General features: G+C 61.6%; 36 protein-coding genes (1 of these 36 cut by a window edge). 6 read left to right on the forward strand and 30 right to left on the reverse strand.

What is annotated here, in order from left to right; genetic code table 11:
• Positions 1-246, forward strand: partial view of an SDR family oxidoreductase gene (locus tag ASC97_RS27565; RefSeq protein WP_057471512.1) — the 3' portion only. 537 nt of this gene lie to the left of the window's left edge; the window shows 246 of its 783 coding nt (coding positions 538-783); the start codon falls outside the window, past its left edge; the stop codon is at positions 244-246.
• Here ASC97_RS27565 and ASC97_RS27570 read toward each other — a convergent pair whose 3' ends face one another.
• Together ASC97_RS27570 and ASC97_RS27575 are read right to left on the reverse strand one after the other, a co-directional pair.
• Positions 247-1461 carry an adenylate/guanylate cyclase domain-containing protein gene (locus ASC97_RS27570; protein WP_057471513.1) on the reverse strand — a complete coding sequence of 405 codons (1215 nt, stop codon included), beginning with the start codon at positions 1459-1461 and terminating at the stop codon, positions 247-249. It lies immediately after the preceding gene.
• A 64-nt stretch (positions 1462-1525) separates the two neighbouring features.
• On the reverse strand, positions 1526-2548 hold the full coding sequence (locus ASC97_RS27575) for a LacI family DNA-binding transcriptional regulator (protein WP_057471514.1): 1023 nt from the start codon (positions 2546-2548) through the stop codon (positions 1526-1528).
• A gap of 94 nt (positions 2549-2642) precedes the next feature.
• On the opposite strand from ASC97_RS27575, the gene ASC97_RS27580 reads away from it, so the two are divergent.
• From ASC97_RS27580 to ASC97_RS27590, 3 genes are all read left to right on the forward strand, one after another.
• The gene (locus tag ASC97_RS27580) at positions 2643-3830 is read left to right on the forward strand and encodes a phytanoyl-CoA dioxygenase family protein (protein ID WP_057471515.1); all 1188 of its coding nucleotides are present in this window, start codon (positions 2643-2645) and stop codon (positions 3828-3830) included.
• A gap of 192 nt (positions 3831-4022) precedes the next feature.
• Positions 4023-4844 (forward strand): SDR family oxidoreductase, encoded by an 822-nt coding sequence (locus tag ASC97_RS27585; protein ID WP_057471516.1) that lies wholly within the window; start codon positions 4023-4025, stop codon positions 4842-4844.
• Between the two features lie 99 nt (positions 4845-4943).
• Positions 4944-5855 (forward strand): SMP-30/gluconolactonase/LRE family protein, encoded by a 912-nt coding sequence (locus tag ASC97_RS27590; RefSeq protein ID WP_057471517.1) that lies wholly within the window; start codon positions 4944-4946, stop codon positions 5853-5855.
• 19 nt (positions 5856-5874) lie between these two features.
• Here the strand turns inward: ASC97_RS27590 and ASC97_RS27595 are convergent, their stop codons facing one another.
• From ASC97_RS27595 to ASC97_RS27640, 9 genes are all read right to left on the reverse strand, one after another.
• Positions 5875-6192: a hypothetical protein gene (locus ASC97_RS27595; protein ID WP_443216788.1), complete on the reverse strand. Its 318-nt coding sequence runs from the start codon at positions 6190-6192 to the stop codon at positions 5875-5877.
• 71 nt (positions 6193-6263) lie between these two features.
• Positions 6264-6962, reverse strand: a complete 699-nt coding sequence (locus ASC97_RS27600; RefSeq protein WP_113001258.1) for a L,D-transpeptidase — start codon at positions 6960-6962, stop codon at positions 6264-6266.
• Positions 6959-7867, reverse strand: a complete 909-nt coding sequence (locus ASC97_RS27605) for an ABC transporter substrate-binding protein (RefSeq protein ID WP_274534181.1) — start codon at positions 7865-7867, stop codon at positions 6959-6961. Before ASC97_RS27605 ends, ASC97_RS27600 begins: the two co-directional genes overlap by 4 nt.
• A gap of 157 nt (positions 7868-8024) precedes the next feature.
• Positions 8025-8669 (reverse strand): alpha/beta hydrolase family protein, encoded by a 645-nt coding sequence (locus tag ASC97_RS27610; RefSeq protein ID WP_057471521.1) that lies wholly within the window; start codon positions 8667-8669, stop codon positions 8025-8027.
• A gap of 96 nt (positions 8670-8765) precedes the next feature.
• Positions 8766-9920 carry a helix-turn-helix domain-containing protein gene (locus ASC97_RS27615; RefSeq protein WP_057471522.1) on the reverse strand — a complete coding sequence of 385 codons (1155 nt, stop codon included), beginning with the start codon at positions 9918-9920 and terminating at the stop codon, positions 8766-8768.
• 537 nt (positions 9921-10457) lie between these two features.
• A complete protein-coding gene (locus ASC97_RS27625) occupies positions 10458-11477 on the reverse strand; it encodes an AI-2E family transporter (RefSeq protein WP_113001260.1) in 1020 nt (339 codons plus the stop codon).
• 188 nt (positions 11478-11665) lie between these two features.
• On the reverse strand, positions 11666-12163 hold the full coding sequence (locus ASC97_RS27630) for a DUF1269 domain-containing protein (RefSeq protein WP_057471525.1): 498 nt from the start codon (positions 12161-12163) through the stop codon (positions 11666-11668).
• A 278-nt stretch (positions 12164-12441) separates the two neighbouring features.
• Positions 12442-15531: an efflux RND transporter permease subunit gene (locus tag ASC97_RS27635; protein ID WP_057471526.1), complete on the reverse strand. Its 3090-nt coding sequence runs from the start codon at positions 15529-15531 to the stop codon at positions 12442-12444.
• Complete coding sequence (locus ASC97_RS27640) at positions 15528-16634, reverse strand: efflux RND transporter periplasmic adaptor subunit (RefSeq protein ID WP_057471527.1); 1107 nt, start codon at positions 16632-16634, stop codon at positions 15528-15530. The genes ASC97_RS27635 and ASC97_RS27640 overlap by 4 nt, the downstream gene beginning before the upstream one ends.
• Before the next feature lie 653 nt (positions 16635-17287).
• On the opposite strand from ASC97_RS27640, the gene ASC97_RS27645 reads away from it, so the two are divergent.
• Complete coding sequence (locus ASC97_RS27645; protein WP_057471528.1) at positions 17288-18436, forward strand: alpha/beta hydrolase; 1149 nt, start codon at positions 17288-17290, stop codon at positions 18434-18436.
• 43 nt (positions 18437-18479) lie between these two features.
• Here ASC97_RS27645 and ASC97_RS27650 read toward each other — a convergent pair whose 3' ends face one another.
• The 7 genes from ASC97_RS27650 to ASC97_RS27680 are packed head-to-tail and all read right to left on the reverse strand — an operon-like array spanning position 18480 to position 24026.
• A complete protein-coding gene (locus ASC97_RS27650) occupies positions 18480-21575 on the reverse strand; it encodes a proton-conducting transporter transmembrane domain-containing protein (RefSeq protein ID WP_057471529.1) in 3096 nt (1031 codons plus the stop codon).
• Complete coding sequence (locus ASC97_RS27655; RefSeq protein WP_057471530.1) at positions 21569-21937, reverse strand: sodium:proton antiporter; 369 nt, start codon at positions 21935-21937, stop codon at positions 21569-21571. Before ASC97_RS27655 ends, ASC97_RS27650 begins: the two co-directional genes overlap by 7 nt.
• A gap of 16 nt (positions 21938-21953) precedes the next feature.
• Positions 21954-22652, reverse strand: coding sequence for a hydrogen gas-evolving membrane-bound hydrogenase subunit E (mbhE, locus tag ASC97_RS27660; protein WP_057471531.1), 699 nt, complete (start codon positions 22650-22652; stop codon positions 21954-21956).
• A complete protein-coding gene (gene mnhG / locus ASC97_RS27665) occupies positions 22649-22993 on the reverse strand; it encodes a monovalent cation/H(+) antiporter subunit G (RefSeq protein WP_057471532.1) in 345 nt (114 codons plus the stop codon). The genes mbhE and mnhG overlap by 4 nt, the downstream gene beginning before the upstream one ends.
• Positions 22986-23237 (reverse strand): hydrogenase subunit MbhD domain-containing protein, encoded by a 252-nt coding sequence (locus ASC97_RS27670; RefSeq protein WP_057471533.1) that lies wholly within the window; start codon positions 23235-23237, stop codon positions 22986-22988. The genes mnhG and ASC97_RS27670 overlap by 8 nt, the downstream gene beginning before the upstream one ends.
• Positions 23238-23242: 5 nt before the next feature.
• A complete protein-coding gene (locus ASC97_RS27675; protein ID WP_057471534.1) occupies positions 23243-23503 on the reverse strand; it encodes a monovalent cation/H+ antiporter complex subunit F in 261 nt (86 codons plus the stop codon).
• Positions 23496-24026 carry a Na+/H+ antiporter subunit E gene (locus tag ASC97_RS27680; RefSeq protein ID WP_057471535.1) on the reverse strand — a complete coding sequence of 177 codons (531 nt, stop codon included), beginning with the start codon at positions 24024-24026 and terminating at the stop codon, positions 23496-23498. Before ASC97_RS27680 ends, ASC97_RS27675 begins: the two co-directional genes overlap by 8 nt.
• A gap of 379 nt (positions 24027-24405) precedes the next feature.
• On the opposite strand from ASC97_RS27680, the gene ASC97_RS27685 reads away from it, so the two are divergent.
• The gene (locus ASC97_RS27685; protein ID WP_057471536.1) at positions 24406-26130 is read left to right on the forward strand and encodes a hypothetical protein; all 1725 of its coding nucleotides are present in this window, start codon (positions 24406-24408) and stop codon (positions 26128-26130) included.
• A 39-nt stretch (positions 26131-26169) separates the two neighbouring features.
• Here ASC97_RS27685 and ASC97_RS27690 read toward each other — a convergent pair whose 3' ends face one another.
• The 12 genes from ASC97_RS27690 to ASC97_RS27745 all read right to left on the reverse strand — a co-directional run bounded on the left by ASC97_RS27690 (position 26170) and on the right by ASC97_RS27745 (position 41539).
• On the reverse strand, positions 26170-28005 hold the full coding sequence (locus ASC97_RS27690; protein ID WP_057471537.1) for an SLC13 family permease: 1836 nt from the start codon (positions 28003-28005) through the stop codon (positions 26170-26172).
• Positions 28006-28186: 181 nt separating this feature from the next.
• Complete coding sequence (locus ASC97_RS27695; protein ID WP_443216785.1) at positions 28187-29389, reverse strand: M20/M25/M40 family metallo-hydrolase; 1203 nt, start codon at positions 29387-29389, stop codon at positions 28187-28189.
• A gap of 53 nt (positions 29390-29442) precedes the next feature.
• The gene (locus ASC97_RS27700) at positions 29443-30990 is read right to left on the reverse strand and encodes an AbgT family transporter (RefSeq protein ID WP_057471538.1); all 1548 of its coding nucleotides are present in this window, start codon (positions 30988-30990) and stop codon (positions 29443-29445) included.
• 276 nt (positions 30991-31266) lie between these two features.
• The gene (locus tag ASC97_RS27705) at positions 31267-31524 is read right to left on the reverse strand and encodes a YMGG-like glycine zipper-containing protein (RefSeq protein ID WP_057471539.1); all 258 of its coding nucleotides are present in this window, start codon (positions 31522-31524) and stop codon (positions 31267-31269) included.
• Between the two features lie 273 nt (positions 31525-31797).
• Positions 31798-32166, reverse strand: a complete 369-nt coding sequence (locus ASC97_RS27710) for a response regulator (RefSeq protein ID WP_057471540.1) — start codon at positions 32164-32166, stop codon at positions 31798-31800.
• A gap of 60 nt (positions 32167-32226) precedes the next feature.
• Positions 32227-32838, reverse strand: coding sequence for a response regulator transcription factor (locus ASC97_RS27715; RefSeq protein WP_057471541.1), 612 nt, complete (start codon positions 32836-32838; stop codon positions 32227-32229).
• Positions 32838-33857, reverse strand: coding sequence for a sensor histidine kinase (locus ASC97_RS27720; protein WP_057471542.1), 1020 nt, complete (start codon positions 33855-33857; stop codon positions 32838-32840). Before ASC97_RS27720 ends, ASC97_RS27715 begins: the two co-directional genes overlap by 1 nt.
• 166 nt (positions 33858-34023) lie before the next feature.
• Positions 34024-35484 (reverse strand): lytic transglycosylase F, encoded by a 1461-nt coding sequence (locus tag ASC97_RS27725; protein ID WP_057471543.1) that lies wholly within the window; start codon positions 35482-35484, stop codon positions 34024-34026.
• A 47-nt stretch (positions 35485-35531) separates the two neighbouring features.
• The gene (locus ASC97_RS27730; RefSeq protein WP_057471544.1) at positions 35532-36728 is read right to left on the reverse strand and encodes a hypothetical protein; all 1197 of its coding nucleotides are present in this window, start codon (positions 36726-36728) and stop codon (positions 35532-35534) included.
• Positions 36729-36783: 55 nt separating this feature from the next.
• Positions 36784-37749 carry a DUF2950 domain-containing protein gene (locus ASC97_RS27735; protein ID WP_057471545.1) on the reverse strand — a complete coding sequence of 322 codons (966 nt, stop codon included), beginning with the start codon at positions 37747-37749 and terminating at the stop codon, positions 36784-36786.
• A 24-nt stretch (positions 37750-37773) separates the two neighbouring features.
• Entirely contained in the window at positions 37774-39219 is a 1446-nt protein-coding gene (locus ASC97_RS27740; protein WP_057471546.1) for a DUF3300 domain-containing protein, read from the reverse strand.
• 334 nt (positions 39220-39553) lie between these two features.
• On the reverse strand, positions 39554-41539 hold the full coding sequence (locus ASC97_RS27745) for an adenylate/guanylate cyclase domain-containing protein (RefSeq protein ID WP_082530189.1): 1986 nt from the start codon (positions 41537-41539) through the stop codon (positions 39554-39556).
• Positions 41540-41852 lie beyond the last annotated feature (313 nt).

Below are 41852 nucleotides of genomic sequence, written 5' to 3' on the forward strand. Positions count from 1 at the left end.
ATTCGGGTCAATGCCGTCTGCCCCGGCGCGATCGACACCAGCATCGGCGACAACACCGCCTCCAGGCACCGCGAAGAGACGGAGATCCCGGTCGTGTGGCCGGAGGGTCAGATTCCGATCAGCGGAGGAGAGGCCGGGCACAGCGAGGATGTTGCCGAAGCGATCCTCTTTCTCGCCAGCGATCGCTCTCGCCACATTACCGGCACGCCGCTATGGGTCGATGGCGGCCAGGGGCTGTTGCGCTGATCACGCCATCCTCGCCGTATCGAGCGTGAAAAGCTCCTGCGGCCGTTGCACGCCGCGCAGCGCGTAGCGTCCGATGCAAGCCAATGCCCCGCGCTCCCGCTTCGGAATGGCGGCCGCGAAATCCGAAGAGATCAGCACGTTGAAATCGACGGACCGGCAAAGCGATGCAATGCGGGAGACCTCGTTGACCGCAGGCCCGATGACGGTGAAATCGAGTCGCTCCTGGCTGCCGATATTGCCGTAGAAGACATCGCCGATATGCAGTCCGATATAGACGTCGGTCGTCGGCCGCTCCTCGAGGGCTCGTTCGTCATTCAACGTGACGAGTTTTTCGCGCAGAAGCCGCTCGCCCTTGAGCGCCGCGCAACACGCGTCCGAAGGCTCGTCCGCCTTGAAGATCGCCAGCACCCCGTCGCCGATCAGTTTCAGCACGTTGCCGCCGGCCTCATGAACCGCTGAAATCACGACATCGCTGTAGGCGTTGAGCATCGGCAGGATTTCTTCCGGCGGCGCGCTGTCGGAAATCTTGGTGTAGTTGACCAGATCCGAGAACCACAGAACGGCAGAAATCCGCTCGGATTTGCCGCGCGTGATCTTGCCCTCCAGCACCTGCCGCGCCGCGTCCTCACCGAGATAGACTTCGGCGATGGTTCGGGCGATTCGGCCGAGCGCGATGCATTTGATCGCAAGGGCCAACACCGGCACGAGCTTGCGCAGGATGATGAGATCGTGGTCGGAAAAGCCCTCGGCATGGCGTGTCGTGAAATGCGAGAAAAAGCAGTCCATCTCCCCGATCGTTCCCGCCTTGGCAAAGCGATGCACCATTGCGATATAATCGGTGTGGCCATCGGTCCGCATCTTTTCGAGCATCCCGAAATCGATCGGATCGCCGAAGCCGATCCGACGTCGAACCTCGTTGTCGTTACCGGCCCAAAGGTAATAGAAGGCTGACTTCTGCCAGCTCTCGAGCGAGCTCCCTTCGCCGGTCGGACCGTATTCGAACTCGGTCTCGATGTCCTCCTGGCTATCCCAGCGGAATGCGCGGCCCTCGTGCACCGGATGAAGCGTATCCATCAGCGCCATGCCGCGATCAAGCGGCAGTCCGAACTCGCGGCAGGTGTTGCAGAAACCTGTCAACAGTTCGGATTCGGAGGCACCTTTGAGCCCCTGTTCCGTCAGCCATGCCGCAACCGTTCCGATATCGCTGTATTCCATGCCGCATATCCTCGCTCGTCAGAAATCTCTATCGCGATTTTGCCGGCAAGGGAAAGCCAAACCTTCAGCCCGCGGATGGCAAGTTGTAGGGCGTAATGATCTCCACGGCAGACAGGGACGCCGGCGCGATCCGGCCAGGCAGGGCGCGGCTCATGACTGTACGAAAAGCCGAACGGGCGTCTGATCGCAGGTCGTGGTGCAGGACGAACCCGATCCTGCGCTCTGCAAGAAGCGCACGATTTTCCGCGTCGAGATCGTGCGCGACGAAAATGCGGATCGGTCGCCCCGCCGCTTCGAATGCAGCAAGCACCGCCCGGTTTCCGCCGCCGATCGAATAGACCGCGTTGATCGTTTCATCGGCGGCGATTGCTCGGGCCGCAAGGGTACCCGTCGCCGCGTCGGTGCCATGCCCGTCGCTGATCTCGGTCACGCCGATCTCGTGATAGCGCTCCCGAATGATACGGCGAAAGCCGATCTCGCGCTCCTCCTCGCCCCGGAAGCGGCCGCTCGATAGAGTGACCAGCACCCTGCCCGGCATCCCTGAAATGCACTCCCCGATCAGGTAGGCGGCGGTCTCTCCGGCCGCACGGTTGTCGGCGCCCGCATAAGCGGCACGCGCCGAGTTCGGCAGATCGGTCACCAGCGTCACTACGGGTATGCCGGCCCGATCCGCGCGGGCGACAGCAGCGGCAATCTCCGGCACGTCAGGCGCCTTGAGTACGATGCCGTTCGTTCCGCGAAGCCGGATGCGATCCAGAAGCTGAACGAGTTCTGCCGGCTTCATGACCTCGGCAAAGTGGAAACGGCACCGGAATATTGTCGGCAGGAATGTCGCGACCTCCGCCTCGAACGCGGCACGCACGGCGGTGCTGAAACGCTCTGGCGTTTCCATGACGATATCGATGGCGAACACTCGCCCGCTGGTCGCGGCATCCGTCTGCTGCTTTTCGAGTTCCGCAATGGCTGCCCGAACGCGCATTTCGGTCTGCCGTCTGACACCGGAACGGCCGTTCAGGACGCGATCGACCGTCGCGGTGCTCAAGCCCGCCTGAAAAGCTATATCCTTGACGAGAAAAATATGCGCCATCGCTGCCTGCTCTGATGGTTTTTTGATGGATTATTGATCTATAACACCTCGGTCGCGTGCGTATAGTGCCTTCGTAGGAATGGAGGATCACCTGATGAAAACCGACGATCTGCAGAAGCTGCGGGCCGACCGCGTCTGGCTCACCGAAGGGGTCTGCGACCTCGACGAGTTTCGTACGCTCGTCGAAAAGGCGACGGACCTTGCCGACTATCCGACCGCGGACGCCGTCGAGAAGAACGTACTGATCTACGACAGCAGGAAAGTGAAGTCGGCAATCGCCAACCCAGCGGGTCGCCGCGCCGTGCTGACCGAAATCTGCGAAGCTTTCGCGGACGGCCCCGGCGTTCTGGTCTTCAAGCGTGCCTATCCGGACACCACCGTTATCGACCGCGCCAGCGCGATTTTCAATGAGATTATCGCCGAGCAGCATCGCACCGCAACGGGGGGCGGCGACCACTTCGCCAAGCCCGGCGCGAACGACCGCATCTGGAACTCGCTGGAAAAACACTGCCTTGCCGATCCCGCGAATTTCGCCGAATACTACGGCAATGTCATCATCGCGCTTGCCAGCGAAGCGTGGCTCGGCCCCAGCTATCAGATGACGGCGCAGGTCAACCGGGTCAATCCCGGCGGCGCAGCGCAGTCGGCCCACCGGGACTATCATCTCGGCTTCCAGTCTTCCGAGGTGATCGAACAGTTCCCGGCGCATGTCCACAGGCTCTCGCCGGTGCTGACGCTGCAGGGTGCGGTTGCGCATTGCGACATGCCGCTCGAAAGCGGCCCGACGCTGTTCTTGCCGAACAGCCAGACCTATGTGCCGGGGTACCTCGCATTGAAGCGTCAGGAATTCCGAGACTACTTCGAGACGAACCATATCCAGCTGCCGCTGGAGAAAGGCGACGTCGTCTTCTTCAACCCGGCTCTCTTCCATGCGGCGGGCACCAACCGGTCGGCAGGCATCAAGCGTGTCGCCAATCTCCTGCAGGTTTCCTCCGCATTCGGCCGCGCGATGGAAACCGTCAACCGAACACGCATGAGCGCCAGGTTGTTTCCGGCGCTGAAGAGCCTGAAAGGCAACCTCTCGCAGGCCGAAATCGCGAACGCCGTCGCCGCATGCGCCGAGGGCTACTCCTTCCCCACCAACCTGGACCGCGACCCGCCGGTCGGCGGCCTCGCGCCGAAGACGCAAGCCCAACTCATGCACGAGGCGCTCGGAGAAGGCTGGAGCGACGACGCCTTTGCCGCCGCCTTGGCGGAGCAGGCAGAGAAGAAGCTCAGCTGACCGTGGGCGCTAGCCGCCTCCCTCTGAGGGAGGCAGGAAGATCGGCCCACCTGCCAACCACGAACCCCGGGAGATTGCGGCATCAGCCTCACAACAATCGGCCGGGATGACTGACGTCACGACTAAAAAAGGCCGCTCGCGAGTGAGGGGCCGTTCGCACATCACCATAGGACACATCGGAGGAGGAAAATCATGACCACAGACCACAGCCGTCTTGACGGCAAGATTGCGATCGTGACCGGCGGCACGCAGGGACTCGGCGCCACGATCGCGCGGTTGTTTGCCGAGCGTGGTGCCGCGGGCATCGTCATCTGCGGCCGCAACGAGCAAAAGGGCGGGGCCAAGGCAGCGGAGATCTCGTCCACGACGGGTGCAAAGGTCGTTTACGTCAAGGCCGATCTCGGCAAGGTCGAAGATGCCTGCCATGTCGTGCGCGCCTGCGACGAAGCGTTCGGTCGCGTCGACGCTCTCGTCAATGCCGCAGCGATCACCGATCGCGGCACGATCCTCGACACCAGCCCCGAACTCTTCGACTCCATGTTTGCGATCAACGTCCGCGCGCCTTTCTTCCTCATGCAGGAGACGATCAAGATCATGCGCCGCGAAAAGATCGAGGGCACGATCGTCAACATCGGTTCGATGTCCGCCAAGGCGGGCCAACCCTTCATCGCCGCCTATTGCGCTTCAAAGGGTGCCATCGAAACACTGACGAAGAACACCGCGTACGCGCTGCTGCGCAACCGAATCCGTGTCAACGGCCTCAATATCGGCTGGATGGCCTCGGAGGGCGAGGACAGGATCCAGCGCGAGCATCACGGCGCTGCTGCCGATTGGCTGGAAAAGGCGGCGGCCGGCCAGCCTTTCGGCCGCCTCGTCGATCCGGAAGAAGTGGCTCGTGCCTGCGCCTATCTGTCGTCTGCCGAATCCGGCCTGATGACAGGATCCATGATCTGCTTCGACCAGTCAGTCTGGGGTGGATACGACGGATCGCCCCACCCCACCGCACCCCTTTGAAATCGCCTGAGCCCGTCGGCTTTTGCCGCGGCGGGCTCTGGCACACTCTACGGTTTGCATTTACGAAGGACGTCAAAACGATTTGGGAGGAGCCAATCTGTGCCGCAAGATGCGCCTTACGATATCCGTGACGACCGTTTCCGCAGCCTGATCGCCGGCAGCGCCAGGCTTGAGGAGCTCTATTCCGGCTGCCGCTGGGCAGAAGGCCCCGTTTGGTTTTCGGATCTGAACTGCCTCCTCTGGAGCGACATTCCCAACGAGCGGATCATGCGCTGGGTGCCGGATGGCGGTGCCTCGGTGTTCCGCTCTGCGTCGAACTATGCCAACGGCAATACCCGCGACCGCCAAGGCCGGCTCGTCTCCTGCGAACATGGCGGCCGCCGGGTGACCCGCACCGAGCCAGATGGCCGGATCACCGTGCTGGCCGACTGCTTTGCGGGCAAGCGCCTGAACTCGCCGAACGACGTCGTCGTCAGATCCGACGGCTCGATCTGGTTCACCGACCCCAGCTACGGCATCATGTCGGACTACGAGGGACATAAGGCCGTGCCAGAGCAGGAAACCCGCAACGTCTACCGCATCGATGCAGCGACAGGCGAGATCGATGCTGTCGCAACCGACTTCATTCAGCCGAATGGCCTGGCCTTCTCGCCTGATGAGAAGCAGCTCTACATCGCCGACTCCGGCTCATCGGGTCACGAGGTGCCGCGCCACATCCGCGTCTTCGACGTCATCGACGGGCGCACGCTGACGAACAGCCGTTATTTCTGCTCGATCGAAAACGGCGTTCCGGACGGTTTTCGCTTCGATGTCGACGGCAATCTGTGGAGCAGCGCGGCCGACGGCGTGCATTGCTTCGCACCCGACGGCACGCTGCTCGGCAAGATCAAGGTTCCGCAGACGGTCTCCAACCTTACCTTCGGCGGACCGAAGAAGAACCGTCTGTTCATCACCGCATCTCAATCGGTCTATTCGATCTATACGACGACCAACGGTGCCCAGTATCCGTAAGCAGGCCAGTCTACGCGGTTCACGTTACGGGCGTCACCGAACGGACTGTGCCGTTGTTGTCGACGATGCAGGAAAACTTGCGGCCGGTCGCATCGAGATCCACTGCAAAGGTGCCGTCCGGCATCAATCGTGAACCTGTGGGCAGGACCTTTGCGTTCGCGCCCGCAACGCCGGCGGCCGAGTTCGCACACAGCAACTGCAGGTCGGCTGGTGCCGTTTGAAGCGTCGTGCGCGCCATGGATTCCGGTGGCGGTGGCGGTGGCGCCGTCGTACAGGCGCCAAGCAGCGAAACGCCCGCCACAACAAGCACAGGCCAGCCGCCCGACTTCCGCTTCACATCGCTTTTCGACACGTGTCCCACCCTCCGGACGTTGTTGATCCCCCTCCGGCTTGCGCCGGCATCTGCCTTTAAATGCCCTTGTAGAGCGCTGCACCCTGCATCAGCACGATCACCTTGGCGCCGACCTGGATGCGAGAGTGCAAATCGACGATGTCGTCGTTGTTCATGCGGATGCAGCCGGACGACACGTCAAGGCCAATGGTCCACGGCTCAGCAGTGCCGTGAATCCGGTAGATCGTGTCCTGACCGCCGTCATAGAGATAGAGCGCCCTGGCGCCGAGCGGGTTTTCAGGCCCGCCGGGCATGCCGGCCGCCCATTTCGCGGCGTTGGGATCGCGCGCCACCATCTCGGCAGGAGGCGTCCATATCGGCCATTCCGCTGTGCGCCCGACCCGCACGATACCGGCCCAGCCGAAGCCATCGCGCCCGACACCGATGCCATAGCGGATCGCCTGCCCGCCGGGTTGGACGAGATAGAGAAAATGCTGGTTGCCGTCGATGATGATCGTGCCGGGCGGCTCTGCCGTTCGGAATGTGACGATCTGCCGGCGGAACGCTTCCGGCGGCTGATTGTTGCGGGCGTAGTACTGCCGCGCCTTCTTCTTGTCGTAGTCCACCCATGTGCGCGTCTTCGCATCGTAGATCTGCGTTTGCGCCAGCGCGGCCAAAGGGCCGACGCAGCAGGCGACGGCCGCAAGGAGGACGAGCCCGAGGCGCCGCGCACCGGCCGGACGAGCCTTGGCTGAACGTTCGAACCCTGCCGTCATCGCTTTGCCCACCCGTCGATTCGTGCAGTATGGTCCTCGACCCATTTCTTTGCGTAGTCGGCTGCCGGTTGCCGTTCCACTTCAAGCGCATAGCTCATTGCCGTCACCTCCTCGGGCGAGAAGTCCACTCGCTCCAGGAATGCAGCTATATCGGGATGCTTTTTGCCGAATGCCGCTGCATAGGCGATGTGGAAGTGCGCGGCGTCCCAGGCCGTCGAGGCACTGGATTTGCTGATCCAAAGCGGATCGGACGCGCCGACGAGCTTCCACTTGCTGGCGTCATGTGCCGGCTCGGTGATGCGCACGATCTTATGAAGATCGAAGATGAAATGCGGCGCGTAGCAGGCAAAGACCATCGGCTGGTTGGTAGCCACCGCCGCATCGAGCCCGGCCATGGCCACTTCCTCCTCGGCCTCGACGAGCGTCAGGTTCTTTGCATAGCCGTAAGTGTTTGCACGCACCCGCTCGATGCCGGTCGACGACCAGGTTGGCGCACCAATCCACATCTCGCCCTTGCCGTCGCCATCCGTGTCGAGAACCTTGGTCTTTTCGGGATCGCTGAGATCGGCAATCGTCTTCAGGCCCTTTTCGGCCGCCGCCGGTGTCGCGCAGATGCCCTGCCAGGCCGGCACGCCGCGTGGGCTGAGAACAACCACGCCCTTGTCGGTAACGAACTTCTTGATGACATCGTCGAGATTCGGCCGCCATACTTCCGGGTGAATATCGACGGTGCCGCCCTCCAGGCCGACAAAGGCATTGAGCGCACCCAATTCCTGCACCTCGGCGGATACACCGAACTCCTTGGCAATAGCGATTTTCAGGATGTTGGCGGTCGCCTGTCCCGAAGGCCAGTTCGGCATTGCGATCCGAAGATCCTCGGCTTTGGCCGGCAAGGCGAACAACAGAACTGAAGAAAGAAAGGCGACGAGAAAGCCTGAACCTGTGCAGTATCTCACAATGTTTCCCCACTAAAAGGCACTGATCGGATCGCATGCAGATACTTCAACGCAAGGATGCATAAACGGTTTCTAATAGTCAAGCAGGGAACGACCGGCGCCGTTTCTAAGCCTGTATTAAGCCTTCGCTCCAGGTCTTCACGGCCATCGCCATCGTTGTCAGGTGATCGGCGGCGGAAATGCCCGAAACCGCCTTGCGAGGCTTGAGGTCGTGGTCACCGTCCTCCAGCCAGAGAATGGAAATCGCCGCCGAAAGATGGTAGCCGGCGACCTCGTCTCTCGTCCCGAACGGATCGCGCGTTCCCTGGCAGATGAGTGTGGACGTTGACAGATCGCGCAGATGCGCCGTGCGCAACTGCTCCGGCTTGCCGACGGGATGAAACGGGTAGCCAAGGCAAAGCAACCCCTCGATCTCGCCGCGCCGATAGAGATCGTCGGCCACCATGCTGCCGACCCGACCGCCCATCGACTTACCGCCGATGATTAATGGCCCGCTTGACGCAAGCGCGCTTACTGCGGCCCGGTATTCTTCGATCAGGGTGTCGGCTCSCGGCGCCGGCGGTCGGCGACCGGAGCGTCGGCGTTCGGCCATGTATCCGAACTCGAAACGCGCCACTCGAAGACCGGTCGCCGTCAGCGCGTCAGTGGCCGCCGTCATGGATTGTGAATCCATCGCACCGCCGGCACCGTGTGCCAGCAGAAGTGTGACGGAGGCGTCCTCCGGACCAGTGATCAGAAACCCATCGCTCATTGCCGCAGTCTTAAACCATCCGTGCCCATATGCGATATCGCTGTTTAGCCTCGGCGCCGCCGGGCGCCCAATTTCCCCACCGCAGCCGGCGCTGGACTATCCCTGCAGCCTGCGCAGAAGAACGCCAAGCCGCTCTTGAGACCGGCAATCCTCCATGCTTGCCCGATTTGGCACCCCGCCTCCGCCTCGTTTCCTGATATCGCTCGGGCTGTCGCCGAACGCGCGTTTGAATGCGCGGCTGAACTCCGCGCCGTCGCTGAACCCGCGTTCTTCGGCGATCTGGAATATGAGACGCCGGTCGTTCGGATCCGTCAGAGCGGAATAGGCACTGAGGAGCCGGCGGTGCTGAATATAGTGCATCACCCCGCCAAAGGGCTCGAACAGATTGTAAAGCCGCGTCCGAGAGATGCCGAGCTCGCGCCGGACCATGTCGGATCCGAGTTTCGGATCGAGAAGCCTGCTTTGCACCAGTTGCCGCGCCCTTTCGAGAAGAACCGTGGCAATCGGGCCTTCCGCAGCCTCCAGATGATCGGGAGAAGGAGACACGCAGGCGAGAATCATGGCCCGTGTTGCTGCTGCGAGCCCGGGCAGATCCGTCGGAGTCAGCAACGGCAGTCGATTGGCGACGTCGATCAAATAGTCCGAGAACAATCGTCCCATGCCCGTACCAAGGGTAGAGAATTCTGCTGCCCCCAGAGTCGCCGCCGTTTCCAACGAAAAATCCCGTGGCACGAACAGCATCAGCATGTCGCTTGTCTTGGAAACCGCACCATCGAAGGTCCGCCCGAGCGAATGGATCTGCACGTCGCCCGGATGGGTGGTGAACGCATGTCGTGCCGTCTCGGTATGGATGGATCCGGATTTGAGGAGCGTGACTGCCCAGTGATCGACCGGATCGCGCCTTACATGTCCGGGCAAACTGGAAAAAGCCAGGCTGTCGGTACGGATGTGGGCCAGAACAAGACTGCCAAGGTCCCAGAGCGTCTGGCGACCGCTGAACTCGGTTGTTGTCGGGTCGATATCGACCAGTTCAAGCATCGGCGCGAAGCTGTCTTGCCACGCAGCGAACTGTTCGCATCGCTCCAGTCCCGCGGTCGAAAACTCGAAGAACGGCAAGGGCGACGCCTTCTCCTTCTCTCTCTCCCCCACAATGATCGCATCAACCGTTTCGTCATCCAAGATCGCGAACCGCTCGTCGTTCGCCCGCCCCTCGAGAAGCGTGGCGTGCGCTAAAGCTTCTTCGGTTGTCATCGTCCTGCCTCCAGTCGAGCGATTTCACCACCCGATCCATAGTTGCTTGCCGATATGTTCTTCGTTGACGAAATGGCACCGCCGCCTGAGCGTGCGCGGCTCCTCCGCCGCTTCAGTTGGGCACTCGCCGAAATATCGATCTTTGCGAGCGCTGCGGCGGGAACCACCCCCGTCGCTGCGCAAGCGGTAATTGCGAGAATGGAAAAAGACACGCATTGCATTCGTACTTCTCCTAACGGGCCAACAACGGAAGGCCGGGTGATCTCTGAATGATGCTAGTGATATGTTTGCCGACGACCGCGAGAGTACAGTCTTTCACCCTCGACGGACGACACCGCTGGGCAGCCTAACCATCGTCTGTGTATGTGTTGCGACTTGCCTCCCCGAAAAGTCGTTTGGTTACCCGGCTGAAACCTAACCCCTTTCGCAATTATTCTCAACTTCAGGTGCGCAAAGAGTTCGCTAATGCAAGAAGCGATTGGCGCGCGCTGCAACGCCGCCCCTTGGTGCCGGATCGATCGGATACCGCAATCCGGGTCATGGCCCGCCCTCTGTCTCGATCCTCGAGCCGCCCGACAACAGGGTGGCGACCCACTTTCCGGACGGTGTGCCGGCGCAATAGACGATGAATGCGATCAGCATCGGAACGCCGATGAATGCTCCTGAAACGCCCCACATGAAACTCCAGAAAAACACTGCAAAAATAACGGCAAAGGGCGATATCGCCAGGGAAGCTCCCGTCAACCGCGGCTCCAGATAGCTGCCGATGATGAACTGGATGACGTTCAGGCTGGTGAAGATGATGATCGCCGTCTGCCAGGAATCGAATTGGGCGATGGCGAACATGGTCGGAAGCGCCGTGGCGACAAACGGCCCCAGAAACGGGATGTAGTTCAGGGCAAAGGCGATCGCGCCCCACGCCGCCGCAAGCTCCAGTCCGGCGCCGAGCGCGAAGAGCCACACCACGAGCCCCGTAAGGATGCTGGCGAACGTTCGCACGATCATGAAGCGGCGAAGCTTGGCGCCGATCACGCGATTGGCAGCCAGGATACGCTCGCCGTAAGGCTGGGCCGCGGGCATCAGGAGACGCGCGTTGAAATCCTCGACCTCCAGCAGGCCGAGCATGATGAAGATGAATACCAGCAAGGTGAAACCGGCGAAGCTATTGAGGCGCCCGGCCATTCCCTGCACGAAACGCACCAGCCAGGTCACATCGAAGCGGTCCGCCAAAGGACCGGCGACCGCCACACCCTGACCCTCCAGCCAGTCTGTCCAGTTGACATAGATCGCCTGGAACCGGTCGGCATTGAGAAACAACCATTGGGCGAGTTTTCCGAATCCCCACGCCACGGAGGAACCTATCGCGACGATGACGACCATGGTCACGACAAGCGTGATGAGCAATGCGAGGAGCTTCGGCATCCAGCGCTGCAAGGCCGCCTGACAGGGCCAGACCAGTGCGATGACGAACAGGGAAAAGATCAATGGAGCGAAAATGGATTGCGCCACATAGAGCAGCGCCAGCACGAGGATACCGGTCGCTACCGACCCGATCATTCGACTGTCACCCATCCCCGCCATGCATGCCCCTCGAACACTCTTCGGTCTCGCTCGCTCCACAGGGAGCCGGCCGTCTGTCGCCGCATAGGCGCGACCTGCCTGTGCGTCGATCTCCTGATTTCACGCGGGACGGCCAGAAGCCGGCCCGATCCCGCGCGGTCGCTTGATGTGGTCGATGGCTGTGTCTACCCCGCTGCAGTTGCCTTCTGCAGCGCGTCGCGCAGGACCTGTTCCTTCGTCTCGTCGAGGGAAGTCTTGAGAACCACACCGCCGTAAGACGAGATTTCCTTCAGCACCTTGTCGGCGGTCATCTCCTGCACCAGAACGAACAACGCTCCGTTGCCCGGCTGAAGATTGCCGGCAAGATCCTTCATGAAGGCGTCGTTGATGCCGACGTCGGTCAAGGCGCCACCGATCGCGCCCGAAGCCGCGCCCACGGCCACGCCGATCAGCGGATTGAGAAACAGAACGCCAATCAGCAGGCCCCAGAAACTACCCGACGCGGCACCCGCTGCAGTGGTATTGACCAACTGATTGAGTTTGACTTTGCCGGCCTCGGTCTTGGTGGCAATGACTGCATCTCCGACTTTGATCAGGTACTCCTTCTGCAGTTCGAACAGACGCTGACGCACCTCCTCGGCTTTGGCTTCCGTAGGATAGACAATCGCAATCAAATCAGACATGGCTACTCCCGTGAACAAAGCTCGCACGCGCAATTGCGTAGACGCTAAATCATAGCCATCAATGCACCGAAGAAATTAGCAGGGAATCCCGCGGCTGTGCATTGCGTCTCTTTCTTCCACAATCTCGCCCCCGCATAGGCGATCCCTCTCACTGCCGTGCGGACGTCTTGACGCCCCTGCGGATAAGAAAAAACCCCGCGCGCCTGACAGATCGTGATCTGCCGTAGCCCGCGGAGCGATCCCTCAATCGCTTCCGTCACCGCGGTCGCGCGACGTTCTTAGCCACCGGCGGCAACCGGCTCCGGCTCACCTGCCTCGACCTCGGTCCGCTCGGCCGCAGCCGGAATACGGAACCACAGGACGTAGAGTACAGGCAGAAAGATCAGCGTCAGCGCCGCCGCCACCACCAGGCCGCCAATGACGGTAAAGGCAAGCGGCGACCAGAAGGGATCGCGGATGATCGGCAGCATGCCGAGCACTGTCGATCCGGCGGTGAGGAACACAGGCCGAAGCCGCTGGGCCGTCACGTCGATGACGCTCTGCCACGTTCGCCCTTTCTCCTCGATCGCGATATCGATCTGGTCGATCAGCACCACGGAGTTTCGCGTGATCATACCGATAAGGGCGATCATCCCGAGAACTGCGATGAAGCCGACCGGCGTATTGGTGATCAGCATGATCAGCACGACGCCGATCAACCCCAGCGGCACCACGCTGATGACGAGCAGCAGGCGCTGGACGCTCTGCAATTGGAACATCAGAACGATCAGGATGATGATCCCCATCACCGGCAGCATCTCGACGACCGAGGCAAGCCCCTCCTCGGCCCCTTCCACCGCACCGCCGACTTCGATCTGGTAGTTCGGATGGGTTCGCCGCAGCTCGTCGATCTTGCCGGCCGCCGCCTCCACCACGCTGGCAGCCATCACGCCTTCGGCCGTGTCCGCCTGAACGGTGATGGTCGTGGAGCCGTCGTGCCGCCAGATGACGGGCTGGGTCGTCTGGTACTCGATCGCGGCGATGCTGGAGAGGGGCACTGTGTGATTGGGTCCGACCGGGATCTGCAGCGAACGCAGGGTACCGATATCGACGCGCTCCTCTGCCGTTGCGCGGGCTACGACGTTGATGAGGTAGATCGAGTCCTTGACCTGCGTGATCGGCAGGCCGGACGCCGTCGCAAACAGCGTCTGAGCGATCACCGAAGAGTTGAGCCCCACCAGTCGGGCGCGATCCTGGTCGACATTGATGACAACTTTGCGGACCGGTTCGTTCCAATCCAGGTTGGGCTGGACGACGCCGGGGACCTTGTTGATGGCATCGGCCACCTGCCAGGCAACGTCGCGGACGCCGGCGATATCCCGCCCGCTGACGCGGTACTGTATAGGCCAGCCGACCGGCGGTCCCATTTCGAGCGGCGAGACGCGCACGACGATCTCGGGCATTTTTTCGTCGAGCGCCTGCTGCAGGCGCGCCTGCAGCGCTTCACGCGCACCGACGCTCTTGGCGATCACCACGGCCTGGGCGCGAGAAGGCGCCGGAGCCTGAAGGTCCATCGACAGGTAGAAGCGAACCGGATCGGAGCCGACATAGAAACTCCAGTCGGCCACATCCTCATCGGCCGCGAGCACCTCTTCCGCCTTCGTCACGTACACGCCGGTGGCGGCCTGCGATGCACCCTGCGGCAAGGTCAGCTGCAAGATGAGTTCCGGGCGGTCGGACGGGGGGAAGAACTGCCGCTTCATCAGCGACGATCCGACAAGCGCCAGTGCAAACAATGCGACGGTGGCAAGGACCACCACGAGGCGCATGCGCATGCAGGCATACAGCAAATTCTTGAAGCCTCGGATCAGCGCACTATCCGGCTTAGCACCCGTCGCCGGGCTCGATTTGAGGACGGCGAGACCGATGATCGGCGTCAGCAGCACGGCAACCAGCCAGGATACGATCAGCGCGAAACCGATCACCAGAAACAGCGAGCGCGCATACTCGCCCGAAGAACTGCTCGCAAAACCGACAGGGATGAAGCCTGCGATCGTCACCAGCGTCCCGGCAAGCATGGGAAAGGCCGTCGAGGTGTAGGCATGCGATGCCGCCTGGACGCGCTCATAGCCTTGCTCGAGCTTCGCCATCATCGTCTCGACGGTCACCATCGTGTCGTCGATCATCAAGGTCAGCGCAATGATCAAGGCGCCGAGCGAGACACGCTGCAACGCAATCCCGGTGATGTCCATGAACAGGAAAGTCAGCGCCAGGACAAGCGGGATGGAAACGGCGACGGCAAGGCCGGCGCGCAACCCGAGCGCCAGAAAGCTGACGCCGAGAACGATGACGACGGCCTGCCCCAGCGATGTGGTGAAACTGCGGATCGCGGTCTTCACGACCGCCGGCTGGCTGGCCACATGCGTCATGCTGATGCCGATCGGCAGGTCGTCCTCCAGCCTTTGCATCGTCGCATCGATGTTTTGTCCGAGTTGGAGGATGTCGCCGCCCGACGCCATGGAAATGGCGATACCGATCGCCGGCTTGCCCTTGATGCGGAATCGCGGCTGGGGTGGGTCGACGGTGCCGCGCACGACGCTGGCGATATCGCCGAGCCGCACGAAGCCGGACGAGGTCGGGACGTTCAACTGGCGGATGGCGTTCTCGTCGGTGAGACTGCCGGAGACCTGCAGGACGGTCCGATCCTGCTCGGACGTAATAAGGCCGGCGGGCATGACGGCGTTCTGCGCCTGTATCGTGCCGATCACCGTTGCGGCGCTGAGGCCGAGGCTTGCCAGGCGCTCGGTCGAGAACTCGATGTAGATCGTCTCGTCCTGCGTACCGATCAGCTGAACCTTGCCGATGTTGTCGAGTTTCAGCAGTCGGGTTCGCGCTTCATAGGCCCAATCACGCACTTCGCGATCGCTGAAGCCTTCCGAGGTAAAGCCATAGATGATCCCGAACGTGTCGCCGAAATCGTCGTTGAAGAATGGCCCGCGCACGCCAGCGGGCAACGTCGCCTGCATGTCGCCGACCTTCTTGCGAGCCTGATACCAGGATTCGCCCACCTGGTCCGGCGGCGTCGCATCGTCCAGGGTGACATAGACGATCGACTGTCCGGCCGTCGTCACGCTTCGCAGGTTGTCGAGATGCGGCACCTCTTCAAGAGTCCGCTCGAGCCGGTCGGTAATCTGGTCGACGGTCTGCTCGATCGTGCCGCCCGGCCATCCGGCCGAAACGATCATCGTCTTGAAGGTGAACTCCGGATCTTCGTCGCGGCCGAGGTTGATATAGGCAAGAATGCCGGCGATGGCGCTGAGAAGCACCAGGAAGATGATAAGGCTCTGGCGCTTGATCGCCCATCCCGAAAGGTTGAAGCCCTCGTTCATTCGGCGCTTCCTTCAAGCAGGCGGACTGGCATGCCCGGACGAAGCTGCTGAACGCCGGCGACGACGACATTGTCGCCGCTCGCCAGACCTTTGGTAACAAGGAAATCCTTGGTATCGAAGCGATGAACCTCGACCGGCACCAGCTTGGTGGTTTTGCTGGCCGCATCGACGACCCATACGGCGCTCTTGTTGTCCAGGTTGAACAACGCCCCGATCGGCAGCCGCGCTGCCGGCTCGCCCGAGAGACGGATCGTGCCGCGCACGGCGCTGCCGAAGCGGAAATCGTCGGGCGCGCTGTCCAGTCCGACGCGCACCGTGAAATTGCGGGTGATGGGATCGGCCGTCGGCGAGATCTCGCGAACTGTTCCCGTCGCCTTTGCGTTGGGGTTGCTCAGCAGCTGCACGTCGACGCGCGCATTGCCGCCGGTTGTCTGGATGGTGGCTTCCGGCACCTGGAAGACGGCGTCACGTGTTCCGAGCTGGGCGACGCGGACGACCATCTGGCCGCCACCGACGACCTGCCCGACCTCACCGCCGATTGCCGTTACGACACCGGCGGCGTTCGCTTTCAAAACCCGGTTGTCGACATTGGTCTGGGCGATCCGAAGCCCTGCTTGCGCAGCATCGACGCCGGCCTTTGCCATGTCTGCGAGTGCCATCGCCGATTCGAATGCCTGTCGGGTCGAGGTGCGCGGATAAAGCTGCTGCTGCCGCGCGCGCTCGGTTTCGGCATTCTGTGACTGAGCCTGTGCCGAAAACAGGTTTGCCTCGGCCTTGCGAAGCGCATCCTGGGCATCCTCGGTGTCGAGACGGGCGAGAACCGCTCCCACCTCGACAAGATCGCCGACGTCGACGTCTCGTTCCCGGATTTCGCCGCCCTGGCGGAAGCTGAAACTTGTCTCGGTGCGCGGCCTTATCTCGCCGACCAGCGATCCATAGGTATCCTCGGGATTGAAGGAGACGGCAACCGTCCTGACCGGTCTCGGCGGACGATCCCCTGCGTCGTTCTCTTCCTGGCAACCGGCCAGGAAAAAGACAGTCAGAACTGCGGCCGACAAGCCGAATGTTGCACTGGATCTGGGTACGGCAAGGCGTTTTTTCATCTGCGATTTCCCCGAAGCTTACCGGCGCGACAAATCCAAGCCACGCATGAATGAAAGCAAAAAACGACTATTATCAATGGCATTGTCATGCGATGGCCGGCCCGGCGCCGGGCTCGCGTCTGGTCGCGTGAACGACGCTGACCACGCTGGGACGAGGTCAGCGTCCCTCATTCGTGCAATCCGCATTCCAGCCGGCAAGAGGCAAGCAAGGAGCGCGCCGGGCAGCCACGGGAAGCGCCCGTCAATCATCATCCCGTCTGTCATGGTGGTGAGCGCGAACGATAGAAGTCCTGAGTAGGAACCCAAGTGGTGATGCTCCCTTAAACGCCCGGATCAGCTTACGCATTGTCTCGGACACCCGAAGGCGCGGTGCTCCGTTCAGAACTATAGTGCTGTTCAAGACGCGAAGTGATCAGCATAGAATCCCGCAATCAGGCCTACCGTCCAGATTTTCGTAGTCGATTTCAGGCCAGCTCAAGGGCTGTGCTGGAGTCAACCACACAAGATATTCTCTCCCGCTCGCATACACGGAATTCATCTTTCGCCCGGGCCACGGATAGCCTAGAACTGTCGACAAACGTCCAACCGATTGTCTTGCGAGGCGCTTTGCCGTTCATGGATTTGAAGAGCGTGCCAGGATCTTGAGCCGAGACATGTTCCCAAAGCGATTGTGCGTTATCCTGATCATGCTGCTGGGTCTGATCGGCTGTGGCGGGCCGCGTGCCGTTCTCGGTCTTGGCGCGACATCGACGCAAGGCGAGCCTGCGGCAATCGTTCCGATCTATGTCGCAACCACGCGCGCTCGCTCCGACAACCTGTCACTGCCCTATTCTGCGGAGCGGTCAAAAACGCTGAATTTTGCAAAATTCGACATTGGGATCCCCCAGAATCATAGTCTGGGGAACGTCGAGAAAACCGGCCGCGTCCCCGATGCGAGCAGGCATTTCACCGCACGGACGTATCAGCCGATCGCCCAGCGGCAGGAGTTCGTCAGGCAGCTGAACGTGGCGCTGGCGCAGCGCGCGCCCGAGGACCGCGAAATCTTCATTTTCGTCCACGGATACAACAACAACTTCGCCGACAGCATTTTCCGCAACGCCCAGATCATCCACGACTACAACATCAAGGCCGTGGCTCTTCATTACGCCTGGCCGTCCGGCGGCGCTGTCCCGCTCTACGTCTTCGACCGCGACAGCGCCCTCGTCGGCCGGCGGGGACTTGCCGAGACGATCGAAATCGCGGCGCAGACCAATGCCCGGAAAGTCGTGATCGTCGGTCATTCGATGGGTGCCTATGTGTTGACCGAGGCATTGCGGGATCTGGCCATCAGTGGCCGCCGGAGCACCTTCGACCGCCTCGGTGGCGTTGTGCTCGCCGCACCCGACATCGACGTCGACGTGTTCCAGAGCCAGATGGACGACATCGGCGATATTCCGCGACCCTTTACGATCGTCGTTTCGCGGCGGGATCGCGCCCTCGGCATTTCGCGGTTCATTGCCGGTGGCCATCCGCGTGTCGGCAGCGGTTCCGACATCGCCATGCTGCAGGCAAAGGACATTGCGGTCGTTGATGTCTCGGACGTCGACGGCGGACGGCACAACGTCTTTGCCAGTTCGAAGACGCTGATAGAGGTGGTCAACAATGACGCACTCATGCGCAGCGTCCTCAGGGACGATCGGCCGCCTGCCGGCCAGACCATGCTTGCCGACGGCGCGTCGGCGATCGAGGGAGCGGCTTCGCTGATCATCTTCCTGCCGGCGCGCATCCTGGGCGGGATGGCGCAAGCGGTCGCCGGACAATAGGCGCGCTGCCGCTCCTCGCTATCCGTCGCGGCAGATGTTTGCGTCAGCCTGCAGCGAAACCAAGCATGCTGAGCACATACAAGACGATCACGTAGTACAGCATATGCAACGCATATGTCTGACCGTTGCCGGTGTAGATCCTTCGCACCAATCCGCCTGCGTCGACGGTCAGATCGCACAAGCCGTCCCAGAACCAGTTGGCGACCGGCGTAACGAGCGGCGCAAAGGCAGCGCGATAAAACCTGTAGAAGTGTGCAGCACCGGTCGGAACGGAACGGCCGGGTCTCCTCCGGTAGATCACCAGGAACAACCCGAGCAGGAAGACCGCCGCCGCCACCGTAGCCGCCATGACGGGCACGGGGTTCCAGTAGCCGTAGATGGTCTCCAGCGACATCCCCTCCCAAACCAGGGTCGAGGCGAAATAGGGGTCGATCGCCGCGGAAACAGGATCCATCAGGAGTTTGGGATAGAAGGAGAGCACGAAAATGGCCGCAACCAGAACGAACTGCGGCAGAAGCAACGGCAAGGGTGCCTCGCGAACCTCCCGATGCGCCGTCTTTCGTGGTCCCAGGAAGACGGCGTAAGCCAGCCGGAACATGTAGAGGAAACCGATGAAGGTGGCGAGGACGGCAAGGATCGCAAGCCCGTACCATCCCCTGTCCATCATCGCGCTGAGGAGCAGCCATTTGCCGCCAAAGCCGGCCAGCGGCGGCAGGCCGGACATCGAAATCAGCGCCACGACGACAGTGGCTAAGGTGAATGGCATCTTCCCGGCAAGACCGCCCGTCTGGTCGAGAAGCCTGGTACCGGTTCGCAGGATGATGCCGGCCGCAGCCAGGAACAGAATGCCCTTCACCATCAGGTGGTTGGCGACGAGGTAGAAGGCCGTAACCCAGCCAAGGTGGCTCATCAGCGCGATCGCCGTGATGATATATCCGATCTGGCTCATACTCGAGTAACCGAGCATCCGCTTGATATCGCGCTGTTGAAGCGCCATGACGGCACCCGCGATCGTCGTCAGCAGCCCGATCCAACCCATCACGTGCGCCATCTCAAGCCCGACTTCGGAGCGTATGGCGAGATAGGTGACCATGAACAGGCCGAAGACTGCGACCTTGCTGATGACGGCGGACAGCATCGCTGACAGGTCGTCATCCGCCTCCGCATAGGCACCCGGCAACCAGACATGAACACCGACGGCGCCTGCCTTGATGAGGAAGCCGATCGCCAGGAATGCAAACGCCGGGGCCGCATCGGGACCCGCCGTCGCAAATGCTGCAAGCACCGTGCTTCCGTTTGTTGTTGCGGCGATACCGAATCCCGCCAGCAGCGAAAACGCCGATACCAGCGAAAACAGCAGGAACTGCAACACGTAGGGATGGGCTCCCCGCCGCTGCGCGATCAGGAAATAGGACGAAAGGGTTATGATCTCCCAGTGGAAGAAGAATTCAAGGCTGGTGCTGGCGCGCAGCAGACTGGCGATCGACAGAAGCAGGATCGCCATCATCGGGTAGAAGCCGCGGCGCGCATCGGAGCGGTAGAAGCCGGCGAAGGCGATGACCAGCCCGCCGGCGAGTAGCAGCACCCCAAACAGCCGCGGCACCCCCTCGATATCGCGAGTGATCCATGATCCGGCGAGCGCGACCGCGGTCAGCATCAGCACGCATTTGACCCGCCCCGGCAGCCCGTCGAGAAGGCAGAGGCAGCCGCCGACCACAAGCGGGGCGACAAGCAGTGACGAAGCTGCACCGGCAAGACTGGCCGCCACGAACCCGCCTGCAAACAGCAGGAATGCGCAGGCCAGCACGGGTACCAGCTTCACGAGCGCCGGGCGTATCGCAAGTCCGTCCGGCATCGGGCGCGTCGCATGCTTGAACCAGCGGAACATGTAGGCTGCCTCAAGCAGTGACCCGATCAGGATCACGGCGATCCAGATATATTGTCCGCCCGCGGCAGCCCGCATGACCAGCTCCCATTTCGCCCAGAACCCGGGAAATGGCGGCAGGCCGGCGATCGCCACGAGAAAGACGGCAAGGATGGCGAGCAGGAACGGATTGCCTGAAATATCGGACCACCCGTCGATTTCCGCGCGCTCCACGATGCCCGCCAGCCAGAACAACCCCGCCTTGGCGAAGAGATGGTTGACGAAAAGGCCACCGACGACCAGCGGCAGCGCCTCCTCTGCCTGAAGCTGGTGCAACAGTGAAAGCGCAAGCATCAGCAGCCCCATCTGCGCTATCGAGGAATAGCCGAGCATCCGTTGAACGCTCGTCTGCTTCAGGCCCACCAGATTGGAGAAGAGAAAGGTGACGCCGCCGGAAACCGCAAGCATGCCAAGGTGGCCTTCGAACAGCGGCAGCAGTTTGAAAAGGGCGAAGAACACGCCCGCGGACACCCCGACCGAAACAAGCGCCGCGGTCCCGCTGCTTGCGGTCTCGTAGACGTCGAGCCCCCAGCCGTTTGCCGGAAATGGCTTCAGTTCGAGCACGAGGCAGGCCAGCACCAGGAGAAGCGCCGTTGCACCGATCGGACCGGTGATCAGCGCCCGGTTGGCGATCATGTCGTCGATGTTGAGCGTTCCGGTCACATGATAGAGAAGACCGGCGCCGAGCAGGAAGAAGGACGAGGCGAGCACCGTCGCCACGATGTATTTGAAGCCGGCGGCAAGCGCTGCAGGCGCGCGTTCAAAGCCCAGGAGACCGTAGGTGCCGATCGACACGATCTCGAGGAACACGAACTGATTGAACAGATCTCGCGTCATGACCATGCCGTTGATGCCCATGATCAGGATCAGATACAGCAGCAGGGCTGCGTAGCTCGAGCGCAGCCGGTCCCAAATATGCCATGCACCAAACAGCCCGATGACGTTGACGCAGAGCGAGAAGAAGCCCTCCCACAGGCCGAAGCGCAGGTTGATTGAATAAGGCGGCACGCTGCCGGCGGTGAACACCTCGATGGTCGAGCCGCCGTGGTGAAGTTTCCAAAGGCAGGCCGCCGATATCGCTGTCATCCCCGACAGCGCGACGACGAAACCGGCGGCAGGCAACGGCTTGGCGATGCGATAGAGCAAGGGGATGAGAAACCCGCCGCCGAGACCGAGCAGAAAGATATTCAGCGGCTGGAGCAAGCTGTCTACCATTTCGACTCCGTCAGTGCGTCGATCGAAAGGGTTTTTCGGGTCGCATGCAGCCTGATCGCAAAGGACAACATGATTGCGGTGACCGAAAAGCCGATGACGATGGCGGTCACGACAAGTGCTGCCGGAATGGGGTCGACTGCGCGTGTGGCGGCGTCCGCGGCACCGAGTGCATCGTCTATGATCGGCGCAGTTCCGCCGGTGATGTAGCCCGTCGCCACCAGAACGATGTGCATGCCGGTGTCGATCAGCGAAAACCCGATGATGATGCGCAGGATGTTGCGATGCGTCAGCATGCCCCACAGGCCGATGAGAATGAGCACAAATCCCGTTGTGAGTAGTATCTGTGAAATCGGCAGTCCCATGGCTCGTCTCCTATGCTCAGCTGCGGAACCGGTCGATAATGACGCTCAGCTCCGCACCGACCTTGATACCGAGGAGTGCCGATATCAGCGGGATGGCGCCGGCGCTGAGCAGCGTCCCGAAATTGCCGCGCGGCAGGATGTGGCTGTCGAGAAAGCCGCCGGCGAAGACCAGCCCCAGAATGCCAAGGGAAACATAGAGAACGCCGGCAAGCGATTCCGTGATGCTGAGAAAACCATGGTCGATCTGCCCCGAGGGATAGGCAAGCATCAGCAGCATGACACCGGAGGCGACAATCGCGCCGCCCTGGAAACCCCCACCTGCCGAAAGGTGGCCGTTCATGATCACATAGGCGCCGAACAGGAAGATGAGTGGCAGCACCACCTCCGCGCCGTTGCGCACCAGTTCGCTCGGCTCCTGCTGACCTCGACCTGATGCAGGCAGGGAAAGCGGCTTCTCCTCCGGTCCGCTAGCAAGGAGCACGCCGACGCTCGCCGCCACCATGAACAGCACAGCGACCTCGCCCAGTGTGTCGAAGCCGCGAAATGAGATCAGGATGCCGGTGACGACATTCGGCGCGCCGAGATCCGCCGGGACCTGTCTCAGGTAGTGCACTGCGAGTGCCGACACCACCTGGCGCTCGCTGTAGCCGGAAACAAGTCCGGCGAAGATGACGCCGAACATCGCCACCGCCAACAGGCTGAACAACCGCTTCATGAGGAACCCTCTTCGGTGGTGGCGTTGTTCTCATCCCTGAGCGCATCGACAATGGTCGTTTTCGCCATCGGCGTGCGGATCGCGTGTGCCGCCCGCGACAGCGCATGCGACGACAGCGGATTTGTCATCAGAACGAAGTATGCGACGATGAGCAGCTTCAGCGACCAGTCGGGATGATAGATGCCGAGGCCTGCAAGCACCAGGATATTGCCCAAGGTGGAGGCTTTTGTGCCCGCCTGAATGCGGGTGAAAACGTCGGGCATCCGCAGCAGGCCGACGCCCGCGGAAAACAGGAAGAACGCCCCGGCAAGGATGACGATGCTGCCGATCAGTTCACTCATCTGCGTTTCCTCCGCCTCTTGTCTTGCGGATCGCATAGAGGAAAATCAGCGTTGCCAGGCCGGAGCCGATCGCGGCCTCCGCCATGGCCACATCCGGTGCCGCCAGGAGAACATAGGAGGCCGCCGCAAACAGGCTCGCAAGCCCCGCGCTCACCATCGCAGCCATGAGGTTGCTGAGCACCACGGCCAGCACGCCGCTCACCAGGATGCTGCCGCAGACCAGAAGGATCAGCAATTCGAGCATGACGGTTACGGCCCCCTTTCCAGAAAACGGGCGATGGCGAGAACCGCCAGGAAGCTCAGAAGCCCATAGACCAGCGCCACGTCGAGATAGACGAAGCGTCCGGAGATATGAGCGTAGAGCGCAATCAGCGAGATCGTCACGACAGTCAGCATGTCGATCGCCACGACCCGATCGATCGCAGTCTTGCCGATGACCAGCCGCAGCACGCCGAACACGATGCTGAGAAAGATCAGGACAACGGCGATCTGCAGGATGATGTCAGCCAAAAACCGCCCCCAGGTGTCTCTCGAAGGGGCCAACGATCATGCGGGTCGCTTCCTCGGTGTCCGTCGTCCTGACGTCGAGCCAATGGATGAACAGCGCGTCGCCCCGGAGGTCCATGACCAGCGACCCGGGTGTGAGCGCGATGGAATTGGCGAGCGCCAGCCGGCCGATCGGCGATTTCAGCGGCATGTTGACCTTGACGATGCCTGGGCTGATATCGATGCGCGGCGCGTAGACGTAGCGCAGCATGTTGATGTTCGCCTTCACCAGTTCGACGAAGAAGACAGAGGTGTAGGCCAGGAAATGGTAGGCTTTGCGGGGCGTGATTTCGATCCGCCAGACGTCCCCGCGACGAGCGAATATAGCAGCCATGACCAGGGAGACGAGCGCGCCGGTGGCGACGATCGGCAGTTCCACGGAGGCGTTGATCACCAGCCAGACGATGAACAGCAGGCCCCAGAGAACGAACATGCCCTGCGGCAATCCCGATACGTGTCGTTGCTTCGTTCCGTGGTCTTCTGGCATCGCGCAGGCTTTCGACAGGGGATGATGGAATGGTAGCGCGGATGGAACTCGATGCATCGTGCGGTCACACTAGCATCGGCTGTATCGGGCTGTGATCGGCATTGAATCCAGAAACTATGCTCATGGTCCGATATGCCGGCGGGTTGCCGCGCTTTTCGGTACCGGAATGCCCTGCGGCGGGCGGCGCCCCTTGACCCGCACTGAAAACGGAGAAATCAATCACTTACGATACCCTCCATGCAGGATTTCGATGAGCGCCTTGGCGAAGGGAGAGATGGCATGAGCAGACGCGCCTCTATTGTCTGCCGCAGCGCGCAGAGATCCGCGGAACCTGCCGGCCGGCACCACCTGCAAGCGAAGGCAAGCGGATGTCAGACCTATGAATGAGAAGGCTCCTGGGACGGGATCCTCTGAGCCGGTCGCGGCCAGCCTCGCCAGCTTCCACCCCCTCAGCGCGGCCGAGGCAAAGGTTGTCGCCTATCTGAGCCAGGGCGATTTCGACAGATTGGGCGACGGCTTGCGCCCGGAGACGGCGGACCCGGCGCGCATCGTGCGCGCCGAGCTTCTGCGTGTGCTGATCCTCGGCAGCGAAGGCCACCGCTCGCACGAGAAGGGGCTAAGGTTGAGCGGAGCCTGGATCACCGGCATTCTCGATCTGGAGGGTTGCCGTATTCCGCGCGATATCGGCCTCAAGGACTGCCACTTCGAAGCGTCGCCCGTGCTGCGCTCCGCGATCATCGACAATCTGTTTCTGGACGGCTCGGTTTTACCCGGCTTGCAGGCCGACAGGCTCGAGGCACGCGGTTGCCTTTCCATTCGCGGCGCAACCGTAACCGGCGAAATTCGGCTGGCCGGCGCGCGCACCGGCGGCAGCATCGAGGCGGACGGAGTGTCGATCACCTCGCCCGGCGGAATTGCGCTCGATGCCGATGGATTGGAAACACGGGGCGGTGTGCTGCTGCGCGGCGCCACCGTGCGTGGCGGAGTCGATCTTTCCGCCGTTCGCCTCAGCGGCGACGTCAACGCGGTCGGCGCAAGGATCGAGCGCCCGGGCGAGGTCGCTTTCAACGGCGACGCCATCGTGGCCGGTGGCGACCTGGCACTGCGTGGCGCCACCATCATCGGCGAGGCCCGCTTCCATGGCGCCCGCTTCGGCGGAGACATTGATTGCACCTCGGCGACGCTCTCGCAACCGGGCGGCTACGCGCTGAGGCTCAACCGCGCCACGATCGACGGCGCATTCTTCCTGCGGCAGGGAGCAGCGGTCGACGGCACGCTCGATCTGACGGCCACGACCATCGGCGCGATCGATGACGAGAAGGAAAGCTGGCCGCCGAAGGGCGATCTGTTGCTGAACCGTTGCCAATACGGCGCTTTCATCGGTGGGCCCGTCGATGCCGAAAGCAGGCTGGACTGGTTGTCGCGACAGACCCCGGAGCGCTGGAAGTCCGATTTCTGGCCGCAACCCTACGAGCATCTCTCGATGGTGTTGCGGGAGATGGGACATGACGAGGACGCCCGCGCCGTCCTGATTACCAAGGAACGCCTGCAGCGGCGAGCCCGCCGGGCGCGTGCCAAGAACCCCGTATTGCGCGGTGCACTCGCTTCGCTGGATGCCATTCTTGCGATCACCCTGCGTTATGGACGCCAACCTCTTCTGGCGCTGGTTTGGCTGATCCTCTTCTGGACGATTGGCACGGGCGTATTTGCCGTTGCCTACCACAAGGGCGCAATGAAGCCGAACAGTCCTGTCGTCCTGCGCTCGCCGGAATGGACGATGTGCGATCTCGAGCGGACCGAAAGCCGCTACATGCCGACGAGCGGACAGGTCCTGGCGGGACGTGCCGAGGCCGGACAGAACCAGCTTTCCTGCTTCCGCAGCCAGCCGGAGGCTGCCAGCTACCCCGAGTTCAATCCCCTGATGTATTCGCTCGACGTTCTCCTGCCGGTACTGCTGGTCGGACAGAAGGATTACTGGAGACCGGACTCGATGAAGCCCACGGGGAGATTCACGCTGAGATACTACTTCTTCCAGTCGATCATCGGCTGGGCCCTGAGCCTCCTGGCGGTAGCCGGCTTCTCCGGGTTGGTGAAATCGAAATAGTCTGCGGCTCGGGCGTCCGCAGACAGCCTTGTCCCGGCTTCAGAAGCGCCAGATCAGGGGCACGAGGAACACGGAGACGACGAAGAACCAAAGCAGCAGCGGCAACCCAAGCTTCCAATAGTCGCTGAAAGCATATCCGCCGGGACCCATCACCATCAGGTTGGTCGGCGTCGCTATCGGCGTCAGGAAGGCCGCTGCCGCCGCCACTGCCGTGCTCATCAGCACCGGACGCGGAGAGACGCCCATGGCTGTCGCCGCGGCAACCCCGATCGGGATAACGATCAATGCGGTTGCGGTGTTGCTGATGAGCTGGCCCATGATGGCCGTCAGAATGAAGAGACCGGCCAGCAGTGCGACAGGACCAGCATCGCCGACAAGATTGACGAGATGGTCGGCCATGAGCTTCGCAGCCCCGGTCTCCACCATCGCCGTTGAAAGCGGCATCATCGCACCGACAAGGATCACGGTCGTCCACCCAACGGCGCGGTACGCTTGCTCGACGCTCATGATTCCCGACAGGATGATCGCACCTGCTGCAAGCAGGCCCGCCACTGCGGGCGGTACGATGCCGGTTGCGAGCAAAAGAACCATCGCAATCAGGATGACGATGGCCTGGCGCGCTCCCGGACCCATCGGAACGGCCTGCCGCCGGACCAGTTCGGGCGAATTGACAACGAGAACGTCTGGGTCGTCGAGGCGAACGTCGAGGGCTTTCCAGGTTCCCTGCAGAAGCATCGTGTCGCCGGCCTGCAGGACGATGCCGCCAGCGTCCCTTGTTGCGTTGGCGGCGGCGATTTCGGCACCCGCGCGCTGCACTGCCAGAATGATCAGATCGCCGCTTTCGGTGACCATGCCCGGAAAGACATTTTCTCCGATGAGACCGGACCTCGGCGGGATGACCACCTCGGCGAGGCCCGAGCTGCGATTGAACAGCGTGTCCTGCCCCTGGCCGGCCGCCTTATCGTCCCGGAACGCCAGGTGCATCTGGGCAGCAAATGCGGCAGCCGTGTCCGCGTCGCCACGCACCAGCAGATGATCCCCCTCGGCAACGGCGGGCCTGCGGAGCGGTCCGGCCGTTTCTCCCTCCTGCATGGCGACAAGCTGCAGCCCCGGATGAGCGGAGAGGTCGATTCCCGACGGCGACACGCCCACGTACGGCGAACTTGCACGGACGCGCATCTGGTAGATACCGCTTGCAAGGCCGTATTGCTCCACCAGCGTCTTGGCGTGGTGGCTGAAATCGGCAGGCATGGTCGCGCCGTTGCGTTCAGGCAGAAGCTGCTTTCCGAAGAGCACGATGATCACCATGGACCCGGCCAGAAGAGGCACGCCGACAAGTGCGAATTCGAAGAAACCGAAACCGCCCACGCCGGCTTCCGCCCCGGCTTCCGAAACCAGCACGTTCACCGGGGTTCCCGTCAGCGCGAGCATCGAACCGGCATGTGCGGCAAAGACCAGCGGCATGAGGAGCTGCGACGAGTTCCGCCGGAGGCGGACGGCAATGACCACCACGACCGGCAGGAGCGCGGCTACCGCGCCATTGACGCTGATCAGTGCGGTGAGCAGCGCGACCAGCCCCATGGTCAGGACCAGAAGGCGTGTGCGGCTCTCTTCGCCCGCGCCGCGGATCAGAAGCTGGCCGGCCCAGGCGGTGACGCCGGTGACCTCAAGCCCGGAGCTGACGACAAACAGCGAAGCAATGAAGATGACAGCCGGATCGCCGAAGCCGCCAAGCGCCTGACCGATCGTCAGCACGCCGCTCCCCCACAACGCCAATGCGGTGAGCATGGCGACAAAGACGACAGGTAACTTGTTCCACACGAACAGGACGACGGCGACGGCGATGATGGTGGCCGTGTATGCTATGGGACTCAATCGCTCCGCTCCTCATTTGGCCTCGCTCAGGCCGTCCAAATCGTTCAGCCGCGTCCCCACCACGCAGCTTCAGGCTGCCCGCACTGCATTGGATTCACAGGGGGAGGTGTGAGGCCTCATGACTGCAGGCACGCCGGGGATCGACCGCCGCGGGCTTCCGGGCAGGCGATCCCTGGAGGGGCTAGTCATCGAGTGTCGCCATCAGCAGGCCGATGCGGCAGCCTTTTTCGTATTCCTTGAGGTTCACATATTCCTTGATCGTATGGATTTCAGCCTGGCCGGCACCGATGGTGACGGTGGGCACGCCGTGCTTGTCGAGCCAATTGGCGTCCAGTCCGCCATTGGAGAAGACGTAGACCGGCTCGATTCCGAGGATCCCCAGCGCCTTGGTGGCACGCTTCACGACCGGAGTGTCCTTGCTGAGTTCGAACGGCGGATAGGACGCGACATGACTGAATTTTACCTCGGCCTTGTCGCCGTCGTCAGTCGTCACCTCGCTCTGCGCCTTGGCGAAGGCTTCCTTGTAACCATTGGCGATCTTCGTCGCGAAGGCCGCCTCTGGGCTCCGCGCCTCGCCCTTGAGGTAGGCGTAGTCGGTGACGACATTGGTGGCGTCGCCTGCGGGCTTGTTGTCCTTGCCGCCGAAAATGCCGATATTGCTCGTGCCCCGGCCGTCCGGTTTGACGATCTTGCCGAACCAGCCGGCTTTCCGTGCTTCGGCAAGAGCCATCGCACCAACCATGGTCGCCGAAATGCCCTTCTCGGGTGCGACGCCGGCATGCGACGCCCGACCGGTGATTTCGACCTCCCAGTTTTCCTGTCCCACCGCACCTATGATCAGGTCCGCGGCGCTCTGGCCGTCGACATTGATACACATGACCGCGCCGCCCAGATCCGCCGGATTGAGTTCGCGCGCGCCATGCAGCCCGCTCTCCTCGCGAACCGTAAACAGCAGAGTGATCGGTGGATGCGGCAGCTTGTGCTTGATCAGCGTCTCGGCGACCACGACAAGGAGCGCGACGCCAGTGCGGGCGTCGCCGCCAAGCGCGGTGGTGCCGTCGGAAACGATACGGTCGCCCTCGCGCCGCGGCTTGGCCCCCGCGCAGAGCGGCACCGTGTCCAGGTGCGTGGAAAAGAGCAGCCTCGGCCCCGGCCGTGTTCCCGGAATATCCACGATCAGATTGCCCGTTTCGGTCGGCAGCGGAATGCGCTTGTTGACGTCATCGAAGCGAATGGCAGACTCCGGCACGCCGATTTTCTTCAGGGCGTCGCAAACCGCAAGGCCGATGTTCTTCTCCTGTCCGGTGACGCCTTCCACGGAGAGGAACCGCATCAGATGTTCTTCCGCCGCGGCGACGTCGAGAGGAATAGAGGTGTTGCTCATGATATCCATCCGATTGTTTGCACGTTGTTTCGTTCGGGCTTGCGCGTCGACCTTCACAGGCCCCACGGCAGACCCAGTGCCTTCCAGACTGCAAAGAGGCCTGTCCACAGCACGAACATCAGCACGACATAAGGCAGCATCAGGGAGACGATCGTGCCGACGCCTGCATTCTTGTCGTACTTCTGGGCGAAGCCGACCACGAGCGCGAAATAGGCGTTGAGTGGCGTGATCGCGTTCATCGGCGAGTCCCCGACGCGATAGGCGGCCAACACGGCTTCGGGCTCGACACCGAGCTTCATCAGGAGCGGTACGAAGACGGGAGCGAAAATCGCCCATTTCGCAATCGCACCAGTCAGCAGCAGGTCGATGATCGCAACCACCACGATGAAGCCGATCAACAGCGGAAGTGCGCCGATGTTGGCGGCCTGAAGGACGCCCGAAAGGCTGAGCGCCATGACGGTGCCGATATTGGTGTAGGTGAAATAGGCGACGAACTGGCTGAGCACGAAGAACAGGAAGATGGTGCCGCCCATGTTCTTGATCGACTTTTCGATCGCGGCGATCACTTCAGCAAGCGTCTTCAGCGTACCGGCGCCTATGCCGTATGTCCACCCGGTCACCAGGAAGATCAGCATGATGAGCGCGATCAGACCATTCATGAAGGGCGAGTTGCCGATCAGTTCACCGGTATCGGGGTTGCGCAGCGGCGCGCCGCTTGGAAGCGTCAGGAGGAGGAAGACGACCAGCAGGCCGATGAGCCCGTAGAGCGCAAACCGCAAGCCGCGCGATTCCTGTTCGGAGAGCGTCGCGCCCTGACTCTGAACGCCGCCTTCGGCGTTTTCCGGATTGTACGTCCCAAGTCGCGGCGCAATGATCCGATCGGTGATCAAGGCAACCACGACTGTCAGGAACAGAACCGATGCTATGGAGAACCAGACGTTGGACGCCAGGCCGATCGATCGGCCGGGATCGACGAGATGCGCCGCATCGTTGGTGAATTCGACGAGCACGGCGTCGAGTGGTTTGATGAGCATGTTGACGGTGAAGGCACCCGCCACGGCAGCGAAGCCTAGCGCGAGGCCTGCTAGCGGATGCCGCCCGACAGCCAGGTAGGCGACGCCGGCAAGCGGGATCAGAACCAGATAACCCGCGTCTGCCGCAATACTTGCAAGGATGCCGACAAAGGCCAGGATGTAGGTCAGCGCCCAGCTCGGCGAGACAATGACGAGCTTGCGGATCAGCGCCGTGACCAGGCCGGATTCCTCCGCAACGCCCGCACCGATCATCGCGGCGATCATCAGCCCTACGGCGGTGAAGCTCATGAAGTTGGGAATGAGCGAGGAGTACAGGAAGCGAATGCCTTCGACGTTCAACAGGCTGCGGATGGCCGTCGACGCCTGCTCGATCTCATGTGTATCGGGATTGATACGCTCATAGCTCACGGCTGCTCCAAAAGCGCCGAGCACCGCCGAGAGGACGATAACGATGCCGATCAGAATCAGGAAGATGACCACAGGGTGGGGAACCATGTTTCCCACTTTCTCGACGCCGTCGAGAAATCTCTGCATCGTGGTCTTTGATGCGGCATTGGCAGTGGCCATATCGTGCCTCCGTTGAGCCAAAGGGTCGCGTCCCGAAGGGCGCTGGAATTGGGGTCAGGCTGGCTCGTTTGCTTTAAAGTCGAGAGTGCCGGATCGGCTTAACCCCAATTTCCGATCCGCGGCTCTCATCAATGGATGTTTGAAATCTGAAAGTGCCTGCACGGCTGATCGTGGCAGAAAGCGGGACTTGCCTGCGCAGAGGAATCCGCAGCACGCGATCCGCGTGAGCAGCCGTTGGCATGTATGCCGCGACCACGGTTGCGTCGCGGTCACCCGTCAGCGTGGGCAAGCTGCAACATAGCGCCGGCCATAGCGATCCTGATAGTAGCATTGCCCAGGTCGTCCGGCCACGTTGCCGATGACAGCGCCCGAAACGCCACCGATCGCCGCACCGACAGCCGCACCGCGGACATCGCCGGTTACCGCGCCACCGACGACGGCACCGGTTGCAGCGCCGATGCCGGCGCCCTGCTGAGTCGGCGTGCAACTTGCCAGCGCCAGACCAGCCAACGAAAATAGCAGCAACTTCTTCATCACTCTCCCCTTACGTGACACTCGACAGGCTCAAAGGTGGCAACAGAAGCCATGCGCCATCCTCTCAAGTATAGTGTCGCCGGAGACTGTCTGTGATCGGCATAGAATCCCGAAACCAAGCTCTAAGTTCAAATCTGCCCGCTGAGCGGAGCGGCATCGACGGTGCAAGCGGGGAGAATCGCTCAAGAATTCAGTTTCTTGGCAAGCAGCCGGCAGATACCTGGGCAATCGTTGGCAGGGCACGGACTTAAAGCACGCCGGCGTCGGCAAGCCTCACGCCGACAGGGACTGTATTGTCGCAAAAACCGTCTCCCGCTCGACCGGCTTGATCAGATACGCCGCCGCTCCTGCCTTCAGGCAGCGCTCGCGCATCTTGGGCTCATCGCCCCCGGTAATGACAATCGCGGGAACATCCAGGCCATCTCGCCGCATTCTGACGACGACGTCGATCCCATTGAGATCCGGCATGTGCAGGTCGATCAGGGCGCAGCTGAATGTTGACCTGGCGAGCTCGGCCAGAAATGCTTCGCCGGACGCAAATTCGACCGGGATATAGGCCAGCGATGCGATCAACCGGCGCAACGCGCGACGGACGGTCTCATCGTCATCGACAATAGCGACTCTGAGGTTCGGGCTCTTCATATCGCCACTTCTACAGCAAGCACGCCCCACCGGTAATTGGCCTTGGGTCCAATACCGGGTTCAAGCTCCCGCCAGCGAGCCGAGACGAACGAGATCGGCGACAGTGCGGACCCCCATCTTCTCCATCATTCGCGCGCGATGCACTTTCACGGTCTTTTCTACCGTCCCTAGCTCGGCGGCGATCTGCTTGTTCAGGCGCCCGGCCACCACACAGCGGAACACTTCGCGCTCACGAGGCGTCAGCGAAGCCAATCGCCGTTCGGCTGTGTAGCGCCGCGCATTTGCCTGGCGGGCCTGCGCATCGATTTCGAGTGCCTTGGAAACCGCGGCAAGAAGACTGTCGGCATCGACGGGCTTGGTCAGAAAATCGACAGCTCCGGCTTTCATGGCGCGAACCGTGGCTGGGACATCTGCCTGTCCCGTCAGGAATATGACGGGGCACTGCGCATGTTCTGCCGCAAGGATATCCTGGACGTCCAGTCCGTTCATACCCGGCAGGCCAAGGTCGACGATCGCGCAGCCGGGTGCGTTCCGATCATGCCTTTCCAGGAAGGATTCGGCGCTTTGATGCGCCTCGACGCGATGGCCAACAGTGATCAGAAGCCGTTTCAGCGCCTTCAGTATCGCGGCGTCGTCGTCGATTAAATGAACAATTGCTGTCGAGTCGCTCATCATGCATCCCCTGTGCGGGCGGGCAGAATGAATATCGCGCGCGCGCCCTCGTCGAAGCTCTCATCGAAACGCAGGGTCCCACCATGGGCCTGCGCGATCGACCTGCTGATAGCCAATCCGAGCCCAAGGCTCGTCTTCTTGGTGCTCACAAATGGCTTGAACACCTCCGAGCGGCGTTGGGGTGCAATCCCCACTCCCCGGTCGGTCACCGTGAGCTCGCTCACGCCACGTTCGCGCTTTCGTGTCCGAATGACAATCTCGCGCTGCGAAGGCGGCAGGTGCGCCATGGCATCGGAGGCGTTCAGCAGCAGATTGAGGATCACTTGCTGCAACTGCGGGAGATTGCCGCGGATGGGGACATCGGGCATGTCGAGGACGACATCGACACGTGTCTGCCGCGCAAGGAGCTCGCTGCGAGCCAGAGCCAGCGTTGTCGTTACCGCATGATTGAAATCCATTGGCTCAAGGCTGGTCTCCCCCCTGATCATCAGGCGCCGCAACTGCGTGATCACGGTGGCGGCCCTCTTGTTGTCGAGCACGATGTCCCCCAAGATGTCGCGAAGCTCATTCACGTCGATAGGATCGTTGTCGAGTAGCCGCACTCCCGACTCCGCATTCGCCAGGATTGACGTCAGCGGCTGGTTGAGTTCGTGCGCCAATGCCCCGGAAAGCTCTCCGAGCTGGGACGTTCTCGAGAGATAGGCAAGTTCGAGCCGTTCGAGATTGAGCTCTGCCTGAAGCCGGATCTTGCGTCGCCGTTGAACGAAGAGCGCTATGACGGTTGCACTCTGCAGCAGAACGACCGCGAGCATGGTCAGGATCTCTGTGCGGTACCTTTTCCATGGCGGCGTCACATCGCTTTGAGCCTGTGAGTCCTTCACGGCCGCCGCTGTGTTCCTGTTGTCGTAGACCGCCAAAACGCGATTGACGTCGGCAGTCGGGCTTTGCGCTAAGGATTGCGCTGCCGAAAGGCATAGGATCGACAAAAGCCACGCCCAGTGCCGAGTTTCGAATTTCATTCGCGCGCTGCATCCAGTTGTCGACGGTCGAGCTCTGCATGCACTATCTCAATGAGCATTTGCGCAAGTACGTTACGGTTAAATCCGGCGTAAATTACAATGCCTTGCTGCGCATTCCCGAGGGATCGGGGCGCGCGGCATAGGAATCTGCAAGCTATCGCCGCCGCTAGTTTTTGGGAGGAACCGCTGTTTCGGCCGAACTTCTATGCGTGGCGATTTGCTGCTCCAGGAGGCTGTAGGCGATGTAGTATTTGAAGATGTTGCTGACGTATTGCACGGTTTCGCGCCCGACGATCGCGGCGGCACCATTCTCGACGTTGCCGAACCAGATATCGGGGCTGAGCCCGAGGTCACTCGCCTTCTTCCTGAACTTCCGCAGGTTCCCCGGTCCGGCATTGTAGGCGGCGAACGCCATGAGCTGACGATCGCGCGGCGTTACGGCTGGCTCGTCGATGTAGACGTCCATCAGATGGCGGAGGTATTTCGCCCCCGCCTCGACATTGCGATCCTCGCTTTTGGCGATATCCTTGATGCCGATATCCTTGTCTGCGGCAGTCGCCGGAAGCAGCTGCATCACGCCGACGGCTCCGCGCGGGCTCCGACGCTTCTGGTTGAGCTGGGATTCCTGATAGCCTTGAGCGATGAGCATCAGATAGTCGAACGAGTATTCGCCCGCATGCTTGCGGAAAATGCCGACGAGCGTCTGGAAGCGCTCCACATCGTCAGGCGAATAGGCCTTCTTCAGCATCTTGTCGTTCTTGAAGAACTTTGTACGCAGCATGTTGCCGAAAGCCGTGCCGACCTGATGCTCGCCTGCAAACCTGTCGAGGACGGCTTTCAGCTGCGGGCTGTCCTTGCGGATTGCCCAGGCGATCTGCCCGTTGGTCGCCACTGCGATGTCGGGGTGCACCTTTATGTCCTTGAACACCTTCGTCCAGATCTCGGCCTTGTACCGGTCGACGATCGTCCAGGGCAGCAGCCCCGCGTTGACCATCTCCATGAGATCCTCGTCTTCGAGGTTCTCATCGATCGGCTTGATCTGGATCTCGGGCTTTCCGTCCTTTTTCATCTGTTCGTTCACGGCGACGATGTGCTCATAGTAGCTGCTCGTCTGCCGAACGGACACTTCCTTGCCGGAGAGATCGTCGAGACTGGTGACTGCGGGAGCTGAAGGTCCCGACACCAGAACCTCGCTTGCCTCGCCATAGAGCGGCGCACTGAAATCGACCTGTTCCAGCCGTTTGGGCGTAATTGTCAGATTGGCCATGACGATGTCGCCCAGGCCCTCGTTCAGAGCAGGTATGAGGCGGTCGCGCGACGTCGGGACGAAGGCAATCCGGATGCGGTCGATCTCTTTCTTCTTGTCCTTGTTCAACTCGGCTTCGAGCGCGGTGCCGAACTCAACTGCCGTGCCGAACTGGCGCCCCATGTCGATGAAGTATATCGTTTTGCTGTATGGCACCAGAATGCGGATCAGCCGCAACTTCCTCATGGTGTCGAGATCGCCGGTATGCGGCTTCACCAGAATTTGAGAAAACGGCACACTCTCCGCCGCGACGCAGAGTTGCTGACCCATGAGCAATGCGGCGGCCGCAACGATCACTCTGAAAAAGCGAAGATAGCGCATCGATCGACCTCGGGAGATGTTCGAATTTCATATCATACCGGTACCGCCTAAAGCAGCAGCAACTTCTTGACGAGCGACAGGACTTCCTTGAACGGCACTCTGGACGAGGCAACGATGACGAACGGCAACAGGGCAGCCGCCGAGACCGGTAGCAGTGCCGAACGGCTCAAGAGCATGGGCGACAGCTTGCGCGTCGTTTCGAATTGCTTGGAAGGGTCTGCCACCTCCTGTGGCTGCTCGGCGTCCGGGTTGCTTTCCGCGACGACGTTGGAGCCGATCAGCTTGCGTTCGGCCCAGCGATGATACTGCGTCGCCTGCGCGCTCAGCCTCATCAGCGTGGCTTTCTTGAGCTCCGCAAGAGGCCTGGAGAAAGCCGATAGCGGATAGGCGAACAGCCCGAGAACGATCAGCAGCCATCCTGCCATCAGGATCGTGATGTTTGTGATCGTTGCCGTCTCATGAAGGAGATTCTGGGCAACCGCTGCGGCGACGGCGCAGCTCACCCCGAAGACGGCGGTCATGTAGGCGTTCGGGTAGTCCGCAAGGAAGCCTATGCCACCTTTTCCGTCAGGATGCGTCGAGACAAGCCGAAGGTCCAGTCGTGCCACTTTGCGCAACAGGAGCGACCAGACGAAATGCCGCCATAGGCCGCGCAGCGCGAGGAACCAGAACAACGGCACGCTGACCAGGATGCACCACCATCCCGCAAGTGTCACGGCATTGCCCGAAGGTGATGCCTGGACGACCCAAGACGACGTATCGACGGCGTACTGATGACGGAGCACGATCCCGGCCGCCAGAGCCGCGAACGCCAGACAGGCAATCTCGGCCAAATGCGAATTGCGCCGCCGCAAGGCATGATTGACGGCGTGGGCCGCATCAGCAAGCGACGACGGCGCCACGATCGGGGCAGAGATCACCTGGCGAAGCTTGTCACGCAGCCGCTGTTCGACCTGTTGCTCGGCGAGGACGAAAGCGCCGATCGCGACGACAAATCTCGCCCACACGCTGACGTCCGCGAGGTAGGTCATGCCACCTGACGTATCGAACGACAGGCTGCGGGGAAGTCCCAGGAGGAAAGGAACACCCCAGGCGAGCCCGACGAAGATTACCGCACGCTGCCCGGATTTCAGTGCATGCTCATGGAGCAGATGGAGTCGGCGCTGCAGTTCATAAAATGGACCACCGTGAGACGCAAGAAACTCCTTGGTGAGCTGGGCTGAACCCGCATGTGCATCGTTCATGCAAACGCCTCTCGTCTGGGGATGTCGCCGATCCGAAAACGCCAGTGCGAGGGCCTCAGTCGTCCGTGATCTCCCATTTGTCACCAGGATTGAACTGCTTGATCCCTGCTGCAATCGCATCGGTATTCTTGCCGAGATCGGCCTGGTAGACGATACCGTTGGCGTTGACGACAAACGTATGAACACCCGTCTCGTCGTAGCGGACCGGCCAGGCGATCAGCCCAAAACCGGCAATCATGTTGCCATTGATGATATAGTCAAACTTTCCCCCGGCGATATTCGGTCCTTGGCTCGTCAGGATGCGGTAATGATAGCCGAAATAGCCCGCACCCGCCTTGGCCTTCTTGATTGTGGCGGCATCGCTTTCAAAGGCGGCACCTGCAGGGCTGTCGCCGGCCCCGAGATCGGGTGGCCAGTAAAGTCCATCGGTCTTGCCTTCGCTGCTGATCAGCTTCTGGGCGTATTCCAGGACACCGTCCCCGTCATGGTCGGCGGAGGCATACTCCTTCTGCGCATCGACATAGGCGCGCATTGTCGCTATCGCCTGGAGTTCGTTTTCGCCGACGCGGCGATTGATGATCTCCTCGAACCCGGCATAGGTATCGAAAGACCATTTTCCGTCCGCGCCCTTGACGATCGGGAACGGCAGCGGCCACAGCTTGTCGCCAATGTCGAGGATCTTGTCGTCACCGTCGTCGCGGACGACCAGCTGCTTCTTGGCGCCGTCCCGGATCTGGGCATAAGTGTCCATCACACCGTCCCCCGCCCTCGCCTTCTTGGGGTCGAGACCGAGCAACGTTGCAAGCTTGTCGAAGTCGTCTGCGGCGAGCGCCGCCTTGAACGCATCGACGACCTGCTCGGGCGTGTCGAATACCGGCGGATCGGTCGGCGACGCAAAGCCGGCAATAAGTGTTCCCTCGGCCGGCTCCGCGGCCTGGAGGCTGATCGGAGAGGCCGCAAATCCCAGGAGTGCCACGGTAAAGACCGAGCTCAGGATCATGGTTCTGACTGACGTTGTCATGACTGTCTTCCTTTGCTCCAGGGGTTACCGACGACGTCCGCCGCCGCGCTGCGGAACGGATCGATGTCCGCCGCCGCCACCGCCGCGCATGGCGTGCCCGCCGCCACGATTGCCGCCGCCCAGACTTTGACCACCGCCGCCACGATGACTGCCGCCACCCATCGCCTCACGCCCGCGATTGGACTGCAGCTGCGCGCGGCGTCCGTTATCGACATGCCCAAGGGCAGATGGCTTCTTTGGCCTGTTGTCCGCTCTGGCTGCAGGCTTTGGCTTCCCGGCCGGACGGTCGAAGTTGGCTTTGGACGCCCTGTTGCCTGCGGCAGGCCTGTCCGGGCGCGCATTCGGCGTGCGGTTCTGAATCCCCTGGCCCGCCTTGTTGCGCGCGTTGGCGGCGCCCCCGTCACGATTGATTTTGTCACGATTGATCCGGTCTGCATCGATCTTGCTGTTGCGAACGTCCTTGACGCTGATATTGCCCGGCTTGTTGCGGATCGCGTTGTTGCGATCGTTGCCGATCGCGTTGGTCTTGGCCTTGATGCTGTTGCGGTCGTTCGACTTGATGCTGTTCTTGATGGAATTGCGATCGATATTGTTGAACTGGTTGCTGTCGAACTTGATCTTGCTGCGATCGACGTTTTTCCAGTCGACATCGTTGAAGTTGACCTTGCCGTTGATGTTGTTGAAGCAATGGTCGCAATCGATGTCGACGTCGCCGCCCCAACGACCGCCCCACACGCCCCAGTCGTCCCAATCGACGGCTGCCGCCCAGATTGCGCCGGTTACGGCGGCGGCAAAGAACGGTGCGGTCGGATAGGTGTAGTTCGGATAATAGTCTGGATAATAGCTGATCGGCGCCGCTGCATAGTTGGGCTCGTAGAGCATCTCGGGCGCATACTGCGGCACGTAGATCTTTTCGGGGTTGGCCGCCTGGATGACGACGTTTTCGTTTTCCTGCACCACCTTGATCTTGTCGTCGGTCTTGATGATGCCATCGGCGACCGCCTTGTCGCGGAGCTGCTGGATGGCGATAAGGACATCCTTCTGCTGGTTGGACAGAGCCTCGCCCAGCTGCTGGGTCCAGTCGAGATCGTCGCTCATCATCTTGACGATGTCAGGGTAGTTGAGAAGCGAGATCACGCTCCCGTCCCACGTATCCTTGGGCTTGAGCTTAGGGTCCTTTTTCGCATCCTCCAGATATCTCGCGGCCTCGACGATCTGCAGGGGATAGAGCGATGCAGATGTGACGAGGGCAACGAGTTCGTCCGGATAGAGCGCGATACGTGCAACGAGCACTTCGAGCTCGTCGTCCGTCAACGGCGCTGGCGCGTCGTCGGCAGCTCCGGAGGCGTCAGCAGCCGCGGTCGCCTGCGCGTGGGCCACGGTGAGGAGGTCCGGAGCTAGGGAAAACCCTGTGAGGGCCAGCAGGAACGCCAGGCCGGTTGCCAGACGTAATTCATGAATTCGAGGCATTTCGCAAATCCCCCATCTCGATCGGAACTGAGTTGTCTCATGGCACCACATCCCGCCGCCACAGATCCGGCGGCCTTGCGGACGCGACGACAGTGGCGTTCGCGGCATTCTCCTAGGCTGTTCAGCCGAAGTATAGTTGGACCTAGGGCCAACATTGCAGGTTCCAAGCCGGCCGCACGAGAATATGCGCTTCGACTGCTTCCGCCGCTGCCGGAAAACAACGAATGGAGAATGCTGGACCACGAAGGTCGTCTCCGCAACCTAGCCGATTGGCTGACGACGCACACCCGGAGCCGACGGCTGTCGCCTCGTTGAACGGGCGGTCAGGGCTTTGTCAGGCCTTGTCGCCGACAAGTTCGAATATCTCGATCTGCTCGAGGCGGCCCTTCGCCTCCGCCAGCCCCAGGGCGCGAAAATGAAACGTCTCACGGACACTGTCTTCGACCGCACGGCTGGCAAGGATCGATGTTCCGAACTGCTTGTTCATGCCCTCGAGGCGGGAGGCTACGTTGACGGTATCGCCCATTGCCGTGTACTGGCGTCGTGACTGGGCGCCGACGCTGCCGACCACCGCCACGCCGGTGTGCAACCCGAACCGCGTCACCAGTTCGGCGCTGCCCGCCGCCCGGTTGGCCGCATTCCAGTCGTCGATCGCGGCCTTCAGGGCGAGCGCACACCGACAGCCGTTTTCCACGTGGTTGGGATCGGCGAGCGGCGCGTTCCACATGCCGAAGATCGAGTCTCCCAGATACTGGATGATTACGCCGTTGTGACGTTCGACGATCTCGTTCATCAACTGAAAATACTCAGACAGCATGTCGACCACGTCTTCCGGCGAGTGTTGCTCCGAAATTGTCGTGAAGTCGCGAATGTCGGTGAAAAGCAGCGTCACGTTCTGGCGTGTGGCGGTTCCGACAGCCTGCTTGCCGGAGTTGACGATCCGGCGCACGAGTTCGCGCGGCACGTAGAGCGCGAAATTGTGAATGGCGTCACGCGCCGATGCCAGGGCATTCGCCAGAACGTTGATCTCGGCGATCCACGAATGCGTCGCCGGATTGCCGTCGAGTTCTTCCAGGCTGCCGATCTGGCGCGCTTCGTTCGCTAGCGAAAACAATGCATTGCTGACAAGCCGTGCGACAACCAGCGCAGCGGCGATCCCGACGAGGACAAGAATGCCGGCAATCCACAATGTCTTGTTCAGCAGGCGATCGCTCGGTCCGACGAAATCGTCCAGCGGAGCTGCCAGCACGACGACATTGCCCTTCAACAGTCCGGAGAACTCGACGGGTGAGATTTGGGCAAGATACGGTTCGGCTCCGACCATGAATTGAACCGCACCGACATGGTTGCCACTGCCCGCCAGCAGAGCCTTGATGGGCTCGACCGCCGGATCGTCCATGCCCGTTGCCTGTGCACGACCTGTCGGATTGTAGGACAGGGTGTCCAGGATCTCAGCCATGATCTCCGGGTCGGAGTGAACGATGAGCTGCCCGTCGCTGTCGAAGACATAACCGCGTCCATGCTGCGATATCGCCTCGCGATTGAGAAGCCGGCTGATCGCTTCCAGCAGCACGTCGGCGCCCACGATCACGCCGTTGCCCCTGGCCATCGGCATGGCGAGCGTCAGGCTGAGCGACCTCGTTGTGGCGCTGACGTAGGGTCCAACCGAAACCTGCCCGCCTGCCGTCATCGCTGCGCTGTACCAGGGGCGCGCGCGGGGATCGAACGCGACCTTTCCGTCTGATCGTTCCGCCACCAGAACGCCGTCCCGATTGAGAAAGCGCCAGCTGGACAGGGCCTCATCGCCGCGCTTCTCGATGGTACGGAGGGCAAAGATCGTTCCGCTCGGCGTCCGGAGCACGTCATGCCATCGGGAATTGCGCTCGACATTGACCGCCTGAACGAACGCTCCATCGGGGTAGCCCACATAGATCCCGTCGATATAGGGCGAACTCTGCAGAACCTTGATGAAATACTCCTGCTTCGCATCCAGATCGGCCGGCGGCGGCGTCAGCAGCGGCGCGAGCACCGAGGCGGTTGCAACGGCGGAATACCCGTCTCCGAAGACGTTCCGATAGCGATCGATGGCACGAAGTCCCAGCTGGCGCATCAGGTCTTCGCCCGCTGTGACGGCCGCCTCCCGCCCTTTCGTGTAGGTTAGCCACATCAGGGGCGCGGAAATGCAGACGAGCAACGTCACGATGACGACACTGAGATGCAGCCTCAGTGGCCTTACCCAAGGCGATCCTGGCGACTTCGTCGGCAGGCGGTCGTCCGCCGCCCCGGCACTCTCGCTGCCCTGCTCCCCATTCGTTGCCATTGGTCTTCCACCGCAGCTTGTGCAAATCCACCCGAGGCCTTTTGCCCCGCCACGATATCGCGGCATCTATTTATGATTCCGCAATCATACCTGTTTCAACGAAAAATTGCGTCATCTGCCCGGAACCCGGAGGATGCCGACAGGCGGCGCGACGCTAGGCTGGCGATTTCACTGGAGCAGGGCCCACGTCCTGGTGATATTGAAGCGGTCGAGATTGCCCCGGAGGAGAAACGCAAAAAGCTCCTCGACGGTTAGGCGGAGGAGCTTTGTTTTGGGTGTCTTTGAAGATTCTGGTTGCGGGGGCAGGATTTGA

It is taken from the genome of Rhizobium sp. Root1203, assembly GCF_001424945.1.
In the GTDB taxonomy this organism is placed as follows: Bacteria; Pseudomonadota; Alphaproteobacteria; order Rhizobiales; family Rhizobiaceae; genus Rhizobium.

Bases quoted from the DNA above. Each gene is read 5' to 3' on its own strand.
- ASC97_RS27570 (WP_057471513.1), bottom strand. From the start codon at position 1,461: ATGGAATACAGCGATATCGGAACGGTTGCGGCATGGCTGACGGAACAG.
- ASC97_RS27575 (WP_057471514.1), bottom strand. From the start codon at position 2,548: ATGGCGCATATTTTTCTCGTCAAGGATATAGCTTTTCAGGCGGGCTTG.
- ASC97_RS27580 (WP_057471515.1), top strand. From the start codon at position 2,643: ATGAAAACCGACGATCTGCAGAAGCTGCGGGCCGACCGCGTCTGGCTC.
- ASC97_RS27585 (WP_057471516.1), top strand. From the start codon at position 4,023: ATGACCACAGACCACAGCCGTCTTGACGGCAAGATTGCGATCGTGACC.
- ASC97_RS27600 (WP_113001258.1), bottom strand. From the start codon at position 6,962: ATGACGGCAGGGTTCGAACGTTCAGCCAAGGCTCGTCCGGCCGGTGCG.
- ASC97_RS27615 (WP_057471522.1), bottom strand. From the start codon at position 9,920: ATGACAACCGAAGAAGCTTTAGCGCACGCCACGCTTCTCGAGGGGCGG.
- ASC97_RS27625 (WP_113001260.1), bottom strand. From the start codon at position 11,477: ATGATCGGGTCGGTAGCGACCGGTATCCTCGTGCTGGCGCTGCTCTAT.
- ASC97_RS27630 (WP_057471525.1), bottom strand. From the start codon at position 12,163: ATGTCTGATTTGATTGCGATTGTCTATCCTACGGAAGCCAAAGCCGAG.
- ASC97_RS27635 (WP_057471526.1), bottom strand. From the start codon at position 15,531: ATGAACGAGGGCTTCAACCTTTCGGGATGGGCGATCAAGCGCCAGAGC.
- ASC97_RS27640 (WP_057471527.1), bottom strand. From the start codon at position 16,634: ATGAAAAAACGCCTTGCCGTACCCAGATCCAGTGCAACATTCGGCTTG.
- ASC97_RS27645 (WP_057471528.1), top strand. From the start codon at position 17,288: ATGTTCCCAAAGCGATTGTGCGTTATCCTGATCATGCTGCTGGGTCTG.
- ASC97_RS27650 (WP_057471529.1), bottom strand. From the start codon at position 21,575: ATGGTAGACAGCTTGCTCCAGCCGCTGAATATCTTTCTGCTCGGTCTC.
- ASC97_RS27655 (WP_057471530.1), bottom strand. From the start codon at position 21,937: ATGGGACTGCCGATTTCACAGATACTACTCACAACGGGATTTGTGCTC.
- mbhE (WP_057471531.1), bottom strand. From the start codon at position 22,652: ATGAAGCGGTTGTTCAGCCTGTTGGCGGTGGCGATGTTCGGCGTCATC.
- mnhG (WP_057471532.1), bottom strand. From the start codon at position 22,993: ATGAGTGAACTGATCGGCAGCATCGTCATCCTTGCCGGGGCGTTCTTC.
- ASC97_RS27670 (WP_057471533.1), bottom strand. From the start codon at position 23,237: ATGCTCGAATTGCTGATCCTTCTGGTCTGCGGCAGCATCCTGGTGAGC.
- ASC97_RS27680 (WP_057471535.1), bottom strand. From the start codon at position 24,026: ATGCCAGAAGACCACGGAACGAAGCAACGACACGTATCGGGATTGCCG.
- ASC97_RS27685 (WP_057471536.1), top strand. From the start codon at position 24,406: ATGAATGAGAAGGCTCCTGGGACGGGATCCTCTGAGCCGGTCGCGGCC.
- ASC97_RS27695 (WP_443216785.1), bottom strand. From the start codon at position 29,389: ATGAGCAACACCTCTATTCCTCTCGACGTCGCCGCGGCGGAAGAACAT.
- ASC97_RS27700 (WP_057471538.1), bottom strand. From the start codon at position 30,990: ATGGCCACTGCCAATGCCGCATCAAAGACCACGATGCAGAGATTTCTC.
- ASC97_RS27705 (WP_057471539.1), bottom strand. From the start codon at position 31,524: ATGAAGAAGTTGCTGCTATTTTCGTTGGCTGGTCTGGCGCTGGCAAGT.
- ASC97_RS27710 (WP_057471540.1), bottom strand. From the start codon at position 32,166: ATGAAGAGCCCGAACCTCAGAGTCGCTATTGTCGATGACGATGAGACC.
- ASC97_RS27715 (WP_057471541.1), bottom strand. From the start codon at position 32,838: ATGAGCGACTCGACAGCAATTGTTCATTTAATCGACGACGACGCCGCG.
- ASC97_RS27720 (WP_057471542.1), bottom strand. From the start codon at position 33,857: ATGAAATTCGAAACTCGGCACTGGGCGTGGCTTTTGTCGATCCTATGC.
- ASC97_RS27725 (WP_057471543.1), bottom strand. From the start codon at position 35,484: ATGCGCTATCTTCGCTTTTTCAGAGTGATCGTTGCGGCCGCCGCATTG.
- ASC97_RS27730 (WP_057471544.1), bottom strand. From the start codon at position 36,728: ATGAACGATGCACATGCGGGTTCAGCCCAGCTCACCAAGGAGTTTCTT.
- ASC97_RS27735 (WP_057471545.1), bottom strand. From the start codon at position 37,749: ATGACAACGTCAGTCAGAACCATGATCCTGAGCTCGGTCTTTACCGTG.
- ASC97_RS27740 (WP_057471546.1), bottom strand. From the start codon at position 39,219: ATGCCTCGAATTCATGAATTACGTCTGGCAACCGGCCTGGCGTTCCTG.
- ASC97_RS27745 (WP_082530189.1), bottom strand. From the start codon at position 41,539: ATGGCAACGAATGGGGAGCAGGGCAGCGAGAGTGCCGGGGCGGCGGAC.